The 57067-nt window shown below is 71.5% G+C and carries 54 protein-coding genes and 1 pseudogene (2 of these 55 running past the window's edge); 21 read left to right on the forward strand and 34 right to left on the reverse strand.

What is annotated here, in order from left to right; translation table 11 throughout:
- Nucleotides 1–752, forward strand: partial view of an LLM class F420-dependent oxidoreductase gene (locus tag BXA10_RS19250; RefSeq protein WP_245828314.1) — the 3' portion only. 247 nt of this gene lie to the left of the window's left edge; only the last 752 of its 999 coding nucleotides appear in the window; its start codon lies off the left edge, out of view; the stop codon is at nucleotides 750–752.
- A 15-nt stretch (nucleotides 753–767) separates the two neighbouring features.
- Here BXA10_RS19250 and BXA10_RS32220 read toward each other — a convergent pair.
- From BXA10_RS32220 to BXA10_RS19270, 5 genes and pseudogenes are all read right to left on the reverse strand, one after another.
- Nucleotides 768–864 (reverse strand): annotated as a pseudogene (locus tag BXA10_RS32220) (IS5/IS1182 family transposase); the annotation flags it as partial.
- Nucleotides 865–884: 20 nt separating this feature from the next.
- Nucleotides 885–1718, reverse strand: coding sequence for a helix-turn-helix transcriptional regulator (locus BXA10_RS19255; RefSeq protein WP_076471794.1), 834 nt, complete (start codon nucleotides 1716–1718; stop codon nucleotides 885–887).
- A gap of 334 nt (nucleotides 1719–2052) precedes the next feature.
- Nucleotides 2053–3477 carry an aldehyde dehydrogenase family protein gene (locus BXA10_RS19260; RefSeq protein WP_076471795.1) on the reverse strand — a complete coding sequence of 475 codons (1425 nt, stop codon included), beginning with the start codon at nucleotides 3475–3477 and terminating at the stop codon, nucleotides 2053–2055.
- A gap of 157 nt (nucleotides 3478–3634) precedes the next feature.
- Nucleotides 3635–4450 carry a class I SAM-dependent methyltransferase gene (locus BXA10_RS19265; RefSeq protein WP_076471796.1) on the reverse strand — a complete coding sequence of 272 codons (816 nt, stop codon included), beginning with the start codon at nucleotides 4448–4450 and terminating at the stop codon, nucleotides 3635–3637.
- Nucleotides 4451–4926: 476 nt separating this feature from the next.
- Nucleotides 4927–8385 carry a phosphodiester glycosidase family protein gene (locus BXA10_RS19270; RefSeq protein WP_076471797.1) on the reverse strand — a complete coding sequence of 1153 codons (3459 nt, stop codon included), beginning with the start codon at nucleotides 8383–8385 and terminating at the stop codon, nucleotides 4927–4929.
- Nucleotides 8386–9151: 766 nt separating this feature from the next.
- Here BXA10_RS19270 and BXA10_RS31560 point away from each other — a divergent pair.
- On the forward strand, nucleotides 9152–9763 hold the full coding sequence (locus BXA10_RS31560) for a Tn3 family transposase (protein WP_281251441.1): 612 nt from the start codon (nucleotides 9152–9154) through the stop codon (nucleotides 9761–9763).
- A gap of 2 nt (nucleotides 9764–9765) precedes the next feature.
- On the opposite strand, the gene BXA10_RS19280 is transcribed toward BXA10_RS31560, so the two are convergent.
- Nucleotides 9766–10458 (reverse strand): GntR family transcriptional regulator, encoded by a 693-nt coding sequence (locus BXA10_RS19280; protein WP_076471798.1) that lies wholly within the window; start codon nucleotides 10456–10458, stop codon nucleotides 9766–9768.
- A 108-nt stretch (nucleotides 10459–10566) separates the two neighbouring features.
- On the opposite strand from BXA10_RS19280, the gene BXA10_RS19285 reads away from it, so the two are divergent.
- Together BXA10_RS19285 and BXA10_RS19290 are read left to right on the forward strand one after the other, a co-directional pair.
- A complete protein-coding gene (locus BXA10_RS19285; RefSeq protein WP_076471799.1) occupies nucleotides 10567–11100 on the forward strand; it encodes a YbhB/YbcL family Raf kinase inhibitor-like protein in 534 nt (177 codons plus the stop codon).
- 33 nt (nucleotides 11101–11133) lie between these two features.
- Entirely contained in the window at nucleotides 11134–12018 is an 885-nt protein-coding gene (locus tag BXA10_RS19290) for an SCO6745 family protein (RefSeq protein ID WP_076471800.1), read from the forward strand.
- A gap of 472 nt (nucleotides 12019–12490) precedes the next feature.
- On the opposite strand, the gene BXA10_RS19295 is transcribed toward BXA10_RS19290, so the two are convergent.
- A complete protein-coding gene (locus BXA10_RS19295) occupies nucleotides 12491–12901 on the reverse strand; it encodes a VOC family protein (RefSeq protein ID WP_076471801.1) in 411 nt (136 codons plus the stop codon).
- A 445-nt stretch (nucleotides 12902–13346) separates the two neighbouring features.
- Here BXA10_RS19295 and rox point away from each other — a divergent pair, with 445 nt between their 5' ends.
- Complete coding sequence (rox, locus tag BXA10_RS19300) at nucleotides 13347–14768, forward strand: rifampin monooxygenase (RefSeq protein ID WP_217696807.1); 1422 nt, start codon at nucleotides 13347–13349, stop codon at nucleotides 14766–14768.
- A 258-nt stretch (nucleotides 14769–15026) separates the two neighbouring features.
- Here rox and BXA10_RS19305 read toward each other — a convergent pair whose 3' ends face one another.
- The 4 genes from BXA10_RS19305 to BXA10_RS19320 form a co-directional block, all read right to left on the reverse strand.
- The gene (locus BXA10_RS19305; RefSeq protein WP_076471803.1) at nucleotides 15027–16262 is read right to left on the reverse strand and encodes an RNA polymerase sigma factor; all 1236 of its coding nucleotides are present in this window, start codon (nucleotides 16260–16262) and stop codon (nucleotides 15027–15029) included.
- Nucleotides 16259–16588, reverse strand: a complete 330-nt coding sequence (locus BXA10_RS19310) for a YciI family protein (protein ID WP_076471804.1) — start codon at nucleotides 16586–16588, stop codon at nucleotides 16259–16261. The genes BXA10_RS19305 and BXA10_RS19310 overlap by 4 nt, the downstream gene beginning before the upstream one ends.
- 53 nt (nucleotides 16589–16641) lie before the next feature.
- Nucleotides 16642–17250: a dihydrofolate reductase family protein gene (locus tag BXA10_RS19315; RefSeq protein ID WP_076471805.1), complete on the reverse strand. Its 609-nt coding sequence runs from the start codon at nucleotides 17248–17250 to the stop codon at nucleotides 16642–16644.
- A 433-nt stretch (nucleotides 17251–17683) separates the two neighbouring features.
- Complete coding sequence (locus BXA10_RS19320; protein WP_076471884.1) at nucleotides 17684–18772, reverse strand: epoxide hydrolase family protein; 1089 nt, start codon at nucleotides 18770–18772, stop codon at nucleotides 17684–17686.
- 112 nt (nucleotides 18773–18884) lie between these two features.
- Here BXA10_RS19320 and BXA10_RS19325 point away from each other — a divergent pair, with 112 nt between their 5' ends.
- On the forward strand, nucleotides 18885–19364 hold the full coding sequence (locus BXA10_RS19325; protein ID WP_076471806.1) for a MarR family winged helix-turn-helix transcriptional regulator: 480 nt from the start codon (nucleotides 18885–18887) through the stop codon (nucleotides 19362–19364).
- Nucleotides 19365–19516: 152 nt separating this feature from the next.
- Here the strand turns inward: BXA10_RS19325 and BXA10_RS19330 are convergent, their stop codons facing one another.
- On the reverse strand, nucleotides 19517–20116 hold the full coding sequence (locus BXA10_RS19330) for an NADPH-dependent FMN reductase (protein ID WP_076471885.1): 600 nt from the start codon (nucleotides 20114–20116) through the stop codon (nucleotides 19517–19519).
- Nucleotides 20117–20228: 112 nt separating this feature from the next.
- Between BXA10_RS19330 and BXA10_RS19335 the strand changes: the two genes are divergently transcribed.
- On the forward strand, nucleotides 20229–21068 hold the full coding sequence (locus tag BXA10_RS19335; RefSeq protein WP_076471807.1) for a helix-turn-helix domain-containing protein: 840 nt from the start codon (nucleotides 20229–20231) through the stop codon (nucleotides 21066–21068).
- Between the two features lie 85 nt (nucleotides 21069–21153).
- Here BXA10_RS19335 and BXA10_RS19340 read toward each other — a convergent pair whose 3' ends face one another.
- Complete coding sequence (locus BXA10_RS19340; RefSeq protein WP_084753014.1) at nucleotides 21154–22203, reverse strand: P1 family peptidase; 1050 nt, start codon at nucleotides 22201–22203, stop codon at nucleotides 21154–21156.
- A 75-nt stretch (nucleotides 22204–22278) separates the two neighbouring features.
- Between BXA10_RS19340 and BXA10_RS19345 the strand changes: the two genes are divergently transcribed.
- A complete protein-coding gene (locus BXA10_RS19345; RefSeq protein ID WP_076471887.1) occupies nucleotides 22279–23082 on the forward strand; it encodes a class I SAM-dependent methyltransferase in 804 nt (267 codons plus the stop codon).
- A gap of 70 nt (nucleotides 23083–23152) precedes the next feature.
- On the opposite strand, the gene BXA10_RS19350 is transcribed toward BXA10_RS19345, so the two are convergent.
- Nucleotides 23153–23986, reverse strand: coding sequence for a nitroreductase/quinone reductase family protein (locus tag BXA10_RS19350; RefSeq protein WP_076471808.1), 834 nt, complete (start codon nucleotides 23984–23986; stop codon nucleotides 23153–23155).
- Nucleotides 23987–24373: 387 nt separating this feature from the next.
- On the opposite strand from BXA10_RS19350, the gene BXA10_RS19355 reads away from it, so the two are divergent.
- Entirely contained in the window at nucleotides 24374–25255 is an 882-nt protein-coding gene (locus BXA10_RS19355) for a hypothetical protein (RefSeq protein WP_217696808.1), read from the forward strand.
- Nucleotides 25256–25411: 156 nt separating this feature from the next.
- Complete coding sequence (locus tag BXA10_RS19360) at nucleotides 25412–25978, forward strand: maleylpyruvate isomerase N-terminal domain-containing protein (RefSeq protein WP_076471889.1); 567 nt, start codon at nucleotides 25412–25414, stop codon at nucleotides 25976–25978.
- Between the two features lie 119 nt (nucleotides 25979–26097).
- Here the strand turns inward: BXA10_RS19360 and abc-f are convergent, their stop codons facing one another.
- The 3 genes from abc-f to BXA10_RS19375 form a co-directional block, all read right to left on the reverse strand.
- Nucleotides 26098–27735: a ribosomal protection-like ABC-F family protein gene (abc-f, locus tag BXA10_RS19365; RefSeq protein ID WP_076471809.1), complete on the reverse strand. Its 1638-nt coding sequence runs from the start codon at nucleotides 27733–27735 to the stop codon at nucleotides 26098–26100.
- Between the two features lie 264 nt (nucleotides 27736–27999).
- On the reverse strand, nucleotides 28000–28554 hold the full coding sequence (locus tag BXA10_RS19370; RefSeq protein ID WP_076471810.1) for a GNAT family N-acetyltransferase: 555 nt from the start codon (nucleotides 28552–28554) through the stop codon (nucleotides 28000–28002).
- Between the two features lie 51 nt (nucleotides 28555–28605).
- Nucleotides 28606–29085 carry a DnaJ family domain-containing protein gene (locus BXA10_RS19375; protein WP_076471811.1) on the reverse strand — a complete coding sequence of 160 codons (480 nt, stop codon included), beginning with the start codon at nucleotides 29083–29085 and terminating at the stop codon, nucleotides 28606–28608.
- Nucleotides 29086–29279: 194 nt separating this feature from the next.
- Here BXA10_RS19375 and BXA10_RS19380 point away from each other — a divergent pair, with 194 nt between their 5' ends.
- From BXA10_RS19380 to BXA10_RS19395, 4 genes are all read left to right on the forward strand, one after another.
- Nucleotides 29280–29930, forward strand: a complete 651-nt coding sequence (locus BXA10_RS19380; protein ID WP_076471812.1) for a LysE family translocator — start codon at nucleotides 29280–29282, stop codon at nucleotides 29928–29930.
- A 120-nt stretch (nucleotides 29931–30050) separates the two neighbouring features.
- Entirely contained in the window at nucleotides 30051–31220 is a 1170-nt protein-coding gene (locus BXA10_RS19385) for a coiled-coil domain-containing protein (RefSeq protein WP_076471813.1), read from the forward strand.
- A gap of 152 nt (nucleotides 31221–31372) precedes the next feature.
- A complete protein-coding gene (locus BXA10_RS19390) occupies nucleotides 31373–31963 on the forward strand; it encodes a pyridoxamine 5'-phosphate oxidase family protein (protein ID WP_076471814.1) in 591 nt (196 codons plus the stop codon).
- Nucleotides 31964–32222: 259 nt separating this feature from the next.
- Nucleotides 32223–32564 carry an RNA polymerase-binding protein RbpA gene (locus BXA10_RS19395; RefSeq protein WP_046564157.1) on the forward strand — a complete coding sequence of 114 codons (342 nt, stop codon included), beginning with the start codon at nucleotides 32223–32225 and terminating at the stop codon, nucleotides 32562–32564.
- A gap of 62 nt (nucleotides 32565–32626) precedes the next feature.
- On the opposite strand, the gene BXA10_RS19400 is transcribed toward BXA10_RS19395, so the two are convergent.
- From BXA10_RS19400 to BXA10_RS19415, 4 genes are all read right to left on the reverse strand, one after another.
- The gene (locus tag BXA10_RS19400) at nucleotides 32627–33145 is read right to left on the reverse strand and encodes an FxsA family protein (RefSeq protein WP_076471815.1); all 519 of its coding nucleotides are present in this window, start codon (nucleotides 33143–33145) and stop codon (nucleotides 32627–32629) included.
- A 75-nt stretch (nucleotides 33146–33220) separates the two neighbouring features.
- Entirely contained in the window at nucleotides 33221–34006 is a 786-nt protein-coding gene (locus tag BXA10_RS19405) for a polyprenol monophosphomannose synthase (protein WP_076471816.1), read from the reverse strand.
- A 38-nt stretch (nucleotides 34007–34044) separates the two neighbouring features.
- Nucleotides 34045–35661, reverse strand: a complete 1617-nt coding sequence (gene lnt / locus BXA10_RS19410; RefSeq protein ID WP_076471817.1) for an apolipoprotein N-acyltransferase — start codon at nucleotides 35659–35661, stop codon at nucleotides 34045–34047.
- A 52-nt stretch (nucleotides 35662–35713) separates the two neighbouring features.
- Nucleotides 35714–37288 carry a bifunctional NAD(P)/FAD-dependent oxidoreductase/class I SAM-dependent methyltransferase gene (locus BXA10_RS19415; RefSeq protein WP_076471818.1) on the reverse strand — a complete coding sequence of 525 codons (1575 nt, stop codon included), beginning with the start codon at nucleotides 37286–37288 and terminating at the stop codon, nucleotides 35714–35716.
- 75 nt (nucleotides 37289–37363) lie between these two features.
- On the opposite strand from BXA10_RS19415, the gene BXA10_RS19420 reads away from it, so the two are divergent.
- A complete protein-coding gene (locus BXA10_RS19420) occupies nucleotides 37364–37945 on the forward strand; it encodes a helix-turn-helix domain-containing protein (RefSeq protein ID WP_076471819.1) in 582 nt (193 codons plus the stop codon).
- 407 nt (nucleotides 37946–38352) lie between these two features.
- Here BXA10_RS19420 and BXA10_RS19425 read toward each other — a convergent pair whose 3' ends face one another.
- The 6 genes from BXA10_RS19425 to kdd are packed head-to-tail and all read right to left on the reverse strand — an operon-like array spanning nucleotide 38353 to nucleotide 45137.
- Nucleotides 38353–39690 (reverse strand): glutamate mutase L, encoded by a 1338-nt coding sequence (locus BXA10_RS19425; protein WP_076471820.1) that lies wholly within the window; start codon nucleotides 39688–39690, stop codon nucleotides 38353–38355.
- Nucleotides 39687–40085 (reverse strand): 3-aminobutyryl-CoA ammonia lyase, encoded by a 399-nt coding sequence (kal, locus tag BXA10_RS19430; protein ID WP_076471821.1) that lies wholly within the window; start codon nucleotides 40083–40085, stop codon nucleotides 39687–39689. The genes BXA10_RS19425 and kal overlap by 4 nt, the downstream gene beginning before the upstream one ends.
- Nucleotides 40082–40846: a lysine 5,6-aminomutase subunit beta gene (gene kamE, locus BXA10_RS19435; protein WP_281251440.1), complete on the reverse strand. Its 765-nt coding sequence runs from the start codon at nucleotides 40844–40846 to the stop codon at nucleotides 40082–40084. The genes kal and kamE overlap by 4 nt, the downstream gene beginning before the upstream one ends.
- Complete coding sequence (gene kamD, locus BXA10_RS19440) at nucleotides 40843–42453, reverse strand: lysine 5,6-aminomutase subunit alpha (protein WP_076471822.1); 1611 nt, start codon at nucleotides 42451–42453, stop codon at nucleotides 40843–40845. The genes kamE and kamD overlap by 4 nt, the downstream gene beginning before the upstream one ends.
- A 52-nt stretch (nucleotides 42454–42505) precedes the next feature.
- Nucleotides 42506–44071 (reverse strand): amidohydrolase, encoded by a 1566-nt coding sequence (locus BXA10_RS19445; protein WP_076471823.1) that lies wholly within the window; start codon nucleotides 44069–44071, stop codon nucleotides 42506–42508.
- Nucleotides 44072–44075: 4 nt separating this feature from the next.
- Entirely contained in the window at nucleotides 44076–45137 is a 1062-nt protein-coding gene (gene kdd, locus BXA10_RS19450; protein ID WP_076471824.1) for an L-erythro-3,5-diaminohexanoate dehydrogenase, read from the reverse strand.
- A 142-nt stretch (nucleotides 45138–45279) separates the two neighbouring features.
- On the opposite strand from kdd, the gene BXA10_RS19455 reads away from it, so the two are divergent.
- Both BXA10_RS19455 and BXA10_RS19460 read left to right on the forward strand, forming a co-directional pair.
- The gene (locus BXA10_RS19455) at nucleotides 45280–46686 is read left to right on the forward strand and encodes a KamA family radical SAM protein (protein ID WP_076471825.1); all 1407 of its coding nucleotides are present in this window, start codon (nucleotides 45280–45282) and stop codon (nucleotides 46684–46686) included.
- A 91-nt stretch (nucleotides 46687–46777) separates the two neighbouring features.
- Nucleotides 46778–47929, forward strand: coding sequence for a low temperature requirement protein A (locus BXA10_RS19460; protein WP_076471826.1), 1152 nt, complete (start codon nucleotides 46778–46780; stop codon nucleotides 47927–47929).
- On the opposite strand, the gene BXA10_RS19465 is transcribed toward BXA10_RS19460, so the two are convergent.
- Nucleotides 47910–48239 carry a YnfA family protein gene (locus tag BXA10_RS19465; RefSeq protein WP_076471827.1) on the reverse strand — a complete coding sequence of 110 codons (330 nt, stop codon included), beginning with the start codon at nucleotides 48237–48239 and terminating at the stop codon, nucleotides 47910–47912. The two genes, BXA10_RS19460 and BXA10_RS19465, sit on opposite strands and share 20 nt — an antisense overlap.
- An 83-nt stretch (nucleotides 48240–48322) precedes the next feature.
- Entirely contained in the window at nucleotides 48323–48514 is a 192-nt protein-coding gene (locus tag BXA10_RS19470; protein WP_076471828.1) for a CsbD family protein, read from the reverse strand.
- Nucleotides 48515–48755: 241 nt separating this feature from the next.
- Here BXA10_RS19470 and BXA10_RS19475 point away from each other — a divergent pair, with 241 nt between their 5' ends.
- The gene (locus BXA10_RS19475) at nucleotides 48756–49442 is read left to right on the forward strand and encodes a CatB-related O-acetyltransferase (protein WP_076471829.1); all 687 of its coding nucleotides are present in this window, start codon (nucleotides 48756–48758) and stop codon (nucleotides 49440–49442) included.
- A gap of 62 nt (nucleotides 49443–49504) precedes the next feature.
- A complete protein-coding gene (locus tag BXA10_RS19480) occupies nucleotides 49505–50116 on the forward strand; it encodes a histidine phosphatase family protein (RefSeq protein ID WP_076471830.1) in 612 nt (203 codons plus the stop codon).
- Here the strand turns inward: BXA10_RS19480 and BXA10_RS19485 are convergent.
- The 3 genes from BXA10_RS19485 to BXA10_RS19495 all read right to left on the reverse strand — a co-directional run bounded on the left by BXA10_RS19485 (nucleotide 50046) and on the right by BXA10_RS19495 (nucleotide 52908).
- A complete protein-coding gene (locus tag BXA10_RS19485) occupies nucleotides 50046–50552 on the reverse strand; it encodes an Lrp/AsnC family transcriptional regulator (RefSeq protein WP_076471891.1) in 507 nt (168 codons plus the stop codon). The two genes, BXA10_RS19480 and BXA10_RS19485, sit on opposite strands and share 71 nt — an antisense overlap.
- Before the next feature lie 101 nt (nucleotides 50553–50653).
- Nucleotides 50654–51796: an acyl-CoA dehydrogenase family protein gene (locus BXA10_RS19490; protein ID WP_076471831.1), complete on the reverse strand. Its 1143-nt coding sequence runs from the start codon at nucleotides 51794–51796 to the stop codon at nucleotides 50654–50656.
- Complete coding sequence (locus BXA10_RS19495) at nucleotides 51793–52908, reverse strand: M24 family metallopeptidase (RefSeq protein WP_076471832.1); 1116 nt, start codon at nucleotides 52906–52908, stop codon at nucleotides 51793–51795. The genes BXA10_RS19490 and BXA10_RS19495 overlap by 4 nt, the downstream gene beginning before the upstream one ends.
- Nucleotides 52909–53111: 203 nt before the next feature.
- Here BXA10_RS19495 and BXA10_RS19500 point away from each other — a divergent pair, with 203 nt between their 5' ends.
- Entirely contained in the window at nucleotides 53112–54488 is a 1377-nt protein-coding gene (locus tag BXA10_RS19500; RefSeq protein WP_076471833.1) for a glycosyl hydrolase family 18 protein, read from the forward strand.
- A gap of 76 nt (nucleotides 54489–54564) precedes the next feature.
- Here the strand turns inward: BXA10_RS19500 and BXA10_RS19505 are convergent, their stop codons facing one another.
- Nucleotides 54565–55446, reverse strand: coding sequence for a winged helix-turn-helix transcriptional regulator (locus BXA10_RS19505; protein WP_076471834.1), 882 nt, complete (start codon nucleotides 55444–55446; stop codon nucleotides 54565–54567).
- A 110-nt stretch (nucleotides 55447–55556) separates the two neighbouring features.
- Between BXA10_RS19505 and BXA10_RS19510 the strand changes: the two genes are divergently transcribed.
- Nucleotides 55557–56801 (forward strand): MFS transporter, encoded by a 1245-nt coding sequence (locus BXA10_RS19510; RefSeq protein ID WP_245828315.1) that lies wholly within the window; start codon nucleotides 55557–55559, stop codon nucleotides 56799–56801.
- A 30-nt stretch (nucleotides 56802–56831) separates the two neighbouring features.
- Here BXA10_RS19510 and BXA10_RS19515 read toward each other — a convergent pair whose 3' ends face one another.
- On the reverse strand, nucleotides 56832–57067 hold the 3' portion of the coding sequence (locus BXA10_RS19515; RefSeq protein WP_076471836.1) for a DUF4037 domain-containing protein. It continues 856 nt past the right edge of the window; only the last 236 of its 1092 coding nucleotides appear in the window; its start codon lies off the right edge, out of view; it ends in the stop codon at nucleotides 56832–56834.

Below are 57067 nucleotides of genomic sequence, written 5' to 3' on the forward strand. Positions count from 1 at the left end.
GGCCGGACGTCTATTCGTCCACCGGCGAGCCACTGATCACTTTGGCGATGGCTGCTGCTGTCACCGAGCGGATCGAGCTGGGCACGGGTGTCCTCGTTCCGCCGCTGCGCACGCCGTTGCAGCTGGCCCGATCCCTGGCGACGCTGGATCACCAGTCGGGTGGCCGAGTCGTCGCCGGCCTTGGCGTCGGCTGGTCGATCGACGAGTTCGCCGCGGCCGCGCCACGGCCGTACTCCGAGCGCGGCGCGGCTCTCGACGAGTTCCTGGATGTGGCCTCGGCGGCGTGGGGCCCGGATCCGGTGTCGTTCGGCAACGACCGCTACCGCATCGCCCCGGCGATGGTGAAACCGAAGCCGGCTCGCCGGATTCCGATCTATTTGGGCGGTATCGGTCCGGCCGCGCTGCGCCGCATCGCCCGCCGCGGCACCGGATGGCTGCCCACCGGCGTCCCACCTGAAATGGTCGTGGCGCAGCTCGCGCAGCTACGTGAAATGGCAGCCGAGGCGGGACGGGACCCGGCCGAGATCAACTGCATCTACCAGGTGCTCGTGCAGGACCTGTCCGAGGTGCCGGCGGCGGGCCGCCAGCCCTTCGCCGGTAGCCCGAAGCAGTTGGTCGAGGACTTGGCCGTCCTGGCTGAGGGCGGTGTGCACCACGTCTACGTCACCGCGACGATGGCCAGCAAAGACGTCAACGAACTGATCGACAACAGCGCCGCGATCCACGAGGCGGTGCGTGGCGCAGGACTGTGACTGAGCCATTTCGCGTCCTGCGTCGCGGGTGGTTTCGACGTGACGCAGGACGAGGATGGCTTCGACGATCACGGTGGCTCGGCGTGGGCGGCAGCGCAGCTTGACCAAGGCGCCGCCACCCGTCAGGGTGCGTCAGACGTGCTGGGCGCCGACGACGGAGAGCAGCCGCAGCTTCTCGTCGCTGGCCGAACCGGGCACGGCGGTGAACACCAGCAGTGTCTGCGACTGGTCCGGATCCACCAGGATCTGGCAGTGCAGCTCCAGCGCGCCGACCTCCGGATGCTGGAAGCGTTTCGGTGGGCACATGGCACCCGGGACGGGATGCTCGCGCCACAGTCGTGCGAACTCCGGGCTCTCGGCCAGCAACGCGTCGGCGATCTCCGCCGCGCGCGAACCTCGTCCGTCCCGGGTGTACGCGGCGTGCAGGTGCGCGGCGAGCAGGCGGCTGTGCGTCGCGTGGGTTTCGGCCGGGTACAGCTGCCGCGTGGCCGGATCGGCGAACCAGCGGTGGTGCAGGCTGCGGGCCAGCCCGGTGTGCCGGGTCTCGTCGCCGAGCAACGCCACGGCGGGGGGCGTCTGCGCCAGCGTCTCGCCGAGATGGTTCACCACCATGGCGGGGGTGTCCTGAAGCCGGTCGAGGATCCGCATCATCCCCGGATTGACGTGGTCGGCCCGGACGGTGCGGTGCGGCACGGCATGCCCACCGAGCTGGAACAGGTGGTCCCGCTCCGCCAGCGACAGCCGCAGCCCGCGAGCCAGGGCGGCGAGCATCTGCTCGGAGGGCTGCGGGCCGCGCTGCTGCTCCAGCCGGCTGTAGTAGTCGGTCGACATCCCGCTGAGCGAGGCGACTTCCTCGCGCCGCAGGCCCCCGGTACGCCGGCGCGGGCCCCGGGGCAGGCCTACGTCCTCCGGCTGGAGCGCCTCCCGCCGGGTACGCAGGAAGTGGGCGAGTTGAGCGCGGTCCACGGTGTCTCCCCCTTCCGCCCGACGTCCGCAACTGGTGACAACCAGTGGGACCCTGTGCGCTGTTCCGTAATGTGGCCAACGGTGACGCGCCCGGCCCAGCGCATCCAGGGTCAATCGGTCCCTGGATGCGCGCGGCCGTCACATTCGTCGTCGGTCTCCCCAGAAGCATCACCAGTCACGCCGAGGCGTGTGGCGTTCAGCGGTTGGGCCGGCAACGACCAGGCCCCCTCGCCGTCCGGGCCACGTCGGCCGTGGTCCACCGCCGGGCCGAAATCGCCGGGGCAACCGCGGGCGGCCTCGACCGACCGTACGGCCGGGCCGCCCGCGGCGGCGGTCAACGCTGGATCGACTTGATCTCCAGGAACTCCTCGAGGCCGAAGCGGCCGAACTCGCGGCCGTTGCCGGACTGCTTGTAGCCGCCGAACGGGGCCAACGCGTTCCAGTGGCCGGCGTTGACGTCGACCTGCCCGACGCGCAGCCGCCGAGCGACCGCGAGAGCGTGCTCGGGGGCGCCGAACACGCCGCTGGTCAGGCCGTACTGGGTGCCGTTGGCGATCGCGACGGCCTCCTCCTCGTCCGCGTAAGGGCTGATCGTCAGCACCGGGCCGAAGATCTCCTCCTGGGCGATCGCGGAGTCCGGGTCGACGTCGGCGAAGATCGTCGGCCGGACGTAGGCGCCCGTCGTCAGGCCATCGGGCCGGCCAGGGCCACCGAACACCAGCCGCGCCCCGTCGGCGATGCCCCGCTCGATGTACCCGTTCACCTTCACCCGATGCGCCTCGGACGCCATCGGGCCGATCCGGGTCGCCTCGTCGGTCGGATCACCCACCGTGTACTGCCGGGCCGCCTCGACAGCCAGCGCGACGACCTCGTCCTGGCGGGCCGCCGGCACCAGCATCCGTGGCCACGCGCCGCAGACCTGCCCGCCGTTGCTGAACGCCATCATCAGGCCCTTGTGCACCGCCTCCGGCAGATCCGCGTCGTCGAGAATGATGTTCGCGCCCTTGCCGCCCAACTCGAGCGCGACCCGCTTGACGGTCTCGGAAGCCACCGCGGAGATACGCCGTCCGGCCCGGGTGGAGCCGGTGAAGGAGATCATGTCGATGCCCGGGTGGGCCGAAATCGCCTCTCCGACGACCGGGCCGGTGCCGTACACGACGTTGAACACGCCTGCGGGTACGCCCGCGTCGGCGGCGACCTCGGCGAGGATCAGCGCGGTCAGCGGGGCGTTCTCGGACGGCTTGAAGACCATCGTGTTCCCGGCCAGCAGCGCCGGGGCGAGCTTCGACACGACCTGCTGGAGCGGGAAGTTCCACGGGGTGATCGCGCCGACCACGCCGATCGGCTCACGGACGATCAGCGAGTTGCCGATCTCCTCGGTCCACGGGAACTCGCCGGCGAGGCTCGCGATGGATTCGATCACCGCCGCCGGGAAACCGACCTGGGCGGTCCGGGACAGGGAGATCGGGGCGCCCATCTCGGCGGTGATCGCTGCGGCGATCTCCTCCTGCCGCGCGGCGAGCCCCGCGGCCAGGCGGCGCAGTACCTCCGCGCGCTCCTGCGGGGTGGTGGCCGCCCAGCCGGGGAGGGCGGTCCGGGCGGCGGCGACGGCGCGGTCGACGTCGGCGGCGGTGCCGGCCGGCGTGTGGGCGACGGTCTCGCCGGTGGCCGGGTTGACGACGGGAATGGTGCCGGCCGAGCCGGCGACGATCTCGCCGCCGATCCAGTGGCCGGTGACGAGGTGAGTCGTAGTGGTCATGAACCGACCGTGGCACCGGCCGGGTACCCCAACCAGGTGCGGTTCATCCGGGACTCGGCGATCCCTGGCTGGGCGGCACGCACCCCACCGGATCTCGCGGCGGACGAGGGAGTTCCGGGCGCCGGGAAACCCCTGACTGCCAGGGTCCCGAGTCGCCTCAAGCCGTCGGTACGCCGGCCTGAGGCGGGTCTGCGGGTAGCCGCCGGACGCGCAGCACGCAGGTCAGCATCGGGAGGGTGAACTCGCCGTCCGCGGTCTCCGGTCTGCTCGCCAGGAAGGTGCGGATCCGGCCGAGCGTGGCCTCCCGTACCGGGTCCGGCATGACCAGCATCCCCGCTCTCGTGGCGAGTGTCGCCACCAGAGAGTCGGCGGTGCGGCGCTGCCCGTGCGGGAATCCGGCCTGCTCCGGTGAGCCGAACCGGGCGGACCCGCCGGCCTTCGGCAGATGCGCGCGGGCCGTCTCGGCGCGCCAACTGGTGGGCGTGTCACGCGGGCCGATGGCCGCGCTGCCGCTCACCCGCGCCAGCCCGGCGATCCAGTCGACTCGGTCGTCCATGACGTTCCACAAGCCGGACAGGATGCCGCCGGGTACCAGGACCCTGGCTATCTCGGGCCCCGCCACGGCCATGTCGAACCAGTGCATGGCGTTGCCGGCCAGCACGGCATCGACGGACGCGTCCGGCAGCGGTATCGCTTCGGCGCTACCCGGCAGGGCACGGACGTCCGGGAGTACGCGGTGCAGCTCGGCCAGCATCGCCGGGTCGGGTTCGACCGCGGTGACGTCGGCGCCGACCGCAACCAGCGTGGCGGTGAGCTTGCCGGTTCCGGCGCCGAGGTCGAGCACCCGCAAGCCGGGCGCGGGCTCCAGCGCCCAGCGAACCGCGGCCTGGGCGTAATCCGGGCGGTGTTCGGCGTACGCGGTCGCCGCCGCGCCGAACGACGAGGCGTGCAGGAGAATTTCGTCCTGTTCCACGCGACCAACCTATCGGCAGCACGCGCAGCTGGTCGACAGGCGTCGATGGCCGTGCCCCCTACCAGCTGCCCACGAATCATGACCCCATCGCCGATCATGCTGGCCGACCGCTTCCTGCTCACGTCGCACCGGATCGACCGGAGTCGACACGGTTGTCTTCACCGGGCCGCGGGCGGACTACGCGTCACCTCAGCCGTAGATCGCCGTTCGAGGTCAGGGACAGACGCGGACCGGCCCGGACGGAAGCGCCCAGAAGTTGCAAGCGAGGGGATCGCGGCCTCGGTGAGGCGTTGACCAGGCTGCTTGATCGGGTTCGGGGTGGGCACCTTGGTGCCCACCCCGAACCCGGTGGTGGCCCGCCGGCCTGTTGCGGCCCGTCTCCGAACCGTTCCCGCGTATGGACCTACTCGACCCGGAGCAGCCCGGTCAGGCCCGGATACCCGGCCGGACCTCCGCTGCTACAGCTCCATCGGAGCTCAGTGCTCGTCGCTCCGCCCTGCCGGAACCGCCGGTCCCACCTGGATGGTCTTCGAAGTGGTGATCGGCGCGAGCGAGGTGTCGTCGGTGTACTGCCGCATCGAGTCGCTCGTCACGGTGACCGTCACCGAACCGGGGCGCAGCGCCGTCAGCGTCCGCGTCTGCGGGTCGAGGATCGCGGCCTTGCCGGCACGGCGGGCCTCCACGATGGCCGCGGCGCCGCTGCCGATCGCGAGGTTCGACGATCCGCTCCAGTGCACGGACATCGGGTACTGCAGCGGCACCACCCGGGTGCCGGTGGACACCCCCTGAGGCTGAACGATGCTGCCGCTGAGCTGCGCCGTCTTGTTCAGGTCGAGCTTTTCCGGTGCGTTCAGCGTGACCGACTGCGCGAAGGCCCGCACGTCCGCCTCCAGCCACTGCTGGTCCGCGTTGCGGTCGCTGTTCACCGACCAGTTCACCCAGCCGGTGAAGCCGCCCCGGTCCGGCGTGCCGTAAGGGTCCTTGCCTGACGACGGCAGCACGACGTAGGGAACGCCTTCGACGCGGTGGACGCTCGCGACCTGGGCGTGGGAGCCGAACATCACGGCGCCCTTGCCGGAATCGTCGCGGAAGTCGGTCAGCAGCTTCTCGACCAGCTGCACCTCGTCGCGGTCACCGAGCTGGCTGGACTTCGTCTCGGCCGGGTCGTCCACCGGGTGGTGGGCGGCCACGACGACGTTGTGCACCGACGGGTCGCGCTCGGCCTCGTCGAGCGCCTTCTGCATCATCGGCAGCTGATCCCAAGCCGTGCCGCGGAGCGTGCCCAGCGAGCTGGCCAGCAGGATGAACCGGGTGCCCTTGTGGTCGAACGTCCGGTACGGCTGTCCGAACTCGGCCTTGAACGCCGACAGATCCGACTGGGTGTTGTTGAGCCCGTACGACTCGTGGTTGCCGGGGACGTAGTAGCAGGGCAGCTTCCCAGTGCGCGGGTCGGGCGTGCTGTTCTCAGCCGGCTCCTGGCCGACCGGAATCAGATCGCACCCCGCATCGGTCAGCACCTGCCGGGCCAACGCGAGATCCTGCGGCAGACCGCGGTCGGTGATGTCACCGTTGAGGATCACCAGGTCCGGCTTGGCCTGCCGGATCCGCCGCAGGGCGGCCGTCGCGACCTGGGTCAGGTTCGGGTTGTCCGCGGTGAACTGCACATCCGACAGCGACGCGAAGTTCCAGGTGCCGGCGCCGTGCTCCAACGAGCCGTCGGGCGACACGAGCCGGTCCGCCCGCAGTGCGGGCTGCGCCGGAAGCTCGACCGAGGTCGGGACATCGGCCTCGATCCGGTTGAGGATGAACGTGCCCGCGTGCTGCTCGGCCGTGTTGGTGTTGATTCCCTGGAAGCCTGAGATCGAGATGGGGAACGCCGTGCCGGCGGGCAGCGTGAACGTCGCGTACTGCCAGTCGTCGCTGGCCACCAGCGCGGTTCCGTAGACGCCCGTGCCCTTGCCGTTGGCGTCCGAGTAACCCAGGTAGGTCAAGCCACTCGGCACGGCGATGCTCGACTTGATCCGCAGCCGTACGCGCAGCGGCTGACCCGGCACCGTCACCCGGCTGGCGACGGAGGCCGCGGCGATCCCGACGTTGCGCATCGCGGCGAAGTCGATCCGCAGGCCGTCAGGGTCCTTCGAGAACGTGGTCGCCGCGGTGCTGTTGTTGCGCCACCGGGCGAGCACGTCGTCGCTGAAGTCGTACGCCGAGACCGTCTGCACGCCGACCGTGATCGGCAGCTGCACCGACCTACCCGAGACGGACATGGTCAGGATCGTGCCGGCGGCCTTCAGCGGAGTGACCTTCAGCTTGCCGGCGAACGGCTGGACGTCGACGACGCTGTGGTCGTAGTCCAGCGTGAGGTCGGTCGGGTCGATCGGCGCGGTGTAGCCCTGGTCGTCGCGGCCGGTGACGCTCACCGTGACCGCAGCCTCGGGCGTCGTGTCGGCGATGGAGAGGCGACTGGCCGACAGCTCCACGCTGTCGAGCTTGCCGAGCACGTCGACCTTCATCAGGGCGCCCGTGTGCCCGACGCCGGCGGTGACCGAAACGGCGCCCGACGCGCGCGCGGGGGCCGCCAGCACGCCGGACTTCACGGACGCGCCACGGGAGTTCCAGCGGACCGACTCCGGATCCACCGCGACGGGCGCCTCGTGGTCGTCGACGCCCTGCGCGACCAGGGCACGGTGCAGCCCCGGGAAGACCTTCACGCCGCCGTCGCTGGACGTCCCGCCCTCGGCCGGTTTGATCACGAGCTGGTGCAGCTTGCCGTCACCCGGTGCGACGAACACGCCGACGCCGTTCGGGTCGTTGCGCTCGTGGCCGTCGGACGGCACGTTGCGTACGGTCGCCTCGGTCGCGCCCAGCGCGCGGGCGACCATCGTCGTGGAGCCGCCGCCGTCGAGGTTGACCGCCGTCTCGACACCCAGAGCGGCGAGGTCGCGGGCCTCCTTGTCGATGCCGACACCACCCTTGCCGGTGCCGCCTGGACCATCCCAGGTGGCGAGGATCAGGGTACGGCCGCCGTCCTTGAAACCGAGCGCGGTGCGTGGCGCGATCGAGGTGTCCAGGCCGGGCGCGACCTTGCCGCCGGAGACGATCGTCCCGCCGTTGCCGAGCGCGAACTTCATCTTCTTGGTCACGTCGTTCGACAGCGAGTACTTCAGCGTGACCGGGTCGCCCGGGTGCAGTTCGCGCAACGCCGTCGCCGCAGCGTCGCGACCGACGAGAGCGAAGCCGTCCTCCGGAATCGCGCCCGAGCCGGCCGGCCCGTTCGGCGCGACGGAGACGACCTTGCCGCCGGAGACGACCACCTCGGCAATCCGGCTGGCGTCGACTCCGCTGAGCCCCCGGTTGCGGCTGTAGGTTCCCCACGCGGCGGTGAAGGCGATCAGGCCGTCGGCGGGTACGCCAGCGCCGTTGGCGGCATTGATCGACAGCACCTTGTGATCCGCGCCGGCGAAGTTCGCGGTCGAGTCGACCGTGAGGTCGACGAGCTGGGCGATGCCGTCCTGGCTGACGCCGACGTGCTGGCGTCCGCCGATGTCCGCTGTCTTGACCAGTTGGCCGTTCTGGATCTCTCCACCGAGCGCCGCGTTGCTGCCGCCGATGTCGAAGAACTCACCGTTGACACCGGCCACGGCCCCTGCCTTGTTGGCCGCGACGCTCAACGGACCGCCCGACGCGACCGGGCCGGAGGTCAGCAGGTCCGTGCTGACCGCGTGGTTCGACAGGTCCACGGTCAGGAACTGCGCGTCGTACCAACCGCGCTGGTCCAGCGCCTTGACGTGTTGAAGACCGATACCCGGACCGATCTTCTCATTCGTGTTGACCAACGGCAGACCGCCGGTGACGGGTGCGTCAGGCTGAGGCGGATTGGCCGCCGCGGCCGCCGGAAACGCCATCAGCGTGACCGCGGCTGCGAGTACGCCCACCAGTGGTGTGATCGTTCTGGCGTTTGGGGTTTTCGATTTCACTGCGATCCTTAACTTGGAGCGGCAGCAGGCGATGAAGTGCCCGCTCCGCCCCAATGGAGTCGGGGACCGCGCAACCTTAATGATCTTGGACGAACCCCAGGTGAACCGGCCCTGACCAGGCCTTGAATGCCCAGCGAGGGAGCGCACGCCCCAATCCTGCTCCGGTGTGGCATTCGCCGCTGGCGCTGACACGCTGCTCAGGAACTCCAGCTGACCGATCGAGAAGACCCGGGCGCTGTGAATAGCTCGCTGACGGTGTCGTGTGTCTAATCGGAGCCTTCAAAACGATGAATTGATTTGACGACCGGCTGCTTCGACGTCTCGCCCGTCCTGTCCATCGATCGGACCCGAGGGCCGGCGGCCTGGGTTGATGGCGTCGTCGGTCGTGGACAGTGCCGACGATCCACAACTCACGTTCGACACACCGGAGGTGGCGGCGGCCCTCAACGCTCCGCCCGGCCGTCCCGAGTGGACCTGTCACCGGCCGCAGGCCCCGCACGCCGCGCGTGGCCGGGGGCTGTTGTATGGCTGCCGGTCCGTGGCGCCCCGCCGGCGTAGGTCGTAGTCACACTCGGCGCACAGCAGACTCGCTCGGCGGGCCTGCTGAACGGTGCGGCCCGCTGAGTGGAAACCCGCGCCGCACATAACAGTCATTATGGTGTGCCAACGTTTTGTCCGAATGGTCTGTACCGTTTATCGGATTAGCATTACCAGTAATCCAGTAATGGCAGGCCATGGAGCCGCCGCAGGTCTTCGACCGTGTGGCAGGCCGCCGGCGACCTGGCGAAGACCGAATCTCCGTTGCCTCGGTGCCGGCCCGGCCGGAGGATGCAGTGCACTGACACGCACGGCACCTCTATCGTCGGGTTCGCCTTCGCCGACCTGCTCGGCCGATCAGGTGCTGCGACGCTTCACCCGCGGCGGGCCCAAGCACCCCACCTACCGGGCAATCGAGGAACTCGGGCAGGCGGTACGTGCGGCCTTCATCTGCGACTACCTCGCCGACGCCGACCTGCGGCGCGAGATCAACGACGGCCGCCAGGTCTTGGAGAACTGGAACTCCGCCAACCAGAGCCTGTTCTACGGCAAGGACGGCGACCTGACCGGCTCCGACAAGGAGTCCCAGGAAATCTCGGTGCTCGCCGTGCACCTGCTCCAGTCCGCGCTGGTGCACGTCAACACCCTGCCCCTCCAAGACGTCCTGAGCGAGCAGATGTGGCAGAAGCGGCTCACCGAGCGGCGGGCTCTATCCCTGTTGTTCTGGACCCACGTGAACACCTACGGCCGGTTCGAGCTGGACATGACTTCCCACCTCGACCTCAGTGTTGTGGCGTAAGCCTAGGTGGCGTGGCCTGAGTCGTCGGTCAGCGCAGCCGCGGTCAAGGTGAGGTGCCGGACCAGGACCGCGGCTGCGGTGTCGGCGTCGCGGGCCAGCACCGCCTCCTCCAGCATGCGGTGTTCCTTGGCGCCGTCCCGGTCGGGGTTGCGGTGCGCCGACCAACGGCGGGCCAGCTCACTCGCGGTCCACAACCGGTCGAAGGTCTCCAGCAGCGCGTGGTTGCCACACCCTTCCAGCAACGTGCGGTGGAAGGCCCGGTGAGCATCGGCCCAGGCGCCGGTGTAGTACTCGCCCTCCTCCGGCACGTACGCCGGAGTACGCACCAGACGATGGTGGGCGGCCCGCACGCGGGCCTCCCAGTCGACGTCGCCGCGCTCGATGGACATGCGCAGGACGACCGGTTCGATGGTCCGACGGGCTTCCGCGATCTCCTGCCAGCGGCGGTCGGAGAAGGACGGGACTGCGAAGCCGCGGTTGGGCAGCCGGTCGGCGAGCCCTTCGCCGACCACCCGCACGAGCGCCTCGCGCACCACGGCGAGGCTCACGCCCTGCTCCTTGGCAAGGTCCTGCGGCTTGAGCGGGGCGCCAGGGGGGTGGTCCCCGCGCATGATCGCGTCCCGCAGGTGTGCGTAGACCTGCTCGGAAAGCATCTGCTTCCCCGGTGGGGTCGAGAAGCGCGCCGCCTCAGTCATGAGCCCAGCCTAGACGATCCTAGACGATCCACTTAATAATCGATTATCTGTGTTACTGTCGATTCGGTAGCCCATGAGGGCGCCCCCGTCCGGAAAGGAACTACTGCTGTGCCTGCCAACGACCCCTTCGCCCGCCTCGCCCAGGCGGCCTCATTCACCGTCACCAGCACCACCGTCACCGACGGCGCCGCCTGGCCGCCCGAGCAGCACTCCTCCGGTCTGCCCGGCGGGAAGGACACGTCCCCGCAACTGTCCTGGAGCGGCGCCCCGGACGGCACCAAGAGCTACGCCGTCACCGTCTACGACCCCGACGCCCCAACCGGGTCCGGGTTCTGGCACTGGGCGGTCGCCGACATCCCGGCCAGCGTCAGCGAGCTCCCCGAGGGCGCCGGCGACGACACCGGCTCACATCTGCCCGATGGCGCCTATCAGTTGCCCAACGACGCCCGCGTGGCCCGCTACATCGGCGCCGCCCCGCCGGCCGGACACGGCCCGCACCGTTACTTCGTCGTGGTGCACGCCCTCGACATCCCCTCGACAGGCGTCCCGGCCGACGCCACACCGGCCGTCCTCGGCTTCACCATGGCCGGTCACACCCTCGGACGCGCCGTGTTGATCGCCACTGCCGAAACACCCGCCTGACAGCGCCCCTCGACTCCCGGAGACACCACCGCGATGCACCTCGACGCTCTTCCCGACTCGGCCCGCACCGGCGACGGCCCGACGGACGTGAACGCCGTCCGCGCCGTCAGCCGCGCCGTCAGCGCCGCCCACCTGTTCATGTATCTTGCCCCCGAGACCACCGAGGAGGCGGCCGAGCTCGGCGTGACCGACCGCGGGCCGGCATATCTGGCCTTCCGGTCGGCCGCGATGGGCGCGGTTCCGTGGCAGGTCACCCTCGCGGCCTTCTACAACTTCAGCCCGCGGGCAGTGCGGGCCATGGCGGGCGTATGGGACGCCGCGCCGCCTGAGCGGTGGCAGGCCGCCCGCTTCCTGGCCGCCGGCCGGGCGATGCGGCGCGTCGACGTACATCTCACGGATGACCACCTTGCCGAGGCGCGCTCGCTGATCGACCCGGTCGTCGCCGGTGCCGACTACGCCGGCAAGGTGCTGGCCGCCGCGAACGCCTCGGTCGCGCTTCCCTCCGATCCTCTCGTCGCACTCTGGCAGCAGATCACGGTGGCGCGCGAGTGGCGCGGCGACGCCCATCTCGTCGTACTCGCCGACAACGGCCTCGGGCCCTGCGACTGTCTCGTTCTGCACACCGCAACCGGCCGCCTCTCCACAGCTCTCGCGCGAGCGACCCGCCAGTGGAACGACGAGGAGTGGAGTGCGGCGACGGCACGCCTCGTCGCGCGCGGCTGGCTCGACTCCAACGCTATGGTCACCGAGGCCGGCAGTGCGGCACGCGAGCGCATCGAAGTGGAAACAGACGAGCACTGCGCCGCGCTGTGGGCACCGATCGGCAACGCAGGCGCCCGCCGCTTCGCCTCGCTCATCGCACCGATCACCAACGCATTCACCGCAGCAGGGACGTTTCAGGGTGAGAACGGGTTGTGAGAGCGAATCCGGGGTCGGCCCCTCGGCAGCCCTCCACGTTCGGCCGGTCGGAGGCCGACGACGTCGAGCAGCACGCCTGTCCGACAAGGCCACCGGCACCGCCGGGCCGATGCGGTACCTGCTGCACCGTTACGTGGACGCAACCTCGACGGCGTGGCGAACTTCCGGCTCCCGTGGTCGCCGTTGCCAGAACACACCGGGACGCTCCTCGTCGAGGCGTTGCAAGCCTCGACTCCGGACGCCTATCGGGCAGTGCGGATGCTCTTGACCGACTCCGACCTCACCCGGAAGATCGTCGCGCCGTGCCGTGCTGACCGGTGCCGGCCGTATCCGCTCTCACCGACTCAGCGCGGTGACCGACACCGCCCGCGTCTTCCGCGTTGAGCCCGAACGCGCAACTCGTTCGGCTTCTGACCTCTTTTGTTGCGTGCTGGGCTCTCCCTGGCCTGGCGAGGAGAGCCCAGCGGCCGCTCTACTCGCTCTTGGACCAGATCGGGCCCTGGTCGGTCCAGGTGACGCCCTTGTTGCGGCAGAGGCAGAACGGGTGGCCGATGGGGTCGGTGTAGACGCGCCAGCCGTAGCCGTGGGGGCCGATCGAGTCCTGCCGCAGGGTCGCGCCGAGGGCCAGGATGCGGCTCTGTTCGGCCTCGATGTCGTCGACTTCGAAGTCGAGATGGAACTGCTTGGGGTGCTCGCTGTCGGGCCACTGCGGGGCGCGGTAGTCCTCCACCCGGATGAAGGCCAGCTCGATCTCGCCGAACCGGATGCCGGCCCAGTCGCCGTGGCTGCCCTCCTTGACCGGGCGACCCGTCACCTCTGAATAGAAGGCTGCCAGCGCCATCGTGTCGGGGCAGTCGATGATGAAGTCGGTGAGTCGCAGCATCCCGCGATCTTGCCACAAGATCAAATATGCCGGAGCTGGTCCGTGTCGGCAGCAGGGCCGGACCGTCGACCGCGACCCGCCGGGCCGGCACACCGAATTCCCGCTGCACCACACCGGCCCGTTCGGAGTCGTGCCCGGGTGGCGGGAAAAGCAGTGGACCGGGTGGTGCTCAGGCTTGTAGCTTGCGGTTGCCCGTGACGCCGCCCGAGGAGGTGAGACCCATGAACGCTGTATCGATGTGGGTGCTCCCCCTTCCCGTCACGGTCGGGCGATTGACGTAGGTGTCGCCGGGAGCGCCTCGCCAACAAGGCACTCCCGAAAGGCAACACCTATGCGCTCTCTGCGATTCACCGCCGAGCCATCGGCCACCGCTTCGACCGGGGGCGACGTGAGTGACGTCCTCGGGCTCCCCGCGTCGGCCTCCGACACCAATCCTGCGCCCCTCATGTTCGACGTGATCATTGCCGGGTGCGGGCCGACCGGTGCGATGCTGGCCGCCGAACTGCGGCTGCACGACGTGCGGGTACTCGTGCTGGAGAAGGAAACCGAGCCGGCGTCGTTCGTCCGCATCGTCGGTCTACACATTCGCAGCCTCGAGCTGATGGCCATGCGCGGGCTGCTCGAACGTATCCGCGAACGCGGAAGACGGCGTCCGGCCGGCGCCTACTTCGCCGGCATCGACAAGCCCGCGCCCGCGGGCCTGGATTCCGCGTACGCCTATCTGCTGGGCATCCCGCAGCCGGTCATCGTTCACCTGCTCGAAGAACACGCGATCGAGCTGGGTGCGCAGGTCCGGCGCGGTAGCGCGGTGACCGCTTTCCAGCAGGACGACGGCGGTGTGACCGTCGAGCTGGTCGACGGGGAGCAGTTGCGTACGCGCTATCTCGTCGGCTGTGACGGGGCGCGCAGCACGGTGCGGAAACTACTCGGGGTCGGCTTCCCCGGCGAGCCCTCGCGGAACGACACGCTGATGGGCGAGGTGGAAGTGGGGGTGCCGCCGGAGGAGATCGCCGCCAGGATGACCGAGATCCGCGACACCTACAAGCGATGGTGGCTCAGGCCTTTCGGCGAAAGGATCTACAGCGTAGTGGTTCCCGCCGCAGGAGTCAGCGACCGCGCGCAGCCGCCCACCCTCGAGGAGTTCAGGCAACAGCTGCGCGCCATCGCCGGGACCGACTTCGGTGTGCACTCCCCGCGCTGGTTGTCCCGCTTCGGGGATGCCACCCGGCTGGCCGAACGTTATCGGGTCGGGCGGGTGCTGCTCGCCGGCGATGCGGCACACATCCATCCGCCCATCGGCGGGCAAGGCCTCAACCTGGGCGTTCAGGACGCGTTCAACCTGGGCTGGAAACTGGCCGCACAGGTGCGCGGCTGGGCGCCGGAGACACTGCTGGACACCTACCAGGCCGAACGTCGTCCGGTCGCCGAGGACGTCCTGGACAACACCCGCGCCCAGACGGAGCTGCTGTCCAGCGAACCGGGCCCGCAGGCCGTGCGCAGGCTGCTCACCGAACTGATGGACTTCGACGAGGTGAACCACTACCTGATCGAGAAGATCACCGCGATCGGCGTCCGTTACGACTTCGGCGCGGGCCCCGAACTGCTCGGCCGCCGCCTGCCCGACATCGACGTGAAACAGGGCCACCTCTACGGTCTGCTGCATCGCGGCCGCGGCCTGCTGCTGGACCGCACCGAACGCCTGACCGTCGGCGGCTGGTCGGACCGCGTCGACCACCTCGCGGATCCCACCGCGGCGCTGGACGTTCCGTGCGTCCTGCTACGCCCCGACGGCCACGTCGCCTGGATCGGCGACGATCAGCAGGACCTGGACGATCACCTCTTCCGCTGGTTCGGCACGCCCGACTGATTCCGCCCGAGCAGCACCGCGTTCTCGGGCCGAGAGTGCCGCCCGGGGCGTCCGGGTGCAGGTGGCCGAGACCAGGACAGGGCCCAGTACTCCCGAAGCTACGACTGCACCACCGTAGGGATTTCGGTCTCGTCGTGGAGCAGGCTACCGGATGATGACCCCTTGTTCCGTCCGTCGCCGGCGCGACAGGTTGCGGCATGCCAGGGCGCCCCGTGGTCGGCCGCCGCCGCGCGGGGTTTCGATCGGGATCCATGGGGGCTACCGCAGTTGGTCGCGTCGGCGGGTGAGGTAGGCGGTCTCGGCGGTGTTGCCGGCCAGCTCGATGGCCCGGTCGTAGGCCGCGCGTGACTGCTGACTCTGGCCCAGCCGGCGCAGCAGGTCGGCGCGGGTGGCGTGGTAGGCGTGATATCCGGCTAACGCCTCGGCGAGGCGGTCAACGATGGCCAGGGCCACCTCCGGCCCGTCGAGCTCGGCCACGGCGATGGCCCGGTTAAGGGCGATGATCGGCGATGGATCGAGGCGGACGAGCCTGTCGTAGAGGGCGAGAACCTGCGACCAGTCGGTGTCGCGCATGTCGCGGGCGGAGGTGTGCACAGCGTTGATCGCGGCGAGGATCTGGTAGCGACCCGGAGCCGCCCCGGCGGCGGCAGCGGCGAGGCGCTCGCGCACCAGCCGGTGACCTTCGGCGATCAGCTCCGTGTCCCAGGCCCCACGGTCCTGCTCGTTGAGGTTGACCAGTTCGCCGTCGGCCGAGACGCGGGCGGGGCGGCGGGCCTCGATGAGCAGCATCAGCGCCAGCAGCCCGGCCACTTCTCCGTCCTGCGGCAGGAGCGCGCGGATCAGGCGGGTGAGCCGGATCGCTTCGGCGGTCAGGTCGTGGCGGACCGGATCGGTGCCAGGGCCGGTCGCCAGGTAGCCCTCGTTGAACACGAGGAAGAGGACGGCGAGTACGCCGGAAACACGAGCCGGCAGATCGTCGGCGGACGGTATCCGATAGGGGATGCGAGCCGCCTTGATCTTGGCCTTCGCGCGGGTGATGCGCTGCTCCATGGCACGCTCGGCCACCAGGAAGGCACGGGCGATCTCGGGCACGGTCAGACCGCCGAGCATGCGCAGCGTCAAGGCCACGCGGGTCTGCAACGCGAGCGCGGGGTGGCAGCAGGTGAAAATCAGCCGGAGCCGGTCGTCGTCGATGGCGCCCAGAGGCTCGGACGGGCCGTCGTCGTACACCATCTGAGCCTCCTTCTGCTTGTCGTTGCGCCTGCTCTCGCGCCGGATCCGGTCGATGGCCTTGCGGGTGGCGGTGGTGGTCAGCCACCCGCCGGGGTTCGGGGGTACGCCGTCGGCCGGCCACCGCTCGACAGCGGTCGCGAACGCCTCGGCGGCCGCCTCCTCGGCGATGTCGAGGTCACCGAAACGCCTGGTCAGGGCGGCGACCGCCCGGGCCCACTCCTCGTGGTGGGCCCGGCTGATCGCCTCGCGGACGTCGCTCACGTGGACAGAAACGGCCGTACCTCGATCTTCCGGTTGCAGGCCTCCGACCCCTCGGCGGCGAGCTTGAGCGCCACGTCCAGGTCGAGGGCCTCGATGATCCAGCAGCCGGCGAGGTACTCCTTGGACTCCAGGAAGGGCCCGTCGGTGAACAGCGCCTCCCCACTCCGGTTGTCGATGACGGTGGCCGTGTCGGGCGAGGCGAGGCCGCCGGCAAAGACCCAGTGGCCCTCGGCCTGGAGCCGCTCATTGAACACGTCGATGGCGGCATCCTCCTTCGGGGTGGCCGGACCGGTGCCGTCGTCGATCACGGAAATCAGGTACTGCATCTGAAGATCACCTCCTGTGGTGTCACGACAGTGTGATACGCCGGTCAAGGACTTCAAACCGTTGCATACTGCGGGCGCCCGGCCGGCCGGAAGACCTGGATCGTTACGCCCTTCGAGTCGACCCGCGACTCAACCAGATCAAGCGCGAGATCCGGACCGGTCTCCGGGAACAGTCTCGCGCCCAGGCCAACGATCACCGGGATCACGATCAGGGTCATCTCATCGACCAGATCGTTCTTCAACAGCCACCGGACCAGGGCACCGCTCCCGTGCACCTGCAGCTCACCCCCGGGCGTGGCCTTCAGCTCACCGATGGCGGCCGCGAGGTCACCGCGGAGAACGGTCGTTTGATCCCAACGCGGGGCGGTGAGCGTGGTCGAGGCAACGTACTTGGGGGCCTCGTTCAGGGCCACGCCGATGGGATGTGCGCGCATCTGGTCGATCGATCCCCAGGATCCGGCGAACAACTCATAGGTGCGCCGGCCGAACAGGAACGCCTCGGCCCGCTGGTAGGTCTGCGTGATGAACGTCCTGGTCCCGTCGTCGCCCTTCCCCAGGGCCCATCCGCCGCGCTCGAACCCATTCGGGTGGTCGTCCGTGGGGGCGCCGTTGTTCTGCATGACTCCATCGATGGAGATCTGGGTCATGGTCGTCAGCTTCATGGTCGCGTCCTTTGCCTTGGCGCCGCCCTTGTGGGCGGCCTCACCCCAGCTACGAACACCACCGCCCCGATCCGACACCCCCTCCCGGATTCTTTTCGAATGGTTTCCGGGACGCCGGTCGTCGACGATCCGGCAGCACGAGAGCTTCGCGGCGACTGCGCTCCACTTCCTCAAGCGCGCCTACTGCGGACAAGCTCGTGGACCTGATCGATCGCGAAGATCCGGACCAGTGGTGGGCGTGGATCCGCTCGGGCGCGAGGGCGGCCTCCTCGGTGGCGTAGCCCCGAAGCGCCGGATGTGGGCGGTCAGGCCGAGCACGGCGTCGGCTTCGATGGAGACGCCGTTGGTGTTGAACGGGTCTACTGCGAGGGAATGGACGGGCAGGTGGCCTTCGAGAACCAAGCGGACCTGGATCGGCCAGCGCCACGGCGACTCACTCGTCGTTCTCGATGTTGGTGAGGAAGAAGTCCCGGACGTCCTCGGCGAACGATTCGGGCACCTCCATCGCGGCGAAGTGGCCGCCGCGGTCGAACTCCGACCAGTGCCTGATGTCGTACAGCCGCTCGGCCAGTGGCCGCACCGACTGTGTGATGTCGTGTGCGTACACCGCCACGCCGACCGGCACCCGGCACGCTTGCTGGCTTCCACGCGGGGCGTCGTGGTGGAGCCGGCCCGAGGAGGCCGCGGTCGCGGTCAGCCAGTACAACGAGATGTCGGTGAGCATCCGATCGTCGCTGACCGGCGTGGCGGGGTCGGTCCACTGTGCGAATCGCTCGGCGATCCAGACCAGCTGCCCGACCGGTGAGTCGGTCAGCGCGTAGCCGATGGTCTGCGGGGTGAGGGCCTGCAGAGCCTGGTACGGCGGGCGGTTCGCCATCAACTGCCGGATCTTGTCCAGTCGGGCTTGGTCCGCCTCGGACACCTCGACGTCGGGGTCCGGCCGGGTCGGCAGGTAGTTGACGTGTACGCCGACGACGTGCTCGGGGGCCACCGCGCCGAGCGCCAGTGAGATGCCCGCGCCGAAGTCACCGCCCTGCGCGCCGTAGCGCTCGTACCCGAGACGGCGCATCAGTTCGGCCCAGGCCCGCGCGACCCGGGCGGCGTCCCAGCCGCGCTCGTGGGTCGGTCCGGAGAAACCGAAGCCGGGGATGGACGGGATGACCAGGTGGAAGTCGCGCGACAGGGGTTCGATGACGTCGAGGAACTCCAGGAACGAGCCGGGCCACCCGTGAGTGAGGATCAGCGCGAGCGCGTCCGGCTTCGCGGACCGGACGTGGACGAGGTGGATGTTCTGGCCTTCGATCTCGGTGGTGAAGTGCGGGAGTTCGTTGAGCTTGGTCTCGTGTGCGCGCCAGTCGTAGCGGGTGCGCCAGTGTTCGGCGAGCTCCTTGAGCCGTGCCAGCGGGAAGCCGTAGTCCCACCCGGCGTCGGCGACCTCATTGGGCCAGCGTGTGCGGGAGAGCCGGTCGGTCAGGTCGTCGAGGTCGGCCTGCGGGATGTCGATGCGGAACGGCTTGATCATGGCGTGCACTCCAGAGGGATTCATCGGCGAGCGAACGTTGGTCGACCGAACGTTTGCTCGCCAAACGATAGCACGATCATTGGTGGCACCAACGATTCGGTAGACTCGCCGCATGCAGAACCCGTCGGAGACGCCGCCCGGCAGGTGGGAGCGTCTGCCCAGCTGGCTGCTCACCCAGACCGCCGGCCACGCACACCGCCTGGTGGCCGACGGCTTCTCGTCCGTCGGCGCCCGCGGCTACCACTACCGCCTGTTGGCGACGCTGGACGATTTCGGCCCGGCGAGCCAGGCCACGCTGGGCCGCCGTAGCGGCATCCACGCCAGCGACATGGTCGCGACGATCAACGAGCTCGCCGATCGCGAGCTGGTCGAGCGTGCCCCGGACCCCGCCGACCGGCGGCGCAACATCATCTCCCTGACCGACGCGGGCAAGCAGCAGCTGCGGCGACTGGAGAAGCGACTGGCCGAACGCCAGGACGAACTGCTGGCTCCGCTCTCACCCGAGGAGCGGCAGCGGTTGACCGAGCTGCTGTCCCGGCTGCTCGACCACCACAACCAGCGGACCGGCACTCCCGAAGAGCCGTGGAGCTGACGCCGAACGCCCCACGAACTCCTTGCCGCGAGGGCCAGCACAAGGATTCGCCCGGACAGCCACCCGAGGCAACCGCACGGCTCCGCCGTGCGCGGTCACCCGAGGCGGCTGGGACGTCGCCCAGCCGCCTCGGAACATCAATTGACCAGCAGTCACGCTCCGTCCGGGTACGGCGCGGCGGTCCGGGCGGATCGCAAGGCGTTCGCCCACCAGGCGAGCTGGTCCAGGAGGGTCTTGGCGTACCCGGCCGTCGCGGTGTCGAGCGGCGCGCCGTCCTGCCAGGCGGTGAAGTAGTTCGGGAAGGCCAGTCCGTCACGGATGGTGACCGCGTGCAGTTCGGTGAGGACGTTCTGCAGGTGGAGCACCGCGTGCCGGCCGCCACCCGCGCCGCCGTAGCTGACGAACGCGACCGGCTTGGCGGTCCACTGGGTGAAGTGCCAGTCGATGAGCGCCTTCAACGAGGCCGGGTAGCTGTGGTTGTACTCGGGCGTGACGATGATGAAGGCGTCCGCGTCGGCCAGCTTCGTGGTGATGTCCCGCATGCCTTCGGGCCGGGGGTAGTTCTCGCCGGCGAACTTCGGTGGCACGGCCGGCAGCGACAGCGGAACGTCGGCGTCAGCCAGGTCGACGATGTCGACCTGGAAGCCGCCGTGCGTACGGGCGTGATCCGCCACCCATTCGGCGACAACCGGCCCGAACCTGCCCTCGCGGACGCTGCCGATGATGATCACAAGTTTGTTCATGGCGTTCATGCCGTAAACGGTCGGCCGTTCTCGGCTGTGCAACCAGACCGGGCGCAGGCTGGCCCCCACACGGCCACCCTGCACCCCGCCCGGAGGGTTGATCAGGCCGTACGCTCGGAGCATGGGTACGCCGTTGGGCAACTTCATTCGGGCCAAGCGCGACAGCATCCGGCCGGAGGATCTGGGGCTGCCGGCACACGAGCGGCGACGCGCGCCGGGGCTTCGGCGTTCCGAGTTGGCCACGCGGGCCGGTATCAGCGTCGAGTACCTCACCCGGATCGAGCAGGGCCGCGACCGTAACCCGTCCGACCCCATCGTCAAGGCCCTCGCCGACGCGCTCAGCCTCGACGCGGCCGAACGCACGCATCTGCGCTACCTTGCCAAGATCAGCGGCGGCCTCTGCCCCGCCCGCTCGCGGCCGGTACCACCCGAGCGGACCGTGCGGCCGACCGTCCGCCGGATCCTCGAACTCCTCGAGCCGGGCATCGCCTTCGTCACCAACCGGCTGGGCGACGTGCTCGCCCACACCGACGGGTTCGCCACGGTCATGCTCGACACCGGGCTGCTTGACGCCGAGGAGCCCAACCTCACCAGGTACGTCTTCACACACCCGCAGGCCCAGGCGATCCTCACGAACTGGGATCAGATCGCGGACGAGCAGGTCTTCAACCTGTGGCTCGGGCCCTCGACCGAGAGCTTCGAATGGTTCACGGCGGAGTTCGCACCCGTCGCCGGCGCCGAGTTCACCCGGCGACTCCACCGCCACCTCCCCCCACCTCGGGTGCCGCTCACGATGCATCACCCGCGCGCCCACCAACTCAGCTGGGATCGGGAGACGCTCGAGCTTCCCACCCCGGACGCCCAACAGTTGGTCGTCTGGCTACCCGCCGACGAAGCGACCGCCACGGCGGTCGAGCAACTGCGCCACCGCCCGCGACGCGCCACCCTCCGCGCGGTCTGACCCCGGCGGCGGGTCACGGCGCCGGCGGGGCCGACGATCCCGGTAGCGTCGGTCACCCAGCAGCGCGCTCGACCGCGACCGTACGTCAGCCGGGCACGGTCAGCCAGCCCGCGGCGGCCAATCGGCGCACGGCGGCCTCGTGCGGCACGGCGTGGCTGGTGCGACCGCCCACTCCCCTGGTGGTCGTGGCGGTGAAGACCGAGTTGAGCAACGCCTCCTCGACCGAGTCGAGAACGGCGGTGAAGATCGGGGTGATCTGTGCGTCGGGGATCGTCGGCTGGTCCGGCGCGGCGGTACTGAACGCGATCGCGTAGTCGCCGCTCCCGTTGCTGTACGACGCGCCGACCCGACCCATGGCGAAGATGGCTCGGCGGGCCAGGCGACCGAGTTGCCGAGCGTCCAGGGGTGCGTCGGTGGCCACCACGATCATGCACGAGTTGCCGGGCGGTTCGGTCCGGTCGGCGTCCGGGATCAGTTCGTCCACGGGCAGCGGCACGCCGAGTGCGGTCAGTACGCCGCCGAAGTTGGACTGCGTGAGCGCACCGACGCTCACCGGGCGGTCGAACCCGTCCACCAGCCTGGACGAGGTGCCGATTCCGGCCTTGTAACCCAGGGCGGTGGTGCCGGTCCCGGCTCCGACGCACCCTTCCGCCGGCAGGCCGCCGGCTGCCGAGGTGAGGGCGGCATGCACGTGTTCCTCGGTGATGGGGCGTTGCCGGATGTCCGACAGGTGCCCGTCGTTGGTCTCCCCCACCAGCGGGTTGAACGACACGCCGTCCGGCCGGCGGTCCATCAGGTAGGTCAGCAGCGCGTCCGCGGCCCGGAACACCGACAGGGTGGCCGTCAGGACGATCGGTGACTCCAGGACCCCGAGTTCGTCCACCTGCGTCGAGCCGACCAGCTTCCCAAAACCGTTGCCGCGGTACACGGCGGCCGGCAACGCCCACCGCGGCGGGCCGAGCTGGCTCGGCACGACCGCCGTGACGCCCGTGTGCAGGTCGTGGCCGTCCTCGACGGTGGTGTGCCCGACCAGCACCCCCGGTACGTCGGTGATCGCGTTGTGCCGCCCGGTGGGCAGCGCCCCGACCACGATGCCGAGGTCACGGGTACGGGGACGATGGGCTGGCTGGCTCATACGGCTCCAGGGTGTCGGATGGCGGCGCCGGGAATTCGGTGGTCCGGCGCCGGCGCGCGGTGCACGATCCGCGGGGTGCTGACCCCAGAGATCATGGATTACTACCGGCAGGGCGGCGAACGGGACCGCCTGGCCGCGGGCGCGGGCAGGCTGGAGTTCCTGCGTACGTGGGACGTCCTGACCCGGGTACTGCCAGATCCGCCGGCGGCTGTGCTGGACGTCGGCGGGGCCACCGGCGTGTACGCCGGGCCGCTCGCCCGGGCCGGCTACCAGGTGCACGTCGTCGACCCGGTGCCCGAACACGTGGCGGATGCGGCGGAACGCCCGGGAGTGACCGCCGTACGCGGGGACGCCCGGACCCTCCCCGTCGCCGACCGAAGCGTCGACGCGGTCCTGCTGCTCGGACCGCTGTACCACCTGCCGGTCCGGGCCGAACGCGTCGCCGCGTGGCGGGAGGCCGCCCGCGTCGTACGCCCCGGCGGAGTGGTCGTGGGCGCGACCATCAGCCGGTTCGCGTCGCTGCTCGACGGGTTCGTGTGGGACTACTTCAGCGACGCGCGGTTCCGGCCGTTGGTGGAGCGCGCGTTGGCCGACGGGGTGCACCGCAACACCGACGCCGACCGGACGTGGTTCACCAGCGCCTACTTCCACCACCCCGACGAGCCGGCGGCGGAGGTTTCGGAGGCGGGACTGATCCTGCGGCGGCGCGTCGCCGTCGAGGGGCCGTTGTGGATGATCGGCGCCCGGCTGCCGGAGGTCCTCGCGGATCCGGGCCGGACCGACCTGCTGCTGGAGATGCTGCGTGCGGTGGAGGACGAGCCGAGCCTGTTCGGCGCGAGCAGCCACCTTCTCACCGTCGCGTCCGCCCCGCATCGCTGACGGCCGTGGCTGCTTCGCGGGCCGGGTCCCGTGCCGCCGGAGGGAGACCGGCGGCACGGGACGGATTACGTCAGCCCATCGCGTCGAGCAGCGGCACGAGCTGCTCCTCCTCGTACGCCAGGTGGCGCTCGAGTTCGTCGGTGAGCTGATCCACCTGCCGCCGTACCTCCGCCGGGTCGGCCGCCTGGTCGCCCACCACTGCCTGGAGCTGGTCGACGAGACCCGCCACGCGGACGTGTTCCGCCCGCAGCCGGTTCAGCGTCGGCGCGAGCTGAGGGTGCTGCGCGGCCAGTCCGACGAACAATCCGCCGTCCTCATGCGTGTGGTGGTGGTGCAGTCCCTGGCAGACGGCCAGGCAGTTCACTCGCAGCTGAGCGCCGAGTCGCGGGCCCGTCGTCGCCACCTCGTGGCGGATCAGGGCAAGTTCCCGGCGGAACGCGTCGTGGATCCGGATGAGGGCCGTACCCCACGACGACGCCTCGGGCGGACCACCGCCGGTGCGTTCGAGCGCGACCACCGGAAGGGTGCGGCTGGTCTTCGCCTGGTATGCCGCCCATCCCGGGTCCGCCTCGGCTGCCCGCGCGAACACCTCGTCGCGCTCCGGCCCGCTGAGGACGGTCGCCCGAGCCGGGTAGGTGAAGATGCCGTCTTCGACGGTGACGTGCGGGTCGCCGAGGATGTTGTGGAACCAGTCCGGGTGCCGGGGTGCACCGCCGGCCGAGGCGATGACCAGGATCCGGCCCTTCTCATCGGGCAGGTAGCCCAGCGGTGTGGTGTGCGGCGCGCCGGTGCGTGAACCGGTAGTGGTGAGCAGGATCAGCCGTCCGTTCTCGAACGGGCCACCGACCCGGCCCCCGTTGGCACGGAACTCGGCGATGATCTGGGTGTTGAAGTCGTTGGGCAATGCTCCGCTTTCTTCGATTTGGCGGGTACACGGAGACGCGCATGACGCATCCAGATGACGTATGCGACGCGAGAGTTCGGAGAAGACGGCCGGCCCTGAATGGTTGCGGGAGCCGGGCGCCACACGGCGGCGACGGCCGTGAGTGCGGGTGTAGCCGGCGCAGGCGTGGCATGGCGGGCCGCGGGCCCGCCGCGCGGTCACTGGACGGCCGGGTGCCCTACTCGTTCGTGGCCCAAGGCCGACCCGGCAGTCACGCGGACGACCCTAGTGCCGCAGGGGCGGGCGGGCAACGCGATTGCGCGCCCGCCCCTGGCTTCGCTCGCAACCTCGGCGCCGAGGGACAGCGATCGCCGCCGCACTGCGGTTGCCCGGACGTACAGTGCGGCGATGGACGTCAACCGGATGCCGGGCTGGTACCCGCACCGCGAGCAGACTCGTCCCGGTCTGGCGCCCGGTGCCCGCGGGCCGGTGGGCACCCTGTTCGCGGCGCTGTACGGCGAGCTGACCCCGCACCCGTGGCGGAGCACGGACCACGACGCGTATTCGCTCTTCTACGACCGTTCTCTCGCCATGGGTTGGCTCGACGATGTAGGCGCGGTCGTCCGGCATACCGCCGCAGGCGTCGAGGAGCGGCGGACCGGGGCGGCGGGCCTGTGGGGCATGAACGACGCGGGGCAGGATCATCCGCTCGCCGCACCGGAGCCGGCGCTGGTCGCGTGGTTCCAGGTGGGCGTCGAGCCGGTGGCCGAGGACCGGCCGCTGCCGGTGCAGCCGTTCCTGCGCTGCGCCGGTGACACGGCGGCGCGACTCGGCAGCCTGCAACTGCAGGCGGTGCAGGTGTTGCTGCCCGTCCAGGGCCTCGGCGGCACATCCCGCCCGGCATCGGCACGGATTCCGTCGCTGCGCACCTCCGGCTGGTTCGCTGACGGCGACCCGCGCTCGCGGACTCAGGTGCGGATCATGCTGGACGGCGGCCAGGATCCGTCCGTTCCGGCGGCGGCCCCCGCGTTGCGAGAGTCGATGAACCGGCTTGACCAGAGGGTGTTCGCCTGCGGGTCGTACTCCCTCACCGAGTACGACCCGCTGGCGACGCGCCCCCCGTTCGACGACGGCCTCTGGAACGGCCCGCCGCTGCACCGGGTGAGCTTCCACGGGACGCTCGCCGAGTGGTCGCTGGACGCGATCGGCTGGCTGGGCGGCTTCCTCGCCGACCTGAGCGCGTCGCAGGCAGTCGCGACCCCGCTACTGCTCACCGCCAGTCGCTCGTAGGCCGGACCCGACCGTCCACAAGCTGCTCCTTGCCGGACGTCGCACGCCGCCCCGACCGGCCTATCTGATCAGCGCACCACGCTGAAGAAGGCGCGGAAGTCGGCTGCGTGGGTTTGCGGCACCTCCATCGCGTGCGAAGGTCGGGGCGTGGCGGAACTGAGTGGGAGCGACGTCGTACGGGCGGCCAGCGAGATGGTGCGGACGCTCGACCCGTACACCGACAAGGACTGGGGTGTGCCGGCCGGCGACCTGACGTGGAGCTGCTGGACCACCGCCGCGCACGTCGCCCACGACCTGCTGGCGTACGCCGGGCAGGTCAGCGGCCGGCCCGCGGACGGCTACCTGCCGTTCGACCTGCGGGTCACCCCCAGCGCGAGCCCACGCGAGGTGCTGACGGTGGTCACCGCCTGTGCCGGCCTGCTCGCCGCGACCATCGACACCGCCGACCCGGGCACCCGGGCCTGGCACTACGGGCCGTGCGACCCGGGCGGGTTCGCCGCCATGGGCGTGACCGAGACGCTGCTGCACACCTGGGACATCACCACCGGTCTCGAGGTGCGGTGGGAACCGCCCACCGACCTGTGCGCCGCCGTCATCGACCGGCTCTTCCCGGACGCGCCCAGCGGCCCACCGCCCCAGGTGCTGCGTTGGCTGACCGGCCGGGGCGAGTTGCCCGGCCGGTCCCGGCGCACCTCCTGGAGCTGGCGGGCCGCCCTCGACTGAGCCGGCCAGTATCGCCGGGCGACCGGCCGAGCCGTCCGCCCACCGGGTACTGCTCCCGGCCGGCGTGGCCGGAAGCAGCACCGGACGGCGAGACGGCAGGTGACTGGCCGAGAGCTACGTCAGACCTGCTCGGGCGGGCCGGTCTCCTGCAGCCGGCCGTCGTCGAGGCGCAGCCAGCGGTTCACCGCGATCTCCCGCAGGAACCGGTCGTCGTGACTGACCACCACGAACGCGCCCCGGTACGCACAGAGCGCGTTCTCCAGCTGGGCGACGCTCACCAGGTCGAGGTTGTTGGTGGGCTCGTCCAGCAGCAGCAGCTGCGGCGCCGGCTCGGCGAACAGCACGCACGCCAGGGTGGCGCGTAGCCGCTCGCCGCCGGAGAGCACCCCGACGGGCAGGTGCGTGCGGGGCCCGCGGAACAGGAACCGCGCCAGCAGGTGCATGCGCTGCGCCTCGGGCAGGGCCGGGGCGTACGCGGCCAGGTTCTCCAGCACGGTGCGGTCGAGGTCCAGCAGGTCCAGCCGCTGCGACAGGTACGCGACGCGTCCCTCGGCGTGCCGGATCCGGCCGCCCTCCGGTGTCAGGTCGCCGTTCATCAGCCGCAGCAGTGTGGATTTGCCGGCGCCGTTACGGCCGGACAGGGCGATCCGTTCCGGACCGCGAATGATCAGGTCGACGCCGTCGCCGCCGAAGACAGCCCGGTCACCGAGGCGCACCTGGATGTCCTCGCCCTCGAAGATCGTGCGGCCGGCCGGTACGGCGGTGTCCGGCAGCTCGATGGCGATCTTCTGCTCGTCGCGCAGGGCACGGCTGGCCTCGTCGAGCCTGGCGCGGGCCTCGCTGACCCGGGAGGCGTGCACCTCGTTCGACCGGCCGGCGGACTCCTGGGCGCTGCGCTTCAACCCACCGGCGACGATCCGGGCCAGTCCGGCGTTGCCGAGGTTGCGGTTGGCGTTGCTGGCCCGTCGGGCGGCCCGCTCCCGAGCCTGCTGCATCTCCCGTTTCTCCCGTTTGACCTCCTGCTCGGCGTTGCGCACGTTCTTCTCGGCGACCTCCCGGGCCGCGCGCACCGCCTCGGAGTACGCGGTGAAGTTGCCCCCGTACAGGCGCAGTTCGCCCCGGTCGAGTTCGGCGATGCGGTCCATCCGGTCCAGCAACGCCCGGTCGTGGCTGACCAGCAGCAGGGTGCCGTGCCAGTCGTCGAGCACCTCGTACAGCCGCCGTCGGGCGTCGACGTCGAGGTTGTTGGTGGGCTCGTCGAGCAGCAGCACGTCGGGCCGTTTCAGTAGCTGCGCGGCGAGGCCGAGGGAGATGACCTGACCGCCGCTGAGGGTGTGCAGGCGTCGGTGCAGCGACACGTCACCGAGGCCGAGCCGATCCAGTTCGGCGCGGGTTCGTTCCTCGATGTCCCAGTCGTTGCCGATGGTGGTGAAGTGTTCCTCGCTGGTGTCGCCGGACTCGATGGCGTGCAGGGCCTCGATCAGCGCGGCGACCCCGAGCACCTCGGCCACGGTCAGGTCGGCGGCCAGCGGCAGGGTCTGCGGCAGGTAGCCGAGCACTCCGTCGACGGACACGCTGCCGCCGGTGGGCTGGTACTCGCCGGCGATCAGCTTGAGCAGGGTGCTCTTGCCTGCACCGTTGGGCGCGACGAGCCCCGTTCGGCCCTCGCCGACGGTGAAGGAGAGTTCCTCGAACACCGGGGTGTCGTCCGGCCACGAGAAGGAGAGGTTGGAACAGATGATGGATGCGCTGGACATGGGTGGACCTCGGAAGGCTGGCGGGCGCGCCGCGGGCGCTGCCCGGGAGGCGAATCAGGAAGACGACGGCTAGGCCACGACGCCGGCGCTTACCCGCGCCGCCGGTGGCCACTCACTGTCCGGTATCACCCGGAGATGTCGTCTTCGCCCACCATGTCTGGTCTCCCTGGTATCGGTCACTCGCCGGGCAACGGTAACAGGCACCGAATCCACGGCAAGTCAATTTCAAGATCTCATCGTCGGTGGCGGCAGGGGCGCCGAGGCTCATCCGACCGCAGTGGCGTGGCGTACGTGCCGGTGCCCGTCGCGTGGGAACGGTGGCCGGGCCGGCAGCACCTCGACGAACCCGAATCCGGCCTTCTCGGCGACCCGGCAGGAGGCGGGGTTGTCGATCTGGTGCAGCAGGTCCAGCCGGGTCAGCCCGGCGAAGTGCGCGAACGCCCAGCGGCTGACCGCGTCGACGGCGCGGCCCGCCACGCCACGTCCGCGGGCCGGCGCGGCCGTCCAGTAGCCCACCTCGGCGTCCGGTCGGCCCGGCGCGACCTTCTTGAGCACCACGTTCGCCACCAGCCGGTCCCCGCCGTGCGGGTCCGGCTCACACACGGCGAACGCGAACCGTACGCCGGCCTGCCAGTCCTCGCGTACCTCGTCGACGAAGCGGCGCGCGTCTGCGGTGCTGCGCACCGGGAACCGGGTGCGGCTGCGCAGCACCGGGTCCTGGTGCGCCACGATCAGCGCGTCCTGGTCGTCGTCGCGCCAGGGACGCAGGAGCAGTTCCGGCGCGGATGCGGTCGCGGGGGCGCGCAGGATGATCGGCACAGGTTCATTCTGCGCGGTCGAACGGTCGACCGGGTACCCCGGTTGCCGCCGTCAGGCGGCTGAGCGGCGACGCCACGGCCGCCAGCCCCGCCGGGGCGCACGGTCGTCGTCGGCCACGGTCGACGGCGCGGGTGAGGCCATGGCGCTGCGGCGGTCGTCGCGCCAGCGGCGGACCACCTCGTCGACGTTGACCGGGCGCACCACGACCCGCGGGCCGGTCGGCAGCCGCAGCCAGGCGATGATGTCGGCGTTCAGCAGGGCGCAGAAGTCGCGTACGGCCTGCTCGGTGGGCAGGTCACGCACCTCGTCGGGCACCTGCTCGACCCGCCGGCGCAGTTGCAGCGGCGTGGGGAGCAGCAGATCGCTGGGGAGCTTCTCCCGCCGCATGAAGCTCTTGATCCACCACGATTCGTCGTACGGCAGGTTCCGGCCCGGGATCGGCTTGCCCGCACCCGGCAGGTTGTCGAACTCGCCGCGCTCCTGTGCCGAGCGGATCTCCGCCTCGACCGCCGCTTCCCAGATGTTCGTCATCCGACCTCCTCCCCGGCCCACCGTAACGCGCCGCCCCGTGGGGGCGGCCCGGTAGTCAAAGCGTCCGAGCCGGCGCCACGCATTCCCGCCCCGGGCCGGGCGACGGCAGGCCACCGCCGGTCCGGCCGCATTCCCCCGACCGGTAACGGGACCGTAGAGTCCAATTGTTGGTCAGTGACAGAGAGGTGCGGTCAATGGTGGATACGGGTGCGCTGGTGGGGATATCCCTCGTGGCGATCGGCATCGTGCTCACGCCCGGCCCGAACATGGTCTACCTGGTGTCCCGTTCGGTGACCCAGGGCCGACGGGCCGGTTTCATCTCGCTGCTCGGCGTCGCCGCCGGGTTCGGGGTCTACCTGGTGGCCGCGGTCGCCGGGCTGGCCACCGTGTTCGTGCTGGTGCCGGCGCTGTACACGGCGGTGAAGCTGGCCGGCGCGGCGTACCTGCTCTGGCTGGCCTGGCGGACGCTGCGGCCCGGCGGTAGTTCGCCGTTCACGCCGGCGCCGCTGCCGGCGGAACGGCCGCGACGGCTGTTCACCATGGGGCTGGTGACCAACCTGCTCAACCCGAAGATCGCAATCCTCTACGTGTCGCTGCTGCCGCAGTTCCTGGAGCCACAGCGCGGGCACGTCGCCCTGCAGAGTCTGCTGCTGGGCCTGACCCAGGTCAGCATCGCCGTGGCCGTGAACGGGCTGATCGTGCTGACCGCCGGCACGCTCGCCGGGTTCTTCGCCCGCCGGCCGCTGTGGCTGCGCGTGCAGCGCTGGGTGATGGGCAGTGTGCTGGGCGCGCTCGCCGTGCGCATCGCCGCCGACCGGTCCCGCGCCGCCGTGGCCACCCCCTGAACGGTTGCTGATCTCGCGCCGGCGTCGCGATGCCCTTGAACAGCTGCTGCGCCGACGGCCGCTGGCCCGGGAGCACGTGAGGTCGGGCGGCGGGGGCCGGCGCACTAGACTTCGCCCTCGATGGACGCCCAGCCCGCCCCCGACCTTCGCCCCTGCGCCCACTGTGGACGCCCAGTGCCGCAGCGCGCCGGCGCCGGGCGGCCGTTCCGGTACTGCCGCGACAACGACGGCGCCTGTCAGCGGGCCTCGCGCAACAGCCGCATGCGGCACCGTAACGCGCCCGGCCTGCCCGGTCAGGTGGCCCGGACGTGGGAGGCGGTGGACCGCCTCGACCAGATCGTCGAGACGCTGACCGAGGCGCTGCACGCCGAACTCTCCCCCGTCGGGGTGGAGCGGCAGCTCGCCCAGGCCCGCGCCGAGGCGGCGACCGAGATCGCCGCCGCGCAGACCGAACGGGACGAGGCACGCCGCGAGGTCGAGGACGCCGCCGCGGCGGTCGCGCAGGCCCGTGAGCAGGCGCGGACCGCGGCCACCGAGCGAGACACGGCCCAGGCCGACGCCGCCCGCAGCGCCGAGCGGGCCGACCGGGACGCCGAGCAGGCGCGGCAGGCCGAAGCGGCCCGGGACGAGGCCCGTCGCGCGGCCACCGCGGCGGAGGCGCTGCGGGTACAGGCCGAACGGGACCGGGAGGCGGCGCGGCAGGAACTGCGTACGGTGCGCGCGGAACGCGACACCGAACGGGGCCGGGTCGCCGACCTGACCGCGGAGCGGGACACCGCCCGCGCCGACGCTGACCGGGCCACCCGCGACGCCGGTGAGGCGCACGAACGCGCGCAACGGTGGCAGGCCGAGGTGGAGGACGTACGCCGGCAGGTCGAGCAGGCCCGCGCCGACGCCGCCCGGGCCCGCGCCGGCGCCGCCGATGCCGTCCGGGCCCGCGAGGAGGCCGACCGGGCCCGGGACCGGGCGGAGACCGCCGCCCGGCAGGCCGAGGCCGTCCGCCTGGAAGCGGACGCCACGGCCGGTCACCTGCGCTCCGAGCTGACGGCCGCCGCCGCGCGCGCCGGCACGCTCGCCGACGAGCTGGCCGCCGCGCGGCGGGCCGCGGCCACCGCCGAGGGCCGGCTCACCGAGCTGACCGTACGACTGCACGCCGCCGAGGCCGACCGGGACTCCGCCCAGCAGCGGGTGGCCCAACTCGCCGGTCAGGTCAGCGATCTGGCCGCGGCGCTGGCCCGCCTCGGTTCGGGTGCCGCGTCAGCCGCAGGCCCCGACGTCGCGGCGCGCTGAGCCCGACCACCGGCGACGCTGAGCCCGGCCCATCGGGACGTGCCCGCCACTCAGCGCGGCGAGGAATCGTCCCGGCCGGTGCCGCGGCACCGGCCGATCCGCAGGTTGGGACGCGGCGGCCACGCGTCACCCCCGCGTGGGAGGCTTCCCAGGTGGGCAAGACGCATGAGCGGATCGAGGGACGGCTGCGGTCGTTCATCGAGTCCCAGCCGATGTTCTTCACCGCCACCGCGCCGCTGGCCGGCGACGGCACCATCAACCTGTCCCCCAAGGGCCTGCGCGGCTCGTGGGCGGTGCTCGACGAGCAGACCGTCGCATACCTGGACTTCGCCGGCAGCAACGCCGAGACGGTCGCGCACCTGCGGGAGAACGGCCGGATCACGCTCATGTGGTGCGCGTTCCAGGGGCCGCCGAACATCGTCCGGGTGCACGGGCGGGGCGAACCGGTGTTCCGCGACGACCCGCGCTGGCGGGAGCTGATCGGCCATTTCCCCGACATCGACCCGAGCCCGCACGGGCTGCGGGCCATCATCGTGGTGCGGGCCGAGCTGATCCGGGACACCTGCGGCTACGCGGTGCCGTTCATGACCTACGACGGTGACCGTGACCTGCACGGCAGGCGGTTCGCCCGGGAGGACGACGCGTCGTTGAGCGACTACTTCGCCGGCAAGCAGCACATCGCCAGCAGCATCGACGGGCTGCCCGGCCTGCCGTTGCCGCTGCCTTCGACACCAGCGGCGTGACGGGGGGCTCACCTGCCGGATGACGCGGGTTGCGCCCGCCGGCGCAACCTGCGTGCCGCCGCAGCGGTTAACATCGCCGGGACAGTCACAGCTTCATCATCGCGGTTCGGCCGGGGCGACCTCGCCGGACCGCTGTGACGGCCAGCTACCCTTGTCCAGGCTCGGCCGTGGGCGCTGCGCGCCCTTTCGGCGGGAATGGGCTGGCAGGCCCGGACCGTTACACGAGAAGACCAGCACCACGAACGAGGGGAAGTCGATCATGGGCGAGCGTATGCTGCGCGGAAGCCGCCTTGGCGCGGTGAGCTACGAGTCCGACCGCAACACCGAGCTCGCGCCACGGCAGACCCGCGAGTACCTGTGCGCCAAGGGCCACCAGTTCGAGGTGCCGTTCGCCGTCGACGCCGAGGTCCCGACGACCTGGGAGTGCAAGTTCGACGGCAGCGTCGCCCGGCTGGTCGATGGCAGCGAGCCGGAGCAGAAGAAGGCGAAGCCGCCGCGTACCCACTGGGACATGCTGCTGGAGCGGCGCTCGATCGCCGAGCTTGAGGACATCCTCGCCGAGCGGCTCCAGGAGGTCCGGACCCGACGCGGCCGGGCCTGACGAACAGCGAACACGAAGAAGGGCGGCGCCCCCCGCGGGGGGCGCCGCCCTTCTTCGCACGTTCAACGCTCGACGATCTCACCCTCGATCGCCCGGCCCTCGTCGACCAGCACGGGCTGCTCATCGGGCGTGGGGCGAGGCGGTGGCTGGGGCTCACCTCGACGCACCCGCACCCGGCGCGGCCCGAACAGGTCACCGGCGACCATCGACGACACCCGCCGCTCCGCGCCCCGCTGCACACCGGCACGGGCCAGCGCACGCACCGGCGGCACCAGCAGCAGCAGTCCGGCGACGCCGCTGACGAGCCCGGGAACCGCCAGCAACAGCGACCCCAGCAAACCCACCAGCCCGTCGGTCACCTGCCGTCCCGGTGGCTGCCCGGCCTGCGCGGCGGCGCGGAAACCCCGCCAGGCGCGCATTCCCTCGCGACGCAGCAGCACCAGCCCCAGCAGCGACACCGCGAACACCAGCAGCACCGCCACCCCGAACCCGACGGCCCGCCCCACCAGGACGAACACCGCCAGCTCGATCGCCACCGCGCCCAGCAGGGCCAGTGGTACGAACCTCAGTCCTCGGCGCATCTCACCCCATCGGTCGTCCCGCGGCGCCCTTGGCGCCGGGCGCCCCCGTCCAGCATGACACGCCGGGGCTCAACGTCACGACGCTCGACCCGTGCCACGCCGCCACGCCCGTCCGCGGTCCTGAACGGCCCAGCTGGTGATCCGCCACAGCGCCTCGGCCACGATCAGCGCGTTCATCTTGCTGCTGCCGTGCTCCCGCTCGGCGAAGGTGATCGGCACCTCGACGATCCGCATGCCCGCCCGGTGCGCCAGACGGGACAGCTCCACCTGGAACGAGTAGCCCTGCGAGCAGACCGACGACAGGTCCATCGCGTCCAACGCGCCGCGCCGGTAGACGCGGTAGCCGCCGGTGGCGTCGGAGACCGGCATGCCCAGCGCCAGCCGCGCGTACAGGTTGCCGCAGCGGGACAACGCGAGCCGCCGCAGCGGCCAGTTCACCACCCGGGCGCCCCTGGTCCACCGCGACCCGATCACCACGTCGGCGTCGCGGGCGGCGGCCAGCAGCGCCGGCAGGTCCTCGGGGGCGTGTGACCCGTCGGCGTCCATCTCCACCACCGCGTCGTAGCCGCGTTCCCGTGCCCACTCGAAACCGGCCAGGTAGGCCGCGCCCAGCCCTTCCTTGCCCTTTCGGTGCAGCACGTGCACCCGCGGGTCGGTGGCGGCGAGCGCGTCGGCGATCACCCCGGTGCCGTCGGGACTGTTGTCGTCGGCGACGAGAATTTCCACCGCGGGTGTTTCCTGTCGTACCCGGCCCACGATGTCACTGACATTGTCGGCCTCGTTGTAGGTGGGGATCACCACCAGCACCCTGCCGACGCCGTTGACGCCTGCGCGACGTGTCGGGTCGGTCGCCTCGCTCACGGTCCCCCCTCCGCTCCCCGCCGGCGTACCGGCTGGGCCTATCCGGGCCCGACGCGCTGCCGGCGGCGCAATACCGCCGCCGCGGCCAGGCCGGCCACGGCCAGGCCGGCCAACACCACCTCCGGCCACAGTCCCACCCGGGTGGCCAGCGTGCGCCCGTCGGTAAGAGCCAGTTGCCGCACGACCACCTCACGGGTGTTGAACCCGGTGGCGTCGCTTACCCGCCCGTCTGGGGCGACGAACCCGGACACCCCGACCGTGGAGGCCATCAGGGCCGGCCGGCCGTGCTCCACCGCCCGCAACTGCACCATGGCCAACTGCTGGCGGGCCTCAGCCGCGTCGAAGGTGGCGTTGTTGGTCTGCACCACGAGCAACTGCGCGCCGCCGGTGACGGTGTCCCGGACCACCTCGTCGTACGCCACCTCGAAGCAGATCACGTCGCCGAGCAGCACCTTGCCGGCCCGCACGACGCCCGGGGTACTCCCCGCGACGAAATCGGTACGTACCCGGTCGACCTGCTTGCTGACCATGCGGGCGATGTTCCGCAGCGGCACGTACTCGGCGAACGGCACCGGGTGCCGCTTCACGTACAGCTGGTCCAGATCGGGGCCGCTGCCGGGGCGCCACAGGATGCCGGCGTTGCGGACCTGCCCGGCGTTGGGGCCGAGCAGCACCGCGCCGACCAGGATCGGCGCGCCGATCGTGTCGGCGGCCTGGGAGATCCGCGCCCCGGCGGTCGGGTTGCGCAGCGGATCGATGTCGCTGGCGTTCTCCGGCCACACCACCAGATCCGGGTGCGGCCGCGTACCGGCGGCGACCTGGCCGGCCAGCTCCAGGGTGGCGTCGACGTGGTTGTTGAGCACCGCCTGCCGTTGGGCGTTGAAGTCCAGACCCAGGCGCGGCACGTTGCCCTGCACGATCGCCACGGTGACCGTCGCGCCGCCGCCGGCGCGTCCCACCGGCACCAGCAGTCCCGCCGTGCACAGCAGCACCGCCCCGGCGGTCAGCCCGGCCACCGGCAGCCACCACCGGGTCTGCCGCCACCGGCCGACGTCCCACCGCCGCCACCCGGCGGCCAGCAGCAGCCCACCGGTTGTGGCGACGGCGAACGTCACCAGCGGGGCGCCGCCGAGCGCGGCCACCCGCAGCAGCGGCGAGTCGCCCTGGCTGAACGCCAGCCGCCCCCACGGGAATCCACCGAACGGCGTGCGGTCCCGCAGCGCCTCCTGCCCCACCCAGAGCACCCCGGTCAGCGGCGCCCAGCACCACCGGACCCGGTCGACCAGCGGCGACACCCAGGCCGTGGCGGCGCCGAGCAGCGCCAGATAGCCGGCCTGAAGCAGCGACAGCAGCACCCACGGCAGCAGACCGGTGTGCAGGTTCGTCCAGGCCAGCAGCGGCGCGAAGAACGCCACCCCGGTCAGGAAACCCAGACCGGCGCCGGCGCGCAGCCGCCGCCGGTGCGTCGCGGCGGCCAGCAACGCCACCCCGACCGGCGCCAGCGGCCACACCCCGTACGGGGGGAACGCCACCAGCAGCGCCAGACCCGCCGCGACCGCCACCGGCACCGCGACCGCGAGCGGCAGCGGACGCGGGGCGGCCGGGCGCGGCTGCGCCGCGTCGGTTCGCTTCTCGTCCGGGTCGACGGTCGTCACGGGCGCCTCAGCACGATCACGGTGCTGAAGGCTACCCGGCCGGGTAGGCCCGTCACGAACGGCGGCGGGCCACGAGAACGGCGTCGTGGATGGTGACCTCCCGTCCCTGCGGGTCCACCGCCGTACGGGGCCGCGCCTCGGCCCGCACGTCCCACCCGGTCGGGTCGAGCGCCGCAGCGAGTTCCTCGGCGGTGTACATCATCTCCGGCAGGTGCATCCGGTTGATGCTGGTGCGCAGGTCCCACGGGTGGTGCCCGACGATCAGCAGGGTGCCGCCCGCGGCGACGGCAGCGGCCAGCCGGGCGAACAGGACGTCGCGTTCGTTGCCGGGCAGGTGCATGAACTGGGCGTTCACCAGGTCGTAGCCGACCTCGGCGGGTGGCTGCTCCCGCACGTCTGCGTGGATCCACTCGATGCGGTCGGCGACGCCGGCGTCGCCGGCGTGCGTGGCGGCCCGTTCCAGCGCGACCCGGGAGATGTCCACGGCGGTGACCCGCCAGCCCCGCCGGGCCAGCCACACCGCGTCGGCGCCCTCGCCGCTGCCCACGTCCAGCGCCCGGCCCGGGGTCAAGGCGGTGGCCTCGGCCACCAGCTGCGGGTTGGGTCGTCCGCTCCACACCGACGGCCGGGACGCGTAGCGCTGCTCCCACGCCTGCTCGGTGAACATGGTCGCGACGCGGTGCCGGCGTTCCCGCACGGCCTCGCGGGTGTCCTCCGCCACCAGGTCCGCGTTGATCGCCGCGCCGGCGGTCAGGCCGGCGGCCGCGGCGCTGATCACCTGGGCGCGTAGGTCGGCGACGTTGCCGGCCACCCACACCCCCGGCACGGTGGTGGCGCCGGTCGCGTCGGCGGGGATCTGGGTGCCGAACACGTGCCCGCCCAGCTCCACCTCGACAGGGGTGAGGCCGAGCTCGGCGAGCAGCCCCGCGCGGGCGGTGAATCGGGGCGCCACCACCAGCGCGTCGAGGTCGACGACAGCCCCGTCGGCCAGCCGCACCCCGGTGAGCGCGTCACCGGCCACCACCAGCTCCTCGACGGGGCCGTCCACGACGGTGATCTCCCGGGCGGCGAGCTGTTCCAGCTCGTCGCCGCTCGGCTGTGGCGCGCCGTGGATCAGCAGCAGCACGTGCGGGCTCCACTGCCGCCACAGCAGCGCCTGCTGCACGCCGGTCGGGCTGGTGGCGAGGACCCCGATCCGCCGGTCGCGGGTCTCCCACCCGTGGCAGTACGGGCAGTGCAGCACGTCCCGCCCCCACCGCTTCGCCAGGCCGGGCACGTCGGGCAGTTCGTCGACCAGCCCGGTGGTGACCAGCAGCCGCCGGGCGCGCACCTGCGTCGCGTCGTCGAGGGTGAGGGTGAACCCGGCGTCGTCGCGGGCGGCGACCTCGACCCGGCCGCGGACGATCCGAGCGCCGTAGCCGGTGACCTCCGCCCGCCCGGCGGCCAGCAGCTCACCCGGCGGGGTGCCCTCCCGGGTCAGGAAGTTGTGCACACCGTCGGCGGGGGCGTTGCGCGGCTCGCCGGCGTCCACCACCAGCACCGAGCGGCGCGCCCGGGCCAGGGCGAGCGCCCCGGCGAGTCCGGCCGCGCCGCCGCCGACCACCACCACGTCGTACCTGTCGCCCACCTGGCACCTCCTGGTCGTCTCCGTCGCGACCCACGGTGCCCGCCCACCGGACGGCCGACAAGTATTCTTGCCGTTATGGCAAACGACGAGGTGTTGCTCGCCGAGGTCGGCCCACGGCTGCGGGCGCTACGCAAGCAGCGCGGCACCACGTTGAGTCAGCTCGCCGAGGCCACCGGCATCTCGGTGAGTACCCTGTCGCGACTGGAGTCCGGCGGCCGTCGCCCCACTCTGGAACTGCTGCTGCCGCTGGCCCGCGCCCACCAGGTGCCCCTCGACGAACTCGTCGGCGCACCCCACGTCGGCGACCCACGCGTACAGGCCCGCCCGATCGTGCGCCACGGCATGACGTTCCTGCCATTGACCCGCCGCCCCGGCGGACCGCAGGCGTTCAAGCAGATCCTGCCGCCAGGCACCCCCACCGGCGACCCCGGACAGCAGACCCACGAGGGCTACGAGTGGCTCTACGTGCTCTCCGGCCGGCTCCGGTTGCTGCTCGGCGACCACGACCTGATCCTCACCCCGGGGGAGGTGGCCGAGTTCGACACCCGGCTGCCGCACCGGCTGCTCAACCCGGGCCCCGACACCGCCGAGGTCATCAACCTCTTCGGCCCGCAGGGGGAACGCCTGCACGTACGGGCCCGTCCCCACGCCCGCTGACACCGCCGCCGGCGGCCGGAAACGAAAATCGGGGCGCGGCCAGCGCCGCGCCCCGATGCTCCCAGGCCCTTCCCGGCCGGTGGGGCAAGAATGCGGCACGCCGACCTTCGGACCGACCAGACGCGGACTGGCTGCCCCCGCCGGGCCGTTGTCTACTGGCCGTGCGCCTCACTCCACCCGTACACCGGTTACCGCGGCCGGTTCGCGCCGCCCCGCCGACCCCCGCCCGCTGGACCTGGCCGCCGCGACGAACAACTGTGTCGCTCGGCCAGCGGACGAAGGGACGAAGCGAACAACAGCCGCTTCCCGTAGTAGGACTCAAAGACGGTACGTGTTGCCCCCCGGGCCCTGTCAACCCGCCCCCGGCCTGTCGCGTGTCGCCGACCGGCGTGTCGTGACGGGAAACATCAGTCCGCACCCAGATGCCGGCCCAGCAACACCCCTGCCACCCGCGGATGCTCCGCCGCGAGCAACCCACCGGCAGCCAACACGTACTCCACGTCCACCACCGGCCGCGCCGCCCTCGGCAGCGGCCACCCACCCGCGTGATCGGCCAGCACCGCGCTGAGCACCTGCACCGCCTGCCCGGCCGGGGCGTGCCGCAGCACACCACCCGAACCGACGACCAGCCGCACGTCCCGCAGGTCCCGGCCGGCCCGCTCACCGGTGGCGCCACCACGGGCATGCCGGCGCAGCGCCACCGTCGCGGCCAGCTCAGCGATCCGCCACTCCGCCGCCTGCTGCGCCGCGCCGGCGGGCAGGAACCCCGGCTCGGCGGCCCGCACCGCCGCCGCCCGCGTCAGCTCCTCCTGCTCCCCGGGGCCGAGCAGCCGCTCCTCGGCCGCCGCCCGCACCACCCCCGGCGCGCTCCACCGCATCCCCAGGTCCCCCTCCACGGTGCGGGCCCGCCACAGCGAACCGGCCACCTCACGGCCCGGCCCGGTGGCCCGTTCGTCGGGAGTGAGCACCGAGTACACGTCGGTGGTGGCCCCACCGACGTCCACCACCGCCAGGTCCCCGCCGACCCGGTCGGCGAGCACCTCCACCCCGGTCAGCACCGCGTCCGGGGTGGCCGCCCGCACCAACCGCGCGAACCGGGCCCCCCGCGACAGCCGCTTGCCGCCGATGACGTGCCGCAGGAACACCTCCCGGATCGCCGCCCGCGCCGAGGCGGGCGCGAGCACCCCGATGCGGGGCAGCACATTGTCGGCCACCGTCACCGGCACCCCGGCCGCCGCCAACACGGCCGCCAGCTCCGCCCGCACCTCGACGTTGCCGGCCAGCACCACCGGCACCCGCCACCGGGCCCGGGCCAGCCGGGTCGCGTTGTGCGTCAACACCTCGGCGTCCCCGCCGTCGGTGCCACCGACCAGCAACACCACATCGGGGCGGGCCGCCCGCAACGCGCGAAGCTCCGCGGCACCCAACCGGCCGGCGGCCACGTGCACCACGTTCGCGCCCGCCGACAGACCCACCCGCCGGCCCGCCTGCGCGGTCACGAGCTGCTCGTAGCCGACCACCGCCAACCGCAGCCCGCCGCCGGCCGACGAACACACGTACCAGGCCGGGTCCCGGACCCCCAGGCCGGCGGTCGCCGCCGCCACGGCCGCGTCCAGGCCGTGCAGCACGTCCGTGCCGACCGTCGTCGGCGCCGCGGCCGCCGCCACCAGCTCACCGCCGTCCAGGTCGACCACCGCCACCTTCGTGTACGTCGACCCGACGTCGGCGCAGACCGCGACGGTCACGCCGCCGGCGGCACGACCACCGTGCCGGTCGCGGTGACCGCCACGACCGGCGGGTCGAGCACCTCCGCGGCCGACTCACCCCGGTCCGGGCGGCCCCGGCACACCACCGCGCAGCTCAACTCCAACGTCCGGCTACGGGTGCCGACCCGGGCGACCCGCGCGGTCACCTCCACCACGTCACCGGCCCGGATCGGGGCGAGGAACCGCACGTCGGCGTAACCGGCGAACAACCCCTCGTCGCCGTCGGTGCGGATGCACACCTCGGTGGCGACATCCCCGAACAAACCCAACGCGTACGCCCCGTCGACCAGGTTCCCCGCGTAGTGGGCGTGCGAGTACGGCACGTACCGCCGGTGCGTCACCGTCAACCCCAACCGCGGATCCTGCCCCGTCATGCCTTCGCCTTCCTGTTCGTGACCAGCGCGTGCGTCAGGTAACTGGCCACCTCACCCGGTGTGGTGCCCCGGCCGAAGATCCGATCCACACCCAACTCGTCGGCCATCGTCTCGTCGAACCGCGGCCCGCCCACGATCAGCAACGGACGCCGACCCGCCGGCATGGCCTCCCGGAACGCCGCCGACATCTCCCGCGTGTTGTGCAGATGCGCGTCGCGTTGCGTCACCACCTGCGACACCAGCACCGCGTCCGCCCTCTCCACCCGGGCCGCCTCCACCAGCTCCGGCACGCTCACCTGCGCACCGAGGTTGGTCACCTTCAACTCCCGGTAGTACTCCAGGCCCTTCTCCCCCGCGATGCCCTTCACGTTCAGGATCGCGTCGATGCCGACGGTGTGCGCGTCCGTGCCGATGCACGCCCCCACCACCGACAACTTGCGCCGCAACTTCTGCCGCACCAGGGCGTTGACCTCCTTGGCCGACAGCAGCGGATAGTCGCGCTCCACCACCTGCACCGCGGACACGTCCACCAGATGGTTCACCCGCCCGTACACGACGAAGAACGTGTACCCGTCGCCCATCTGCTTGGCGTGCACCAGCATCGCCGGGTCGATGCCCATCTTCCCGGCCAACTGGATCGCCGCACCCTCGGCCCGCTTGTCGTGCGGCACCGGCAGCGTGAACGACACCTGCACCATCCCGTCACCGGTGGTGTCCCCGTACGGCCGCACGATCTTCTTCTCGACACCGTCCGCGCTCACGACCGGCCCGCCGTCACACCCGCGCCCGCGACGTCACCGCGCACACCCGCCGGTTGCGCCTCGAGAATCTCCGTGGCCGGATTCCAGTAGTCCGCCTCGTGCCGCGCCACCCCGTCCAGGCCCTTGCCCCGGTCCGGTGGGCGTTTCATGATGCCGAACGTGCCCTCGGCGATCGCCGTCAACAACGACTGCCCACCGATACGCTCCAAAAGGTCCACCGCCTCACGCAGCACCGCGTACGCCCGCTGCTGGATGAACCCGCCCGGCGCCGGGACGAAATCCTCGTGCAAGCCACCCGCCGCGCCCAGCACGTAACGCACGTTCTGCAACGCGATGTCCCGGTCCGACAACCACGGCGTCACCACCGCCTCGGTCATCATCCCCACCAGCAGGATGCCCTGCCCGGTCAGCGTCCCCGCCAGGTTGAAGAACCCGTCGAGCAGGTTCCCGCGGAACACGTCCCCGGTCATGTGCTTCGTCGGCGGCATCCACTTCAGCGGCGCGTCGGGGAACAACTCCCGCGCCAGCAACGCGTGCGCCAACTCCAGCCGGAACGACTCCGGCACATCCGGGTTGATCTCGAACGCGTGCCCCAACCCCAACTGCCAGTCCGCCAACCCCGCCTCGTGCGCGAAGAACTCGTTCAGCAGCTGCGACACCGTCACCGTGTGCGCCTCCTCCACCGCGTCGGCGGTGGTGAGGTAGTTGTCCTCCCCGGTGTTGATGATGATCCCCGCCCGCGCGTGCACCTGCCGCGAGAACCGCTGATCCACGAACGTCCGGATCGGATTGATGTCCCGGAACAGGATCCCGTACATCGAGTCGTTCAACATCATGTCCAGGCGTTCCAGGCCCGCCAGGGTCGCCATCTCCGGCATGCACAACCCGGACGCGTAGTTCGTCAACCGCACGTACCGGCCCAGCTCCTTCGACGACACGTCCAACGCCGCCCGCATCAACCGGAAGTTCTCCTGCGTCGCGTACGTGCCGGCGAACCCCTCCCGCGTCGCACCCTCCGGCACGTAGTCCAGCAGCGACTGCCCCGTCGACCGGATCACCGCGATCACGTCCGCGCCCGCCCGCGCCGCCGCCTGAGCCTGCGGAATGTCCTCATAGATGTCACCCGTCGCCACGATCAGGTAGATCCACGGCCGCTGCTTCGGATCCCCGTACCGCTTCACCAGACGATCCCGCTCGGCTCTGCGCCGATCGATCTGCCGAACCCCCGCGGCGACCGCCCGCCGGGCCGCCCGGCGGGCAGCCGTGGCCGCCTTACCGGTGGGCCGGCTGAACCGCACCGAACCGGCAGCGGCCTTCTGCGCCAGCAACGTCACATCCGTCAGATCCTCCCGGGCGAGCGCGTCGAACACCGCCGCCGCCACCCCGTGGCCCAGACCCACATCCGCCACCACCGCATCCACCAGGCGGTTCACCCACGGAATACCGTCCGGGTCGGCGCCGGTCACCCCGGCCAGCCGCAACACCGCCCGCTCCACCGACACCGTCGTATGGCTACGGGCCAGGTCCACCACCGGCTGCCCCGCGCGCCGCGCCAACTCCCGCGCCCGCGCCACCAGCACCGGATCAAGATCAAGCTTCCCGGTCACGCCGCCGCCCCGCTTCGAAACGCCACGCCGCCGTGCCCGATGGTTCGCTTCCTCACGCAGACCCTTCCTCGTAGATCACATCACCGCGCAACACCGTGCGACGGCACACCGGCAGCGGCGTCGGATCCTGCGGCCCCCGCAACTCCGGATCGTCGGCCAGCAACACCGGCAAACCCCGATCAACCCCCGCCGGCGTGTCCCACACCGCGAACGTCGCCGGCGCACCCAACGCGAGAACCCCCTCGTTGTCCAGGTGCACCGCCCGCCACCCGCCACGCGTGTGCGCCGCGAACGCCGCCCGCACACTCATCCGCTGCGCCGCACTGTGATGCGCCGCCGCCGCCCGCACCGACCCCCACGGGTCCACCGGCGTCACCGGCGAATCCGACCCGAACGCCAACGCCACCCCAACGGAATGCATCGCACCCATCGGGTTCGACGCCAACGACCGCGCCAACCCCAACCGCGACTCGTACATGCCACCCGCGCCGCCCCACAACCGGTCGAACGCCGGCTGCATGCTCGCCACGATCCCGTACTCCACGAACCCGGCGATCAACCGCTTGTCCACGATCTCCGCATGCTCGATACGGTGCCGCGCCGCGCGCACCCGCTCCACGCCCAACCGCCGCACCACCGCCGCGAACCCCTCCAGGACCGTGCCGATCGCCGCGTCCCCGATCGCGTGGAACCCGCCCTGCAACCCGTGCGCCGCACAGTCCAGCAGATGCTCGCGCACCTGCTCCGCCGACAGATAGCCGTGCCCGACACCCTCCCCGTCCAGGTACGGCTGCGACAGATGCGCCGTACGCGAACCCAACGCACCGTCCGCGAACAGATCACCACCGGCACCCACCGCACCCAGCTCCCGGGCTCGCGCGGCGCCACCCAACTCACCCCAGTACCCGTACACCTCCGGCACGCCCGCACCCGAGATGCCCAGCAGCCCCGTGAAGTCGTCCTCGTCGGAGATCTCCGGCCCACCGCACTCGTGCACCGCCGCGACACCCAGCGACGCCGCGTGCGCCAACGCCACCCGCTGCGCCGCCACCCGCTGCGCCCGCGTCACCGACGCGAACGCCGCCGCCCGAACCACGTGGTGCGCGTCACGACGCACCCACCCCGACTCGTCGAACCCCGCCGCGGCCACCACCTCCGGCACCGCCGCCAGCATCGCCCGCGACACCAACGCCGAATGAATCGACGCCTGCGACAGATACACCCGCCGACCACCGGCCGCCCGGTCCAACACCTCCGCGTCCGGCAGCTGCGGCGCGCCCCAGCGCGACTCGTCCCAGCCGTGGCCCAGCACCACCGCATCCGCCGGCAACCCCGCCGCGAACCCGGCCACCGCGTCCAGCAGCTCCCCCGCCGAACGCACCCCCGACAGATCCAGCCCCGACAACGCCAACCCGGTATCCGTCGCGTGCACGTGCGCATCCACGAACGCCGGCGTCACCAACGCCCCGCCCAGCTCCACCACCCGGTCGGCGGCGGGCGCGTCCGCGTCCACCCCCAGCCAGGTGATCCGCCCATCGGACACCAGCAGCGCGGTCGCGTTCGGGTCGGCGGGGCTGTGCAACACGCCACCGCGGTACAACGTCGAGGGGTTCGTCATGACCTCAGTCTGCCGCCAACCGGGACTCGAAGAGCCGACGGACCCCCGGCTCCGCGCGCAGCAACCCCAACGCCAACTCCGCGTGCCCCGGCACGTACCCGTTGCCCACCAGCATCGTGACGTCCGCCGCCAGGCCCTCCGCGCCCAACGCCGCCCCCGCGAAACTCGTCGCCATCGAGAAGAAGATCACCGTGCCGCCGTCCGCGGTACCCAGGATCGCCCCGTGCTCGCAACCCGGCACGTCCACGCACACCACTGTCACGTCCGCCGGCACACCCAACGCCGTGGTCACCGCCGTCGACACCGCCACCGGATCCCGGGCGTCGGCCAACGCCACCGCATCGGCCAGCCCCGCCGCCGTCAGCGCGTCCCGCTCCGCCGCCACCGGCACCACGCCGACCGTACGACCCGCGCCCGCCCGCCGCGCCGCCGCGAGAGACAGCGAGCCGCTCTTACCCGCCCCGCCGATCACCGCCACCGTCACCGGGCGGGCGTCCCCCGCACGGGCCCGATCCGTCACATACCGTGACACCACCCGCGCCGTCAGCGCCGGCGCCCCGCACACATCCAGCACCGCCAGCGACAACTGCGGATCCTCGTCCGGCGGCAACACCGCGGCGATCGACCGGGCGAACAGGATCGCGTACCCGTCGCACGGCACCTGCTCACTGCGACCGTCCCAGCGCGCCAAACCGTCGGTGATCACCAGCGGCGTCAACGTCAACGACACCAGGGTCGCCACCCGGTCCCCCGTCTTGAGCCCCAGCGGCGACCGCCGGCCCGCCTCCTCCACCGTGCCGATCAGCATCCCGCCGGAACCGGTCACCGGGTTCTGCATCTTGCCCCGGGTCGTGACGATCTCCAGCACCTCGGCGCGCACCGCGTCACCGTCACCGCCGTGCTTCTCCCACAACTGCCGGAAGCTCGCCGCGTCCAGGTTCAGCCGCTCCACCCGGATCCGCACCTCGTTCGCCGCGATCTCCGGACTCGCATCCAGCCGCCAGGCCGCCTGCGGCAGCACCCCCGCCGGTTCCACGACGCGGTGCAGACCCACCGGTGACGTCACGCCGACCTCCCCCTGTCCAGCCGCCCGAAGCCCCGGTCAAGGCTCGCATCGCGGGAAAACTTCCGGCAGACTAATTTCTAGGCCGGAGATTTTCCAGTAGCCTTCGGGCGGCTGATCAACACGCACCACACGAGGAGGGGCCGTGACCCAGACCCAACCGGTGGAGACCATCCCCACTGCCCGCCCCACCCCGGTCGCCGCGCCCACCGCCGGCCAGCCCTACGAATACCGACGAACCCCACTCGTCGAACCCGACTGGACCCGCTTCCCCGGCTGGCGCAACGTCACCCGCGAACAGTGGGAATCCGCCCAATGGCAACGGGTCAACTGCATCAAGAACATCAAGCAACTCCGCGCCGTCCTCGGCGACCTCGTCGACGACACCTTCTACGACGACCTCGCCACCGACCAGAGCGCGCACGCCACCATGTCGATGCTCGTACCGCCGCAGATGCTCAACACCATGGTCCCGTTCGCCCCGATGACCACCGAGGCGTTCCTGGCCGACCCGATCCGGCGCTACATGATCCCCGTCGCCTCCGACCGGCGCAGCGACTGGCCCTCACACCCCTACGCCAGCCGCGACTCACTGCACGAACACGACATGTGGGTCGCCGAGGGCCTCACCCACCGCTACCCCACCAAGGTCCTCGCCGAGCTGCTCTCCACGTGCCCGCAGTACTGCGGCCACTGCACCCGCATGGACCTCGTCGGCAACTCCACCCCCGCCGTCGACAAGCTCAAACTCACCCTCAAACCCGTCGACCGCTACGACGCACACATCACCTATCTCAAGGCCCACCCCGGCGTACGCGACATCGTCGTCTCCGGCGGCGACGTCGCCAACGTGCCCTGGCGCAACCTCGAGTCGTACCTGATGCGCCTGCTCGAAATCGAGACCATCCGCGACATCCGGCTCGCCACCAAGGCCCTCATGGGCCTACCGCAGCACTGGCTCCAGCCCGACGTGGTCGAAGGTCTCGAACGCGTCGCCCGCACCGCCGCCCGCCGCGGCGTCAACCTCGCCATCCACACCCACGTCAACCACGCCCAGTCGCTCACCCCACTGGTCGCCAAGGCCGCCCAGACCGCCCTCGACGTCGGTGTCCGCGACGTCCGCAACCAGGGCGTCCTCATGCGCGGCGTCAACGCCACCAGCCGCGACCTGCTCGACCTCTGCTTCGCCCTCCAAGGCGAAGCGGGCATCCTGCCGTACTACTTCTACATGTGCGACATGATCCCCAACGCCGAACACTGGCGGGTCCCCGTCTGGCACGCCCAGCAACTCCAGCACGACATCATGGGCTACCTACCCGGCTACGCCACCCCACGGATCGTCTGCGACGTCCCCTTCGTCGGCAAACGCTGGGTACACATGCTCACCGAGTACGACCGCGAACGCGGCATCTCCTACTGGACCAAGAACTACCGCACCTCCATCGAGTCCGCCGACCTCGAAGCCCTCAACCGCCGCTACGCCTACTACGACCCGATCGACACCCTGCCCGAATCCGGCCAGGCATGGTGGACCGAACACCGCGACGACTGACAACAACAGCCCGTCACCCCCGCCCGACGCGGGGGTGACGGGACACCGCCCCCACCCGCCCCCACCCACCGGCCAACTACCCTGCACCCACATGACCCCTGCGCGGCGCGACACCGAACCGGACACCGCCGACCGGGTCACCCCCGTCGAACTCTTCTTCGACGTCGTCTTCGTCCTGACCATCACCCAACTGGTCCGACTCCTCGAAGAACACCTCGACTGGACCGGCCTCGGTCGCACATTCCTGATCTTCGGGCTGCTCTGGTACCTCTACACCGGCTACGCCTGGCTCACCAACCACGTGCCACCCCGCCGACCCGCCCGCAAGCTCCTCCTCTTCGCCGGTATGGCCGGCTTCCTGCTCACCGCCATCGCCATCCCCGACGCCTTCACCGGCAGCGGCCTACTCTTCGGCATCGGCTACCTCGTGGTGGTCGTCGTACACCTCACCCTGTTCAGCCAGAGCAGCGCCCGAGCCGGCGTTCGCCGACTCGCGCCCTACAACCTCGGCGCCGCGCTGCTAGTCATCGCCGCCGGCCTGCTCACCGGCCCCGCCGTACCCGCGCTCTGGGCCGCCGCCGTCTTCACCCAGACCTTCCTGCCGTACCTGCTGCCCGGGCACTCCTGGCTAGGCGCGGCGGGAAGCTTCAACATCAGCGCCGCCCACTTCGTCGAACGGCACGGCCTGCTGGTCATCGTGGCCTTCGGTGAGATCGTCGTCGGTATCGGCATGGGCACCCCGCTCGAGCACCTCGGCCCCGGCACCACCGCCGCGGTCGTGATGGCCCTCGCCCTGCCCGCCGCCCTCTGGTGGACCTACTTCACCGACACCGGGCCGTCCGAGACGACCCTCGCCCACGCGGAACCCGGCACCCGCAGCCGGTACGCCGCCCGCGTCTGGATCCTCCTGCACTTCCTGCTGCTCCTCGGAGCCATCGTCGCCGCCACCGGCCTGCACGCCGTCGTCGCGCACCCCACCGAACCCGCCGGATGGCCGAGCGCGCTCGCCCTCTGCTCCGGTGTGGCCCTGTTCCTGGTCGCGATCGCCGACGCGCGCCGCGTCCTGCGTACCGGCGCCGCCCGCAGCCGGCTGATCACCGCCGCGCTGGTGCTCGCCAGCACGCCCATCGGCGCCACCGTCAACGCGGCGCTGCAGCTGGCCGTGCTGATCCTCCTGATGACCGCGATGCTGCTGGTCGACGGACACCGCACCGAACCGGCCGTCAACGCGGCGCGTACATGATCACCGCGACTCCGAACAGGCAGATGACGGCACCGGTCACGTCCCACCGGTCTGGGCGGAACCCGTCCACCAGCACACCCCACACCAGCGACCCGGCCACGAACACACCACCGTACGCAGCGAGGATCCGCCCGAAGTTCGGATCAGGCTGGAACGTCGCCACGAAGCCGTAGATACCGAGCGCGACCACTCCGGCGGCGACGAACCACAGCCCCCGGTGCTCCCGCCACCCCTGCCAGACGAGCCACGCCCCGCCGATCTCGGCGAGCGCGGCCAGGGCGAAGAGCAGCAACGAACGCAGCACGGTCACGCCCTGAGGGTAGTTCGACCGGCGGCGGCGAAAACGGAGCGGCGGCCCAGGGATCAACCCCTGGGCCGCCGCCGCTCACACCGTCACCGGAAGGCGTCGCGCGCGTTCTTGCCGGTTTCCTTGGCGCTCTGACCGGCCTGCTTGACCCGCGCCTCGCTCTGCTGCGTGGCGCCCTCTGCCCGCATGCTCTCGTTGTCTGTCATATCGCCGATCCGCTCCTTCGCGGCACCGGTCATCTGCTCCATCTTGTTCTTGGCCTTGTCGGTGAAGCTCATCTCGCCTCCTTGGTCGCGGCGTTCCCCCCCGTGCGTGCCCGGTGTGGCTCGGCGCAAACGAGGTGCGCGGGCGCACGTTGCGTAAGGCATCCTAGGAAGATAGGTTACCGGTCGACCGGATCGGCGGAACGCTCCGGACCCGGGGAACCCGGGCACGACAGGACGGGGTAAATGGCTGTCGCCGACCGGCGGGAGGCGACGATCATGGGCGGAAAGCCGACCCGAGACCGATGAGGGACCCATGCCCCTACCTGCCGACCCGACGACCCTCCATCCGATGCCGGAGCAGCCGCGCGTGGTGTTGCTCAAGCCGCTGGTGACTTCTGCGCTGATCGAGGTCGGGGAGTACTCCTACTACGACGATCCGGACCAGGCGACCGCGTTCGAGACGCGAAACGTGCTCTACCACTACGGGCCGGAGAAGCTGATCATCGGGCGGTTCTGCGCGCTGGGCACGGGCGTGCGGTTCATCATGAACGGCGCCAACCACCGGATGGACGGCCCCTCGACCTTCCCCTTCCCCACCATGGGCGGCTCCTGGTCCGAACACTTCGACCTGCTCACCGGCCTGCCCAACCGGGGAGACACCGTCGTCGGCAACGACGTGTGGTTCGGCCACGGCGCGACGATCATGCCCGGGGTACGGATCGGCCACGGTGCGATCATCGGCGCCGGCGCCGTGGTCACCCGCGACGTACCCGACTACGGCATCGTCGGCGGCAACCCGGCCCGCCTCATCCGCACCCGCTACGACGAGCAGGACGTCGCCCGGCTGCTGGCGGTCGCCTGGTGGAACTGGCCGCCGGAGCACATCACCGAGCACGTTCGCACCATCATGTCGGGCAGCATCAGCGAACTGGAGGCCGCCGCCCCGGAAGTCCCGCCGGCTCCGGCCTCCCCGCTCACCCGCTCGGCACCCACTGCGTGACCGGTAACGCCCGCCCGCCACCTGCGCCCGGATGACCGCCCGGCTCGTGGTTGACTGGGTTCATGGGAGAGCTCCTGCTGATCCGGCACGGCGAGACGACCTGGAGCGCGAGCCGCCGGCACACCTCGTACACCGACCTGGAGCTCACCGCCGACGGGGAGCGGCAGGCCCGCGTCCTCGCCGCATTCCTCGCCGGCCGCCGTTTCGTCAAGGTGCTGGCGAGCCCCCGGGTTCGGGCGCTGCGCACCGCCCAACTCGCCGGTCTCACCGTCGACGCCGTCGACGAGGACCTCGTCGAGTGGAACTACGGCGAGTACGAGGGACGCACCACCGTCGACATCCACCAGGACGACGCGCACTGGAACATCTGGACCGACGGCTGCCCGGGCGGCGAGTCCCCCGCCCAGGTCGGCGAACGGTTGGACCACGTGCTCGACCGGGTCGCTCCCCTGCTCGATCAGGGCACCGTCGCGCTGGTCGGCCACGCGCACAGCCTGCGGGTGCTCGGCGCCCGCTGGATCGGCCTGCCCCCGTCCGCGGGCGGTCTCCTCCGGCTGGACACCGCCACGGTGAGCGTGCTCGGCCACGAGCACGGCCGGCGGGTCATCCTGCGCTGGAACCAGCCCGCTCCTCCGGCGCCCGGGACCGCGCCCGACTCGCCGGTCCGGCACTGATCTTCGGCGGCCGGTTCTCGTACGGCGTGGAGAGCACCACTGTCGTGCGGGTGGTGACGTTCGCCGCGGTGCGGATCTCCTGGAGCAGTCGCTCGAGGTCCGCCGGACCGGCCACCCGCACCAGCAGCATGTAGAAGTCCTCGCCCGCGACCGAGTAGCACGAGTCGATCTCCGGCAGGTGCGCCAACCGCTCGGGCGCGTCGTCGGGCTGGGACGGGTCGAACGGCCGGATCGCCACGAACGCGGTCAACGGCAGGTCCAGCGCCTCGAACGCGACACGTGCCACGTACCCCTTGATGACGCCCCGCTGTTCCAATCGGCGTACCCGCTGGTGCACGGCGGACACCGACAGGCCCACCTTCTCGGCCAGGTCCGTGTACGACAGCCGGCCGTCTGCGGTCAGTGCGGCGATGATGGCGCGGTCGGTCTCCTCCACGGCGTGCAAACTACCGGGAAAACCGGCGTACGGCGATGAGGCGGCGCGGGCCGGCGCGATGATCGGCACAACGCGCGCCGGCCCGACCACCCCGGTTCGCCTCAGCCCTTAGCCAGCGCCCGGGAGATCAGCAGCCGCTGGATCTGGTTGGTGCCCTCGACGATCTGGAGCACCTTCGCCTCCCGCATGTACCGCTCCACCGGGTGGTCGACGACGTAGCCCGCTCCGCCGAGCACCTGCACCGCGTCGGTGGTCACCCGCATCGCCACATCTGTCGCGAAGAGCTTCGCCTTGGCCGCCTCCGTGGCGTACGGCCGCCCGGCGTCACGCAGGCGCGCGGCCGCCAGCAGCAGGGCGCGTGCCGCGGAGATCTGGGTGGCGTGATCGGCCAGCGTGAAGCCGAGCCCCTGGAAGTCGATGATGGCCCGGCCGAACTGGTGCCGTTCCCTGGCGTACCCGACCGCGTAGTCCAGCGCCGCCTGGGCCAGCCCCACCGCGCAGGCGGCGATGCCGAGCCGGCCCGAGTCCAGTGCGGACATCGCGATGGTGAAACCCATCCCCTCGCGGCCCACCAGCCGCTCGACCGGCACCCGGGCGCCGTCGAAGGCGATCTGCGCCACGGGTGAGGAGTGCAGCCCCATGGTCCGCTCGGCGGCCTGCGGTTCGATGCCGGGCGTGTTCCGGTCCGCCAGGAGGCAGGAGATGCCCTTCGGGCCCGGCCCACCGGTACGGCAGAAGATGTTGTAGAAGTCCGCGGTGCGGGCGTGGGTGATCCACGCCTTGGTGCCGGTCACCACGTACGCGTCGCCGTCGCGCACCGCCTTGGTGGTGAGCGCCGCGGCGTCCGAGCCGCCCTGCGGCTCGGTGAGGCAGTACGCGCCGAGCTGCTCTCCGCCGATCATGTCGGGCAGCAGCTTGCGTTGCTCGGCCGTGCCGAACTGGGCCACCGGGTAGCAGGAGAGCGTGTGCACGCTGACCGCCTCGGCGACCGCGAGCCAACGGCTGGCCAGGATCTCCAGCACCTGCACGTAGACCTCGTACGGCTGGGCGGCGCCGCCGTACTCCTCCGGGTACGGCAGGCCGAGCAGGCCCGCCCGGCCCAGAGTGCGCAGCACCTCGCGAGGGAACTCGGCGCGCTCCTCGTGCCCGGTGACCTTGGGCGCGAGCTCCCGGTCGGCGAGCTCGGTGGCGAGGTCCAGCAGGTCGTGGGCCTCGTCGGTGGGGAGGATCCGGTCGACAGTCATAGTGCGATGAGCTCCGTGGAGGTGATGTTGAGCCGCTGAACGCCGTCCGTCGTGCAGACGACGATGTCCTCTATCCGGGCGCCGTGCCGCCCCGCCAGGTAGATGCCGGGTTCGATCGAGAACGCCATGCCGGGCTCCAGCGGCCGGGCGTTGCCGGCCACCACGTACGGCTCCTCGTGGCCGTCCAGGCCGATGCCGTGCCCGGTGCGGTGCAGGAAGGCGGAGCCGTAGCCGGCGCCGGTGATGACGTCGCGGGCCGTCGCGTCGACCGCCTCGGCGCTCACCCCGGGGCGTACGGCTGCCACCGCGGCGCGCTGCGCCTCTGCCAGGACGGCGTAGTAGTCGTTGAACTCGGTCGGCGCCGGGCCGCCGGAGACGTACGTGCGGGTGCAGTCGGAGCGGTAGCCCGACGACATGGTGCCGCCGATGTCCACCACGACCGGCTCACCGGCCCCGATCGGCCGGTCGGAGGTGTCGTGGTGCGGGCTCGCGCCGTTGGGGCCGGCGGCGACGATGACGAAGTCCACGGTGACGTGGCCGGCCTCCCGGATCGCCGCCGCGATGTCGGCGGCCACCTCCGCCTCGGTGCGGCCGGGACGCAGCCACTCCCCCATCCGTCGGTGCACGGCGTCGATCGCCGCGCCGGCCTCGGCGAGCGCCGCCACCTCGGCGGGCGACTTGCGGATGCGCAGTTCGCGCAGCACCTCGCCGGCGAGTCGCTGCTGGGCGCCGGGCAGCGCCGCGCGCAGGGCGAGCACCTGTTCGGCCCACATCCGGTCGGCGAGCCCGACGGTGCCTACCGGCCCGCCCAGGGCGGCGGCGACCAGCGGGTACGGGTCGGTCCCGTCCGCGTGGTCGACGATGCGTACGCCGGTGGCCGGGGCGGGGGAGGCTTCCGCGGCGGGTCGTTCAAGGGCAGGCACGATCAGCGTCGGCTCCCCCTCGGCGGGGAGCACGAGACAGGTCAGCCGCTCGCCGGCGCGCGCCTGGTAGCCGGTCAGGTAGCGCAGGTCGGCGCCGGGGGTGAGCAGGAGTGCGTCCAGCCCGGCTGCGACAGTGGCGCGGCGGGCGGCGGCCAGCCGCTCCGGCGGATAGAGCTCGTCGGATTCCACGCCGTCAGCTTAACGGTCGTTTGGGGACCGGCCTAGCCGACAGGCGTGCCGGGAAGCGCTCTCCCATTCATCGAAACACATCATTGACTCGGATAGTTAACACTCTTTAAGATTTGGCTGCCTCGAGGCAGACGTCCCTGTATCCACCCGTACGCCCCGGCCGGGGCGGTACGCGCCGCGACCCGTCCACGGGAAGGCCCTCGATGTCCAGACCACGACCCCGCCGCTCGGCCCTCGCGGCCGGCCTGCTCGCGCTGACCACCGTCGGCGCGACTGTCGCCCTGTCCCCCGCCACCGCCTCGGCGGCGGTACTGCCGAACAACTTCAAGAGCGTCGGCTATCTGCCGTCCTGGACCGGCAACGTCACCAGCGTCCAGTACAGCAAGCTCACCCACATCAACTACGCGTTCGTGCTGCCGAACAGCAACGGCACCCTGCGCGCCGTGGAGAACCCGAGCAAGCTCTCCCAGTTGGTGTCGCTCGGCCACTCGAACAACGTCAAGGTGTCGATCGCGATCGGCGGCTGGAACGACGGCGACGACTCCGCCTTCGAGGCGCTCGCCGCCAACTCCGGCAGCCGCACCACGTTCGTCAACAGCGTGGTCAGCTTCGTCAACCAGTACAACCTGGACGGCGTCGACATGGACTGGGAGTACCCGGACCCCGGCGCCTCGGCCACCAACTACAGCCTGCTGATGCAGCAGCTCAGCAACGCGCTGCGCCCCCAGGGCAAGCTGCTCACCGCCGCGGTCGTCTCCGAGGGCTACTACGTCCAGGGCGTGCCGACGGCCGTGTTCGGCTACGTCGACTGGCTCAACATCATGGCGTACGACGGCGGCAGCCCGCACGCCAACTACGACTGGTCGATCAACAGCGTGAACGGCTGGAAGGCTCGTGGCCTGCCGGCGGCCAAGGCGGTGTTCGGCGTGCCGTTCTACAGCCGGCCCGGCTACTACACCTACACCGCGTTGGTGGGCATGGACCCGGCCAACGCCAACCGGGACTGCACCACGGTCGGCGGCGTCCAGCAGTGCTACAACGGCGTACCGACGGTCAAGCGGAAGACCCAGTGGGCGATGGCGAACGCCGGCGGGATGATGAACTGGGAGCTGTCGCAGGACCGCAACGACTCGACCTCTCTGGTGAGCGCGATCTACGACACCGTCATGGGCGGTGGCGGCAACCCACCGCCGACCGGCCGCACCGGCCAGATCACCGGGATCGGCGGCAAGTGCGTGGACGTGGCCGCGGCCGGCACCGCCAACGGCACGCCCATCCAGCTCTACACCTGCAACGGCACCACCGCCCAGCGCTGGACGGTGGGCGGCGACGGCACCCTGCGCGCGTTGGGCAAGTGCGCCGACGTCACCAGCGCCGGCACGGCGAACGGCACCAAGATCCAGCTGTGGGACTGCAACGGCACCGGCGCCCAGGTGTGGCAGGCCCAGTCCAACGGCACGCTGCGCAATCCGGCGTCGAACAAGTGCCTCGACGCCACCGACAACAGCTCGGCGGACGGCACCCGGCTGCAGATCTGGGACTGCTTCGCCGGCGCCAACCAGCGGTGGGTCCTGCCCTGACAGCGGGGAACGGCCCCCTGCCGACCTGGCAGGGGGCCGTCGCTGACCGTCGCGCCGGACGACGGGCACGAGGGCGTCAGGCCGAGCCGTGCCGCCGGACCTGGTCGAGCATCTCGTCCACCGAGCCGGCCGGGTCGGTCACCGGGAACTGGACCGCACGGACCACCGCCGCCGCGTCGACGAGCAGGGTCAACCGCTTCAGCCGCGCGACGCCGCCCGCGCGGAACGTCGGCAGCAGCAGTCCGGCGGCGAGGCGGCCGTCCTGGTCGGACAGGAGCGGGAACGGCAACCGGGCGTACGCGGCGAAGTCGGCGAGCTGGTCGGGGCGCTGGGTGCTGATGCCGCGCACCTGGGCGCCGGCGGCTTGGAAGTTCGCGTACCGGTCGGCGTAGGTCGTCGACTCCAAGGTGCAGCCCCGCGCACCCGGGATCTCGTCCCATCCCGGCGGATAGCCCGCGCTGCCGGGCGCGTACGCCCCGGGAAAGAAGTAGAGCACCGTCCACTCGCCGGCCGCCGCCGGCGCGACCGGACGGCCGTCGGGCCCGGGCAGGATCACGTCCGGCAGCCGCCGGCCGACCAGGTCGTGTGCCCGTCGCGCCTCGGCCGACCCGACCTCGGCCGTCGCCGTGAGCTCGCCGTCGCCCATCAGGTGCCGGGTGCCCCAGTCCTGCAGGGCGAGCAACACCGGCAACAGCCCCTCGCCCTTGCCAGTGAGCAGGTAGTCGTAGCGGGGTGGGTGCTGCGAGTACGGCCGGCGCTCCAGCACCCCGTGCTCGACGAGCGCGCCCAGCCGCTCGGTCAGCGCCCGCCGGCTGACGCCCAACTCCCGTTGCAGCGCGTCGAAGCGGGTCGTCCCGCCGGCGATGTCGCGCACGATGAGGAAGGTCCACCAGTCACCCAGGACGCCCAGTGCCTGCGCTATGCCGCAGTCCGCGTCCGCGAGGTCGACCCGTCGCACATCCCACCTCCACCGCTCGGACCCGTCTCGACTATAGTCCGTTTCAATTTGGAACTCTCTGGTTCGGGTCGACGGGGGTGGCTGATTTGGGCAGCACAGGCGGAAGCGGGGTGTTCTGGCGTTGGTGGACCGCCTTCACCACGAGCGCGGTCGGCTCGGCGGTCAGCGCGGTGGCGCTGCCGCTGACCGCGCTGACCGCGCTCGACGCCACGCCGTTCGAGCTGGGCCTGATCGCGGCGTCCAGCTACGTGGCCTGGATCGTCATCGGCCTGCCGGCCGGGGTGATCGTGCAGCGGCTGCCCCTGCGCGGCACCCAGGTCGGGGCCGATCTCGCCCGCGCCGTGGCCGTCGCGTCGGTGCCGCTCGCCTGGTGGTGGGACCAGCTCACCGTCGCCCACCTGGTGGTCACCGCGCTCGTGATCAGCTTCGCCAACGTGTTGTTCGACGTGGCCAACGCGACCTTCCTGCCGAGCATCGTCGACCGCGACCAACTGCAGTCCCGCAACAGCCTCACCTCCGCCACCCACGCCGCCACGCAGCTCAGTGGCCCCTCCATCGGCGGACTCGCCGTGCAGGCGCTGGGCGCGGTGCCGACGCTCCTGGTGGACGCCGTCAGTTACCTGGCCTCCGCGGTGCTGCTGCGAACCCTGCCCGCCCGCCGCGCGGACGCACCGGAGCATTCGCCGCCGATGGGCGAGCTGATCCGGCAGGGCTGGCGCTTCGTCGCGTACCACCCCGTCATGGGTCCCGGCATGTGGGCCGCGACCGCTGTCAACTTCGTCTGCGGCGCGCAGTACGCGCTCTACCCGCTCTATCTGGTGCGGGACCTGCACGCCCCGGCCGGGCTGGTCGGCTTGCTGATCGCGGTCGAAGGCGTCGGCTCGCTCGTCGGCGCGGCGCTCACCCCGCGGATCACCGGTCGGCTCGGCACCGCCCGGGCGCTGATCATCTCGTGCCTGGTCTCCGTCGGCGGAGCGTTCCTCGTACCCCTGGGCACCGGCTGGCCGGCGTACGCGGCCTTCGCGGCAGGCAACGTCGTCTTCGCCAGCGGCGTGGTGGTGCTCAGCGTGACCACCCGGACCTACCGGCAGATCGCCAGCCCGCCCGACCTGCTCGCCCGGGTGATGGCCACCGTCCGGTTCGTCTCCTGGGGCGCGATCCCCGTCGGCGGCCTGGTCGCCGGTGCGCTGGCGGGCGTCCTCGGCGCACGGACCACGCTGCTGGTCTTCGCGGCCGCGGTGGTCTGCGCACCCCTGGCGCTGCTGCTCTCCCCCGTGCGCAAGCTGCGCGACCTCGCAGATCACGACCGGGTCCCCGAGCCCGTGCGACTGCCGCAGCCGGTCGCCGGCCCCTGACGCGCGCACCGCCGGACGGCCCGGGCCCGTTCAGCCGGCGTCGGGCGCGTCGACGCCGAGCGCGGCGGCGACCCGGCGAAGGTGACGCGGATCGGTCAGCAGGTCGACGTTGTGCAGGTACTCGTCCACTGCGCCGAGCGGCGGGCGGCCGAGCAGCGCCGGCTCGGTGATGGCGTCGCAGAGCGCGGCGGCGAGCCGGCCGGCGTCCAGGACCAGGAACGGGCGATGGTGGAAAGGCCGGGCCCGGGCGCGCACCGGCGCCGCGA

Source organism: Micromonospora avicenniae, from assembly GCF_900156065.1.
In the GTDB taxonomy this organism is placed as follows: Bacteria; Actinomycetota; Actinomycetes; order Mycobacteriales; family Micromonosporaceae; genus Micromonospora; species Micromonospora avicenniae.

Coding starts and splice junctions, on each gene's coding strand:
- BXA10_RS19490 (WP_076471831.1), bottom strand. CDS start 51,796: ATGACTGTCGACCGGATCCTCCCCACCGACGAGGCCCACGACCTGCTG.
- BXA10_RS19295 (WP_076471801.1), bottom strand. CDS start 12,901: ATGCTGCGACTCACCGACTTCATCATCGACTGCCCCGACACGATGGCG.
- BXA10_RS19280 (WP_076471798.1), bottom strand. CDS start 10,458: ATGACTGAGGCGGCGCGCTTCTCGACCCCACCGGGGAAGCAGATGCTT.
- BXA10_RS19445 (WP_076471823.1), bottom strand. CDS start 44,071: ATGACGAACCCCTCGACGTTGTACCGCGGTGGCGTGTTGCACAGCCCC.
- BXA10_RS19400 (WP_076471815.1), bottom strand. CDS start 33,145: ATGCGCCGAGGACTGAGGTTCGTACCACTGGCCCTGCTGGGCGCGGTG.
- BXA10_RS19315 (WP_076471805.1), bottom strand. CDS start 17,250: ATGAAGCTGACGACCATGACCCAGATCTCCATCGATGGAGTCATGCAG.
- BXA10_RS19500 (WP_076471833.1), top strand. CDS start 53,112: ATGTCCAGACCACGACCCCGCCGCTCGGCCCTCGCGGCCGGCCTGCTC.
- BXA10_RS19470 (WP_076471828.1), bottom strand. CDS start 48,514: ATGAGCTTCACCGACAAGGCCAAGAACAAGATGGAGCAGATGACCGGT.
- BXA10_RS19460 (WP_076471826.1), top strand. CDS start 46,778: ATGACCCCTGCGCGGCGCGACACCGAACCGGACACCGCCGACCGGGTC.
- BXA10_RS31560 (WP_281251441.1), top strand. CDS start 9,152: ATGGCAGGCCATGGAGCCGCCGCAGGTCTTCGACCGTGTGGCAGGCCG.
- BXA10_RS19395 (WP_046564157.1), top strand. CDS start 32,223: ATGGGCGAGCGTATGCTGCGCGGAAGCCGCCTTGGCGCGGTGAGCTAC.
- BXA10_RS19310 (WP_076471804.1), bottom strand. CDS start 16,588: ATGCAGTACCTGATTTCCGTGATCGACGACGGCACCGGTCCGGCCACC.
- BXA10_RS19380 (WP_076471812.1), top strand. CDS start 29,280: ATGGTGGATACGGGTGCGCTGGTGGGGATATCCCTCGTGGCGATCGGC.
- BXA10_RS19475 (WP_076471829.1), top strand. CDS start 48,756: ATGCCCCTACCTGCCGACCCGACGACCCTCCATCCGATGCCGGAGCAG.
- BXA10_RS19420 (WP_076471819.1), top strand. CDS start 37,364: ATGGCAAACGACGAGGTGTTGCTCGCCGAGGTCGGCCCACGGCTGCGG.
- BXA10_RS19260 (WP_076471795.1), bottom strand. CDS start 3,477: ATGACCACTACGACTCACCTCGTCACCGGCCACTGGATCGGCGGCGAG.
- BXA10_RS19340 (WP_084753014.1), bottom strand. CDS start 22,203: ATGAGCCAGCCAGCCCATCGTCCCCGTACCCGTGACCTCGGCATCGTG.
- BXA10_RS19385 (WP_076471813.1), top strand. CDS start 30,051: ATGGACGCCCAGCCCGCCCCCGACCTTCGCCCCTGCGCCCACTGTGGA.
- BXA10_RS19335 (WP_076471807.1), top strand. CDS start 20,229: ATGGGTACGCCGTTGGGCAACTTCATTCGGGCCAAGCGCGACAGCATC.
- BXA10_RS19290 (WP_076471800.1), top strand. CDS start 11,134: ATGCACCTCGACGCTCTTCCCGACTCGGCCCGCACCGGCGACGGCCCG.
- BXA10_RS19330 (WP_076471885.1), bottom strand. CDS start 20,116: ATGAACGCCATGAACAAACTTGTGATCATCATCGGCAGCGTCCGCGAG.
- kal (WP_076471821.1), bottom strand. CDS start 40,085: ATGACGGGGCAGGATCCGCGGTTGGGGTTGACGGTGACGCACCGGCGG.
- rox (WP_217696807.1), top strand. CDS start 13,347: ATGTTCGACGTGATCATTGCCGGGTGCGGGCCGACCGGTGCGATGCTG.
- BXA10_RS19480 (WP_076471830.1), top strand. CDS start 49,505: ATGGGAGAGCTCCTGCTGATCCGGCACGGCGAGACGACCTGGAGCGCG.
- BXA10_RS19355 (WP_217696808.1), top strand. CDS start 24,374: ATGGACGTCAACCGGATGCCGGGCTGGTACCCGCACCGCGAGCAGACT.
- BXA10_RS19325 (WP_076471806.1), top strand. CDS start 18,885: ATGCAGAACCCGTCGGAGACGCCGCCCGGCAGGTGGGAGCGTCTGCCC.
- BXA10_RS19320 (WP_076471884.1), bottom strand. CDS start 18,772: ATGATCAAGCCGTTCCGCATCGACATCCCGCAGGCCGACCTCGACGAC.
- BXA10_RS19375 (WP_076471811.1), bottom strand. CDS start 29,085: ATGACGAACATCTGGGAAGCGGCGGTCGAGGCGGAGATCCGCTCGGCA.
- abc-f (WP_076471809.1), bottom strand. CDS start 27,735: ATGTCCAGCGCATCCATCATCTGTTCCAACCTCTCCTTCTCGTGGCCG.